53 protein-coding genes and 8 pseudogenes (1 of these 61 running past the window's edge) are annotated in these 56,270 nt (G+C 60.8%); 36 read left to right on the forward strand and 25 right to left on the reverse strand.

Translation table 11 applies throughout. The features are described from left to right. The first annotated feature begins 374 nt into the window (after window positions 1-374). Genes AB4099_RS27190 through AB4099_RS27200 form a run of 3 tightly spaced genes read left to right on the forward strand, consistent with a single transcriptional unit; the run spans window position 375 to window position 1,506 of the window. Complete coding sequence (locus AB4099_RS27190) at window positions 375-1,010, forward strand: DUF6904 family protein (protein ID WP_441480350.1); 636 nt, start codon at window positions 375-377, stop codon at window positions 1,008-1,010. A 38-nt stretch (window positions 1,011-1,048) separates the two neighbouring features. Then, window positions 1,049-1,243, forward strand: a complete 195-nt coding sequence (locus tag AB4099_RS27195) for a hypothetical protein (protein ID WP_441480351.1) — start codon at window positions 1,049-1,051, stop codon at window positions 1,241-1,243. 41 nt (window positions 1,244-1,284) lie between these two features. After that, entirely contained in the window at window positions 1,285-1,506 is a 222-nt protein-coding gene (locus AB4099_RS27200) for a hypothetical protein (protein WP_441480352.1), read from the forward strand. 198 nt (window positions 1,507-1,704) lie between these two features. On the opposite strand, the gene AB4099_RS27205 is transcribed toward AB4099_RS27200, so the two are convergent. The 3 genes and pseudogenes from AB4099_RS27205 to AB4099_RS27215 all read right to left on the reverse strand — a co-directional run bounded on the left by AB4099_RS27205 (window position 1,705) and on the right by AB4099_RS27215 (window position 3,894). Then, window positions 1,705-2,292 carry a transglycosylase SLT domain-containing protein gene (locus tag AB4099_RS27205; protein WP_441480353.1) on the reverse strand — a complete coding sequence of 196 codons (588 nt, stop codon included), beginning with the start codon at window positions 2,290-2,292 and terminating at the stop codon, window positions 1,705-1,707. 548 nt (window positions 2,293-2,840) lie between these two features. After that, window positions 2,841-2,954, reverse strand: a pseudogene (locus AB4099_RS27210) (IS5/IS1182 family transposase); the annotation flags it as partial. A 424-nt stretch (window positions 2,955-3,378) separates the two neighbouring features. Further along, window positions 3,379-3,894 (reverse strand): hypothetical protein, encoded by a 516-nt coding sequence (locus AB4099_RS27215; RefSeq protein ID WP_441480354.1) that lies wholly within the window; start codon window positions 3,892-3,894, stop codon window positions 3,379-3,381. Between the two features lie 73 nt (window positions 3,895-3,967). Between AB4099_RS27215 and AB4099_RS27220 the strand changes: the two genes are divergently transcribed. Continuing rightward, entirely contained in the window at window positions 3,968-4,282 is a 315-nt protein-coding gene (locus tag AB4099_RS27220; RefSeq protein WP_441480355.1) for a hypothetical protein, read from the forward strand. A 43-nt stretch (window positions 4,283-4,325) separates the two neighbouring features. On the opposite strand, the gene AB4099_RS27225 is transcribed toward AB4099_RS27220, so the two are convergent. Next, window positions 4,326-4,463, reverse strand: a complete 138-nt coding sequence (locus AB4099_RS27225) for a hypothetical protein (RefSeq protein ID WP_441480356.1) — start codon at window positions 4,461-4,463, stop codon at window positions 4,326-4,328. Window positions 4,464-4,767: 304 nt separating this feature from the next. Here AB4099_RS27225 and AB4099_RS27230 point away from each other — a divergent pair, with 304 nt between their 5' ends. The 3 genes from AB4099_RS27230 (at window position 4,768) to AB4099_RS27240 (ending at window position 8,074) form a co-directional block, all read left to right on the forward strand. Then, window positions 4,768-6,951 carry a hypothetical protein gene (locus tag AB4099_RS27230; protein WP_441480357.1) on the forward strand — a complete coding sequence of 728 codons (2,184 nt, stop codon included), beginning with the start codon at window positions 4,768-4,770 and terminating at the stop codon, window positions 6,949-6,951. Between the two features lie 16 nt (window positions 6,952-6,967). After that, entirely contained in the window at window positions 6,968-7,366 is a 399-nt protein-coding gene (locus AB4099_RS27235; RefSeq protein WP_441480358.1) for an ATP-binding protein, read from the forward strand. 231 nt (window positions 7,367-7,597) lie between these two features. Beyond that, the gene (locus tag AB4099_RS27240) at window positions 7,598-8,074 is read left to right on the forward strand and encodes a Ros/MucR family transcriptional regulator (protein ID WP_441480359.1); all 477 of its coding nucleotides are present in this window, start codon (window positions 7,598-7,600) and stop codon (window positions 8,072-8,074) included. A gap of 1,186 nt (window positions 8,075-9,260) precedes the next feature. Here AB4099_RS27240 and AB4099_RS27245 read toward each other — a convergent pair. Next, window positions 9,261-9,620 (reverse strand): hypothetical protein, encoded by a 360-nt coding sequence (locus AB4099_RS27245; protein WP_441480360.1) that lies wholly within the window; start codon window positions 9,618-9,620, stop codon window positions 9,261-9,263. Window positions 9,621-9,857: 237 nt separating this feature from the next. Here AB4099_RS27245 and AB4099_RS27250 point away from each other — a divergent pair, with 237 nt between their 5' ends. After that, entirely contained in the window at window positions 9,858-10,532 is a 675-nt protein-coding gene (locus AB4099_RS27250) for a LuxR C-terminal-related transcriptional regulator (protein ID WP_441480361.1), read from the forward strand. A gap of 148 nt (window positions 10,533-10,680) precedes the next feature. Here AB4099_RS27250 and AB4099_RS27255 read toward each other — a convergent pair. After that, window positions 10,681-11,001: pseudogene (locus tag AB4099_RS27255) on the reverse strand (IS110 family transposase); the annotation flags it as partial. An 81-nt stretch (window positions 11,002-11,082) separates the two neighbouring features. Here AB4099_RS27255 and AB4099_RS27260 point away from each other — a divergent pair. Further along, window positions 11,083-11,328: pseudogene (locus AB4099_RS27260) on the forward strand (IS481 family transposase); the annotation flags it as partial. Between the two features lie 202 nt (window positions 11,329-11,530). On the opposite strand, the gene AB4099_RS27265 reads toward AB4099_RS27260, so the two are convergent. The 3 genes from AB4099_RS27265 to AB4099_RS27275 are packed head-to-tail and all read right to left on the reverse strand — an operon-like array spanning window position 11,531 to window position 13,467. Beyond that, a complete protein-coding gene (locus tag AB4099_RS27265) occupies window positions 11,531-12,325 on the reverse strand; it encodes a metallophosphoesterase (RefSeq protein WP_441480362.1) in 795 nt (264 codons plus the stop codon). A 50-nt stretch (window positions 12,326-12,375) separates the two neighbouring features. Next, window positions 12,376-13,005 (reverse strand): HAD family hydrolase, encoded by a 630-nt coding sequence (locus AB4099_RS27270; RefSeq protein WP_441480363.1) that lies wholly within the window; start codon window positions 13,003-13,005, stop codon window positions 12,376-12,378. A gap of 6 nt (window positions 13,006-13,011) precedes the next feature. Further along, window positions 13,012-13,467, reverse strand: coding sequence for a hypothetical protein (locus AB4099_RS27275; RefSeq protein WP_441480364.1), 456 nt, complete (start codon window positions 13,465-13,467; stop codon window positions 13,012-13,014). Window positions 13,468-13,583: 116 nt separating this feature from the next. On the opposite strand from AB4099_RS27275, the gene AB4099_RS27280 reads away from it, so the two are divergent. From AB4099_RS27280 to AB4099_RS27320, 9 genes are all read left to right on the forward strand, one after another. Further along, on the forward strand, window positions 13,584-13,811 hold the full coding sequence (locus AB4099_RS27280) for a helix-turn-helix domain-containing protein (RefSeq protein WP_441480365.1): 228 nt from the start codon (window positions 13,584-13,586) through the stop codon (window positions 13,809-13,811). Window positions 13,812-14,662: 851 nt separating this feature from the next. Continuing rightward, the gene (gene repA / locus AB4099_RS27285) at window positions 14,663-15,874 is read left to right on the forward strand and encodes a plasmid partitioning protein RepA (protein WP_441480366.1); all 1,212 of its coding nucleotides are present in this window, start codon (window positions 14,663-14,665) and stop codon (window positions 15,872-15,874) included. Beyond that, the gene (repB, locus tag AB4099_RS27290) at window positions 15,871-16,911 is read left to right on the forward strand and encodes a plasmid partitioning protein RepB (protein ID WP_441480367.1); all 1,041 of its coding nucleotides are present in this window, start codon (window positions 15,871-15,873) and stop codon (window positions 16,909-16,911) included. The genes repA and repB overlap by 4 nt, the downstream gene beginning before the upstream one ends. A gap of 284 nt (window positions 16,912-17,195) precedes the next feature. Next, window positions 17,196-18,425, forward strand: a complete 1,230-nt coding sequence (gene repC / locus AB4099_RS27295) for a plasmid replication protein RepC (protein WP_441480368.1) — start codon at window positions 17,196-17,198, stop codon at window positions 18,423-18,425. A gap of 200 nt (window positions 18,426-18,625) precedes the next feature. Further along, window positions 18,626-18,940, forward strand: a complete 315-nt coding sequence (locus AB4099_RS27300; protein WP_441480369.1) for a WGR domain-containing protein — start codon at window positions 18,626-18,628, stop codon at window positions 18,938-18,940. Window positions 18,941-19,376: 436 nt separating this feature from the next. After that, the gene (locus tag AB4099_RS27305) at window positions 19,377-19,526 is read left to right on the forward strand and encodes a ParB N-terminal domain-containing protein (RefSeq protein ID WP_441480370.1); all 150 of its coding nucleotides are present in this window, start codon (window positions 19,377-19,379) and stop codon (window positions 19,524-19,526) included. 222 nt (window positions 19,527-19,748) lie between these two features. Next, window positions 19,749-19,985: a WGR domain-containing protein gene (locus AB4099_RS27310; RefSeq protein ID WP_441480461.1), complete on the forward strand. Its 237-nt coding sequence runs from the start codon at window positions 19,749-19,751 to the stop codon at window positions 19,983-19,985. Between the two features lie 582 nt (window positions 19,986-20,567). Next, the gene (locus AB4099_RS27315) at window positions 20,568-20,957 is read left to right on the forward strand and encodes an MbcA/ParS/Xre antitoxin family protein (RefSeq protein ID WP_441480371.1); all 390 of its coding nucleotides are present in this window, start codon (window positions 20,568-20,570) and stop codon (window positions 20,955-20,957) included. Further along, complete coding sequence (locus AB4099_RS27320) at window positions 20,954-21,472, forward strand: RES family NAD+ phosphorylase (protein ID WP_441480372.1); 519 nt, start codon at window positions 20,954-20,956, stop codon at window positions 21,470-21,472. The genes AB4099_RS27315 and AB4099_RS27320 overlap by 4 nt, the downstream gene beginning before the upstream one ends. 489 nt (window positions 21,473-21,961) lie before the next feature. Here the strand turns inward: AB4099_RS27320 and AB4099_RS27325 are convergent, their stop codons facing one another. The 3 genes from AB4099_RS27325 to AB4099_RS27335 form a co-directional block, all read right to left on the reverse strand. Next, complete coding sequence (locus AB4099_RS27325) at window positions 21,962-22,981, reverse strand: tyrosine-type recombinase/integrase (RefSeq protein WP_441480462.1); 1,020 nt, start codon at window positions 22,979-22,981, stop codon at window positions 21,962-21,964. A 61-nt stretch (window positions 22,982-23,042) separates the two neighbouring features. Beyond that, window positions 23,043-23,447 carry a PIN domain-containing protein gene (locus AB4099_RS27330; protein WP_441480373.1) on the reverse strand — a complete coding sequence of 135 codons (405 nt, stop codon included), beginning with the start codon at window positions 23,445-23,447 and terminating at the stop codon, window positions 23,043-23,045. After that, complete coding sequence (locus tag AB4099_RS27335; protein WP_441480374.1) at window positions 23,447-23,698, reverse strand: type II toxin-antitoxin system Phd/YefM family antitoxin; 252 nt, start codon at window positions 23,696-23,698, stop codon at window positions 23,447-23,449. The genes AB4099_RS27330 and AB4099_RS27335 overlap by 1 nt, the downstream gene beginning before the upstream one ends. A gap of 270 nt (window positions 23,699-23,968) precedes the next feature. Between AB4099_RS27335 and AB4099_RS27340 the strand changes: the two genes are divergently transcribed. Both AB4099_RS27340 and scpB read left to right on the forward strand, forming a co-directional pair. Further along, complete coding sequence (locus tag AB4099_RS27340) at window positions 23,969-24,925, forward strand: DUF1403 family protein (protein ID WP_441480375.1); 957 nt, start codon at window positions 23,969-23,971, stop codon at window positions 24,923-24,925. 3 nt (window positions 24,926-24,928) lie between these two features. Continuing rightward, a complete protein-coding gene (gene scpB, locus AB4099_RS27345) occupies window positions 24,929-25,645 on the forward strand; it encodes an SMC-Scp complex subunit ScpB (RefSeq protein WP_441480376.1) in 717 nt (238 codons plus the stop codon). Window positions 25,646-25,798: 153 nt separating this feature from the next. Here the strand turns inward: scpB and AB4099_RS27350 are convergent, their stop codons facing one another. Beyond that, entirely contained in the window at window positions 25,799-26,071 is a 273-nt protein-coding gene (locus AB4099_RS27350; protein ID WP_441480377.1) for an HU family DNA-binding protein, read from the reverse strand. A gap of 214 nt (window positions 26,072-26,285) precedes the next feature. Next, entirely contained in the window at window positions 26,286-26,852 is a 567-nt protein-coding gene (locus tag AB4099_RS27355; protein WP_441480378.1) for a hypothetical protein, read from the reverse strand. Window positions 26,853-27,054: 202 nt separating this feature from the next. Here AB4099_RS27355 and AB4099_RS27360 point away from each other — a divergent pair. Continuing rightward, window positions 27,055-27,357, forward strand: a pseudogene (locus AB4099_RS27360) (transposase); the annotation flags it as partial. A 506-nt stretch (window positions 27,358-27,863) separates the two neighbouring features. On the opposite strand, the gene AB4099_RS27365 reads toward AB4099_RS27360, so the two are convergent. The 3 genes and pseudogenes from AB4099_RS27365 to AB4099_RS27375 all read right to left on the reverse strand — a co-directional run. Then, window positions 27,864-28,322, reverse strand: coding sequence for a hypothetical protein (locus tag AB4099_RS27365; protein WP_441480379.1), 459 nt, complete (start codon window positions 28,320-28,322; stop codon window positions 27,864-27,866). A 661-nt stretch (window positions 28,323-28,983) separates the two neighbouring features. Next, window positions 28,984-29,115, reverse strand: a pseudogene (locus AB4099_RS27370) (SDR family oxidoreductase); the annotation flags it as partial. Between the two features lie 82 nt (window positions 29,116-29,197). After that, window positions 29,198-29,554 (reverse strand): annotated as a pseudogene (locus AB4099_RS27375) (hypothetical protein); the annotation flags it as partial. Between the two features lie 354 nt (window positions 29,555-29,908). Between AB4099_RS27375 and AB4099_RS27380 the strand changes: the two are divergent. From AB4099_RS27380 to AB4099_RS27390, 3 genes are all read left to right on the forward strand, one after another. After that, window positions 29,909-30,874: a mechanosensitive ion channel family protein gene (locus AB4099_RS27380; protein ID WP_441480380.1), complete on the forward strand. Its 966-nt coding sequence runs from the start codon at window positions 29,909-29,911 to the stop codon at window positions 30,872-30,874. A 472-nt stretch (window positions 30,875-31,346) separates the two neighbouring features. Further along, entirely contained in the window at window positions 31,347-31,646 is a 300-nt protein-coding gene (locus AB4099_RS27385; protein WP_441480381.1) for a helix-turn-helix domain-containing protein, read from the forward strand. 134 nt (window positions 31,647-31,780) lie between these two features. Then, entirely contained in the window at window positions 31,781-31,966 is a 186-nt protein-coding gene (locus AB4099_RS27390) for a hypothetical protein (RefSeq protein WP_441480382.1), read from the forward strand. A gap of 1,284 nt (window positions 31,967-33,250) precedes the next feature. Here the strand turns inward: AB4099_RS27390 and AB4099_RS27395 are convergent. Together AB4099_RS27395 and AB4099_RS27400 are read right to left on the reverse strand one after the other, a co-directional pair. After that, window positions 33,251-34,546, reverse strand: coding sequence for a saccharopine dehydrogenase family protein (locus AB4099_RS27395; RefSeq protein WP_441480383.1), 1,296 nt, complete (start codon window positions 34,544-34,546; stop codon window positions 33,251-33,253). 41 nt (window positions 34,547-34,587) lie between these two features. Further along, window positions 34,588-35,685 (reverse strand): carboxynorspermidine decarboxylase, encoded by a 1,098-nt coding sequence (locus AB4099_RS27400; protein WP_441480384.1) that lies wholly within the window; start codon window positions 35,683-35,685, stop codon window positions 34,588-34,590. A 700-nt stretch (window positions 35,686-36,385) separates the two neighbouring features. Here AB4099_RS27400 and AB4099_RS27405 point away from each other — a divergent pair. Then, complete coding sequence (locus AB4099_RS27405; protein ID WP_441480385.1) at window positions 36,386-36,817, forward strand: GreA/GreB family elongation factor; 432 nt, start codon at window positions 36,386-36,388, stop codon at window positions 36,815-36,817. A 212-nt stretch (window positions 36,818-37,029) separates the two neighbouring features. Beyond that, window positions 37,030-37,502, forward strand: a pseudogene (locus tag AB4099_RS27410) (transposase); the annotation flags it as partial. Window positions 37,503-37,552: 50 nt separating this feature from the next. Here the strand turns inward: AB4099_RS27410 and rnk are convergent. From rnk to AB4099_RS27425, 3 genes are all read right to left on the reverse strand, one after another. Next, window positions 37,553-37,981: a nucleoside diphosphate kinase regulator gene (gene rnk / locus AB4099_RS27415; RefSeq protein ID WP_441480386.1), complete on the reverse strand. Its 429-nt coding sequence runs from the start codon at window positions 37,979-37,981 to the stop codon at window positions 37,553-37,555. Window positions 37,982-38,438: 457 nt separating this feature from the next. Continuing rightward, window positions 38,439-38,747, reverse strand: coding sequence for a hypothetical protein (locus AB4099_RS27420; protein ID WP_441480387.1), 309 nt, complete (start codon window positions 38,745-38,747; stop codon window positions 38,439-38,441). Between the two features lie 172 nt (window positions 38,748-38,919). Beyond that, the gene (locus AB4099_RS27425) at window positions 38,920-39,465 is read right to left on the reverse strand and encodes a GreA/GreB family elongation factor (RefSeq protein ID WP_441480388.1); all 546 of its coding nucleotides are present in this window, start codon (window positions 39,463-39,465) and stop codon (window positions 38,920-38,922) included. Between the two features lie 678 nt (window positions 39,466-40,143). Between AB4099_RS27425 and AB4099_RS27430 the strand changes: the two genes are divergently transcribed. The 4 genes and pseudogenes from AB4099_RS27430 to AB4099_RS27445 all read left to right on the forward strand — a co-directional run. Then, window positions 40,144-40,350 carry a hypothetical protein gene (locus AB4099_RS27430; RefSeq protein ID WP_441480389.1) on the forward strand — a complete coding sequence of 69 codons (207 nt, stop codon included), beginning with the start codon at window positions 40,144-40,146 and terminating at the stop codon, window positions 40,348-40,350. 191 nt (window positions 40,351-40,541) lie between these two features. Continuing rightward, window positions 40,542-41,510: a universal stress protein gene (locus tag AB4099_RS27435; RefSeq protein WP_441480390.1), complete on the forward strand. Its 969-nt coding sequence runs from the start codon at window positions 40,542-40,544 to the stop codon at window positions 41,508-41,510. Between the two features lie 1,013 nt (window positions 41,511-42,523). Further along, window positions 42,524-43,228, forward strand: a complete 705-nt coding sequence (locus AB4099_RS27440) for an IS6 family transposase (protein WP_441480391.1) — start codon at window positions 42,524-42,526, stop codon at window positions 43,226-43,228. 127 nt (window positions 43,229-43,355) lie between these two features. Then, window positions 43,356-43,474, forward strand: a pseudogene (locus AB4099_RS27445) (IS6 family transposase); the annotation flags it as partial. 284 nt (window positions 43,475-43,758) lie between these two features. Here AB4099_RS27445 and AB4099_RS27450 read toward each other — a convergent pair. Next, window positions 43,759-44,658: a LysR family transcriptional regulator gene (locus tag AB4099_RS27450; RefSeq protein ID WP_441480392.1), complete on the reverse strand. Its 900-nt coding sequence runs from the start codon at window positions 44,656-44,658 to the stop codon at window positions 43,759-43,761. Window positions 44,659-44,762: 104 nt separating this feature from the next. Between AB4099_RS27450 and AB4099_RS27455 the strand changes: the two genes are divergently transcribed. After that, entirely contained in the window at window positions 44,763-46,382 is a 1,620-nt protein-coding gene (locus AB4099_RS27455; protein ID WP_441480393.1) for a GMC family oxidoreductase, read from the forward strand. A gap of 236 nt (window positions 46,383-46,618) precedes the next feature. On the opposite strand, the gene AB4099_RS27460 is transcribed toward AB4099_RS27455, so the two are convergent. Then, a complete protein-coding gene (locus AB4099_RS27460; RefSeq protein WP_441480394.1) occupies window positions 46,619-47,743 on the reverse strand; it encodes a zinc-dependent alcohol dehydrogenase family protein in 1,125 nt (374 codons plus the stop codon). Window positions 47,744-48,165: 422 nt separating this feature from the next. Then, window positions 48,166-49,098 (reverse strand): MurR/RpiR family transcriptional regulator, encoded by a 933-nt coding sequence (locus AB4099_RS27465; protein ID WP_441480395.1) that lies wholly within the window; start codon window positions 49,096-49,098, stop codon window positions 48,166-48,168. 663 nt (window positions 49,099-49,761) lie between these two features. Here AB4099_RS27465 and AB4099_RS27470 point away from each other — a divergent pair. From AB4099_RS27470 to AB4099_RS27490, 5 genes are all read left to right on the forward strand, one after another. After that, window positions 49,762-51,012, forward strand: a complete 1,251-nt coding sequence (locus AB4099_RS27470; RefSeq protein WP_441480396.1) for an aspartate aminotransferase family protein — start codon at window positions 49,762-49,764, stop codon at window positions 51,010-51,012. A 172-nt stretch (window positions 51,013-51,184) separates the two neighbouring features. Next, window positions 51,185-52,846 carry a N,N-dimethylformamidase beta subunit family domain-containing protein gene (locus tag AB4099_RS27475; RefSeq protein WP_441480397.1) on the forward strand — a complete coding sequence of 554 codons (1,662 nt, stop codon included), beginning with the start codon at window positions 51,185-51,187 and terminating at the stop codon, window positions 52,844-52,846. A 257-nt stretch (window positions 52,847-53,103) separates the two neighbouring features. After that, on the forward strand, window positions 53,104-54,006 hold the full coding sequence (locus tag AB4099_RS27480; RefSeq protein ID WP_441480398.1) for an alpha/beta fold hydrolase: 903 nt from the start codon (window positions 53,104-53,106) through the stop codon (window positions 54,004-54,006). Window positions 54,007-54,033: 27 nt separating this feature from the next. After that, window positions 54,034-55,530, forward strand: a complete 1,497-nt coding sequence (locus AB4099_RS27485; RefSeq protein ID WP_441480399.1) for a flavin-containing monooxygenase — start codon at window positions 54,034-54,036, stop codon at window positions 55,528-55,530. Between the two features lie 174 nt (window positions 55,531-55,704). Further along, window positions 55,705-56,270, forward strand: partial view of an ABC transporter permease gene (locus AB4099_RS27490; protein ID WP_441480400.1) — the 5' portion only. The gene runs 376 nt beyond the window's last position; 566 of the gene's 942 nt are visible here — the first part of the coding sequence; the start codon lies at window positions 55,705-55,707; its stop codon lies off the right edge, out of view.

The following is a 56,270-nucleotide window of genomic DNA, read 5'->3' on the forward strand; positions in this document are numbered from 1 at the left end:
GAAAACGTCTGCCAGAGTGGCTGACCCAGGCCTCCAACACCCCCTTCAGGGTGCCGGCTTCATCTCGGAATCACATGCCGGCTTCAAATCGGAATGCCCTGCCGGCTTCGCTTCGGAATACCCCGCCCGCTTCAATCGGAATCCGCATCTACTGGGCCGCTCCGCTTTAATTCGCGCTGGGCACGCTCGGCATTGGTGGCTCGGCGATGAGGGCAGCCGCTGTGCTATCTGCGGCCTCCGTCACGAGACGGGCGTGCGAGAAGCCCCCGCCCTGATCGGTTCCCGTCGGACTAAGGGCGAGAATTGGAAAGCGTGATCCTGATCGCGATTATGATAAGCTAAACATTCGGGAACCCAGCGCGTGGGAGAGTCCTATGTTGGCGTTCTCCTTGCTAAGCACTCACGCCGGAATCCGGTTGGAAGGCGATTACACGTCACTGAGGGCACTTCGTGACGTTATTCATGACATCAATGAGCGCTCACCCCTGATAAAGGATCGGGAGGGCTTATTCATCGCGCTTGCCTACGACCTCAGAAAAGCTTTCGAGCTGGAGCGAGACGTCATTCGCCCGCCTGCACACTGCAAGGAAATCGGAACCCGATATGGCGTGAATATACTTTGGCCAGTCTTGCTGCTGCAACATCTAGTGCTGCGATCGTCTCTGGCCTTCATCGATCATGGCCCGCAACACCAAGCCTGCGCGTACATGCTCGAGGCGGTCATTGAAGACGCTTTGGAGGACGATTTCGGCGGCCATGCTGGAGTGATCAGAGAAGCCTGGAAGCAGACAGCAAGCTGCGTCGAATTTTTCGACGACCGCTATTCCGCGCGTTGCGCACTATTCTCGAGCTGGAACGCGGGCGACCGCAAAGGGGGCCTTGCAGATCTCCTTGCTAGCATGTCCCCCATGTTCGACCAGAGCCAGAAACTCAGTCCCTTCCATGGCCTTGTGACGCCGGCGATAATCGAGGCGTGGGAGGGCGCCGAGTGGCCCGATCCGAAATGGTAAGCGGTCTGAATCTGGGCAGGCACTAAGGAATTTGCCGGATGGCACCCCGTCTCGGCTATCTGTTGTACTGGGTCGCGTCATGGATCGCCGTGATCGTGATCACCGCTGGAATCGTCGTCTGGCTCTACCTCGCTCGTCCGGACAAAGACCCCATTGGATTGGCAATCGCTGGCACAGGCATCATTATTTGGGTCGCGGCTCGTGCGGTCCGATATTGGCTTGCCGGTCGATAGACGCCGTACGCGAACCGTTCGACTTTATTGGAGCCGGACCGATGCCTGACGAACGCACCGAACTCGCGGTCGAAGCAGCTGCGAGAGCCTTCCATGAGAACGCCCGCGAGAAGCGGCAATTCCAGTGGGAGCAGTCGTCCGAGGAGTGGAGGCGGGACATCCGGGCTTTCGTACGCCCCATGGTCGAGGCCGCCTTACTCGCCTCTGATGCTTTCCTGGCAACCGCAATTCCCAAGACACCAAAGCCAGGAGACATTGGGTGACGGAAGCCAGCATTCACCCGCGAAACTGCTGCCCGGTTGCCCGGTAAGCGGCGAACGTTGGCCCCCACGGGCGGTCCGCGTTTTAATTTCATCGGCGCCGTCGGGAATGTGCCTTCCGGGTCCGCTGACTGTCCCCATCCGGCTGTGTCGCAGATCATCCCGACGCACGGACACCCAAGCAGGGATCCTCCGTTCCGATCAATCGACTAGCGAGTTGGAAGAACTCTGTCCGACGCGTAGCGGTTTGGCTGACCGCGTACGGTCCTTGCCTAGGCCGGTCGCTTCGAGAAGCCCCTTCCGCTTGGCATCGTAGTAGTACCCGCTCCGATAGTAGTGGCCGGCGCGGGCCTGGTCGCGATCGGCCACAAGCCAGGCTCCCCGGAGATATTTGAGCCCATAGGTGAGATTGACCTCGGGATCGAGCAACCCCGCTGCCGACCCGGTGTAACCCATGCTGCGCGCCGTAGCGTGCTTGATCTGCATCAATCCAAAATGACCACCGTTCTGGGCGGGTGGGCGAAAGTTGCTCTCGCGCTTGACGATTCGCCGGACCCAATCCGAGGGGAGTTTGTAATGCGCTGACTTCTGCTCGATGATCCGGTCGATGCCTGCGCGCGCCGGGCCGCCTGGCGACCGCGGATCAACGGACTGTTCACTGGAGTAAGCAAGTGGTTTCGCTGCCTCCGCCGACGCGTCGTCCGTAACGATGCATCCTCCAACTCCGGCAGACAGTAAGGTGATACCGGCTGCAACGAGACGTCTTTGCCACGGCAATCTGACCTCCATCAGCTGATGAACCTGCTCACGGGGACGCCAACTCAAGGCACAACCGAATGTACGCGCACTGGCGGCAGTTCTGCGGCCGACGATCCGAACAGGTGACGTGGCGCCTGAGTCGTCTCATGCAGCCCAACTTGGATTTCGCGGCTATCATTCTCCCGACAAGTCAGCGTCGTAAAAAACCCCGTAGGGCCAGCTTCTAAGGTGGCGTGCAACTACGGGGTCTTCGTCACCCGGCTACCAACCATGCTGGGGGTAGTCGCCGGGGAGCCAGTTGGACCTATGCATCTCCTGCCATCGAAGCGTGTGATGGCACCGTCGTGGGCGATGTTATCGTGATCCCGGAAGGCAGCCTGGTCAAGCAAGGACAAGATCATACCTTGCCCCTTCGGAAGAAGCGCCTGACTGCGTTGATCTCCGCCGTCCGTGGCGGCGACAACGACGCGATGGCTTTCCGTCGCGGAGAGGCGCATGGGCGGCAGGTGGGCGAGCGTCGCTGCCCTCACCTCATCGAGCGCCTGCACCAGCCTCGCAACCCGGGTCTTTTAGAACGCGTCGGCCATGATGAATTTTGCGGGCAATCCTTCGATAAGAGCGTGAGCCTGCGGACAATCACGGCGGTGGCTGGTGGTGCAGCCCAAGTCCCTGACGGCCATTACAGCTTTTGACAGGTCTCGGCTCAGGGCGCTTAATGCCGAGCATCAGCGTGCTAGGCCCGCGGCCTTGCTGTGACCAAAAGCGCTACGATCGGGTCGCATGCCCGCTCGAACCTGCCGCACGTTTCTGCATCAGCCCTAATTGGCTCCCTACGGATCAATCCCATGACCAACGCCAAACGCCGCCCGGAGACACAGTCTGCGACCATCACCAATCGTAGTGATTATCACCTAGCGCTCGCACGCATTGGCGAACTGGAGGACCTCAGCGAGTGCGAAGGGCCCGAACTGAACGCGCTGAGAACAGCGGTCGAGGACTATCAGTCGCTGTCCAGCCCCGACGGCAACTCAAGGATGCCTGCGGAGGCAGAGTCTTCGCGAAGGCCCTTATAGAACGGGTGCCGCAGTTTCGGGTCCTTGATCCAGCCATCCGGCGTCAGGATCTGGTCCCTCTGGCAAGCGCCTCCGACTCCAAGGAGGCCGCCAACTCCTCGTATTCCATAATCCGCTCGGCACGTTCTGGCGCTTCCGACCGGGTCCAGAAATCGAGTCCGATCCACGCCAGCTCATAGGCTTCACAGAGATCGAGAAAGATCTCATCAGACGTCTGTTCGAAGCCCGCACGCAACCCAGGCAGCCGCAGCATAAGACGTGTCAGTCCACGTTTCTGGATCGGCGTCATGGCGCATTTCACGTGCGCGTTTCGAAGTGGCCATCCTCCCATCAAGGTATCGGACTCTCTATTGTCCTTGAGGGCGATGCCAAGAGAGGAAACGCCGTAGGTCGTGTCGCCGTTGAGGGGAACAGCACGCCGTCCAAACGAACGGTATCGTAGTCCAGTTCCAAGGATCCGGATATATTCCGGCTTGAAGTTCTCGGCACAGGTTTTTCCCGAGCGTTGGTCGGGAACGAGCTCGCAAGCGATTTTTTGTCCGTCGCGCAGCTCGCGCAATCCCGCGCGCCGTGGCCAGGCGCACAATCGAAACGAACGCTCGCGCCATGTGCCATTGCAAGGGCGCGCTCGTTTGGCCCGAGCCGAGAGCATCGCAGTAGGCCAGAAGAAACCGATCAACGATGAACGCGCCGACGACGACACCGCCGACGGAGATCACCGCGAAATAAAACGGAAAATCGAGGGAAAGAACGCCGTAGGCGCCGAGCCCGCCCTCGAGCACCGGTTGGCGCATCGACGCTGCGGCGGAGAAACGGCGCGCCGCAATCCACGCCAACCCGTTGACGACGGTTCCAACCGTTACGCCGAAAACCTTCCCGGCCGTCCAGTTCATCCCGGCTTAAAGCAGCAGCGGTATGATGGCGACAAAGGCGATTGCCTGAAATAGAGACGCCGCAAGATATGGCATGGCGCGCTGAACCTGGGCGTCGTCAGCCGCGATGAGGCGCAGCACCGGTCATAACAATTCTGAAGCTCAGGGCGATGTCGACGAGCGCGACGCCAAGCCGGGCCACGAGCGTACCGTTGCCCAATGCAAGCTCAGCCAGGATAGCCGCTGCAAGCAGCATCGAACTCAGATCTGCGACATCAAATAGGAAAGCCTGCAAGAGCCAGCTTGTTCTTGAAGCACTAACCAGCGCTCTCCGACGCGATGTTGCCAAGCGCAAGACAAGCGGGTCAATGTCGAATGTAATCCTCCTTCCATGTGGTTGCATCGGGGGGCCGCATCCGCTCCCGCGGGGGTACGCCCTTGCCCGCACTGCCGTGCTTCATGCCATCCGCGCGGACCTTGCGGCCCTCGAGGATGTCCCGGCGCCTCCCTCCGTCTGGGCCGAACGGCTTCCGGATCTGATCGCTGCCGACGCTCGTCTCATGACCGCCTGCGAGATTGCAGTGACGAATGTTGAGCGGATCACCCAGGAGCGGGACGGCATCGAGCTCGATCGTGACGTCATGGAAGCTGCCGCTGCGATTGATGCGCTGCAGGCCAATGAAGCGCGCTACCTCGCTGCTCTTGACATTGCCAAGCGTCAGTCCGAACTCGCCGTCATCACCAGCAATCTCAAGACGGTCGCCGAACGGCTCGACCGGCCGAACGATGATCCATCGACGCTCGTCCTTCCCGTTTCCCTTGTCGGAAAGCTGCGTGGCCTTATCGATCGTCGATCTGGCATCCGCGAAAGGCTGCAATCCGCGGTTCGGGAACATGCGAGGGCAGCAGAAACGCTCACCACAGCGCAACAGACCCTCGAAACTTTGGACGCTTCAGGAGGCCACGAAGCAGCCTACGCTCGGTTACAGCTCGTGCTTGATCAGGCACGGGCTAGCGATCACACCGCGCGCCAAAAGGCAGCGCGCCGGATCGTTGCTGATCTCACCGAAAAACGCTCACACCAACTTGCGCAGCTACGACCCTGGGCCGGCGAGATCGGTCAACTCGAACTCGTCACGACGCCCACGTCCGACCAGGTCCAGGACTGGCGCAACCGCGGGGAAGCGATCCGGCAAGCCCTGCTCAAGCACGGCACGGACCTTGAGAACCTGACCAGCGGCTCTATCGAACTCGCCGCCAAGATCGACGCCATCAAAGAGGCCACGGGCCTCGTCGATGATGCAACTGCCCTCGCCTCCAGGGCAGAACGCAATGACGCTTGGCGCGCCCATCGGGAAACCCTGGACGCCGCGTCCGCTGACCATTTTGAGGCAGCCCTTCACCAGGACGATCACATCACAGGAGCCCAGATTGGTCAGACCGGCCAGGCTGCTGATCTTCGCCAAGCAGTCCAGTCCATGGCCACCGCGACTGCAAAGCTGCAGCGGACCAAGGAACTGAACAGCCAGTCTCTTGAACTCAAGGCTGCCCTTGATCGCGAAATTGCTGCGGTGCTGTTCAGCATCGGTCTTCCGTCCGATATGCGGCTCTCAGACTTTGACAGCTGGCTTTCGCGGCGAGCCTCTGCACTCGAACTCAATGCCGGCATGAAAGCGGCCACGGCGGATCTTCGGGAAGCCCAAGCGGACGAAGCGAGCCAAATTGAAAAAATGATGGCGGCACTTACGGCCGCCAGTGTCGACGCTCCGGACGCCACCTTCGACGGCCTCCTTATTGGCATCCATGCGATCGTCGACCGCGACAAGGAGCGTCGCGCGTATCTCGCCAGCTCGCGCAAAAACGTCGAGTCCGTTTCCAGAGACGCCGCGGCGCGCAAACGCGATCTCGATGAGGCCCAGGGGTCGGATAGGGAATGGCAGCAGGCCTGGAATAGCGCTGTCGGTTCATGTTGGCTCGGTCAGGTCCCCTCCCCGCCCGGGCCCGATGAGATCAATCAGATCCTTACCGCGCTGGCGGAAATTCCGCCGCTCGAGGTGGAGCGCGATGGCCTCACTCACCGCATTGAAGCGATGCGCCGTGACCAGGATCAATTTGTCCAGGCCGTCCAAATGGTTTCCGAAAACCTGGATATCGTACCAGGCGACGACCCGCTCAAACTCGCTGCGAGCTTACGCCGACGCCTCGATGTCGCTCGCTCAAATGCCCAGAAGCGCGCTGGCAAACAGGCTGATCTCGATCAGGCCGATGATGTGCACCGCAAGGGTCTTGAGGCGATTGAGATTCACACCGCCGAGGCTTCAAAACTCCTGGCATTCTTCGGCGTCGATACCCTTGTCGGCGTCAGTGCAAAAATCGAGAAGGCCACGCGCCGGGTTGAACTGGAGCGCCAGCTGAAACTCCTTAGCGATCGCGTGACGACCGCGTGCCGGACGGAGAGATTTGAGGACGCTGAAGCGGCACTTGCCGACCTCGATCAGGCGCAGCTGGAAGCAGAGGCCGCCACGGTTTCAGCGCGCCTTGAAGATCAGGATCGAGAAGCTCACGAGCTTCATGGCCGCTTCATGGAAACCGACCGCGCGCTCACCGGGATCGGTGGCGATGATGCCGTTGCGCGCCTCGACGAGGAACGCCGGACCTTGCTGATGGAGCTCGAGGAACTAGCTTCGCAGTATCTCCGCCTCAAGCTCGGCATCGCCGCCGCCCGCGCTCCAGATCTATCGTGAGACCCATCGAACATCGATGTTGCAGCGGGCCTCAGACGCATTCCAGACAATCACCAAGGGCGCCTATTCGGGACTGACGACCCAACCCAGCGGCGAGAAGGAAATCCTGCTGGGCATCGTGGCTGCGGGTGGCTCGAAACTGGCCACCGACATGTCGACGGGCACCAGGGCCCAGCTCTACCTCGCTCTTCGGATCGCCGGCTACCATGAGTTCGCAAAGACCCGCCCGTCCCTGCCGTTCATCACAGACGACATCCTCGAGACCTTCGATGATTTCCGCTCCGAGGAAGCCTGCCGGCTGTTCACCGCCATGGCGGGCACCGGCCAGGTCATCGTCGCGACCCATCACCGTCACTTGATAGATATCGCTCGTCGGACATGTTCCGAGGTCACCGTGCATGAGCTCCCCGCCTAACAGGGGTCGGGAGTAGGTTGCATCATCCGAGCTTGCTTGACGAACTTTCGGGGGATCTCGCCGCCCATTGCGGATGGTCCGGCAGCATCGCCGATCAAGCCGCCGACCCCGGCGCGTTCGACCATGCCGACACCCAAGGATTGTCGCGCTCAAAACTCGGAAGAGCATTGCGCATCTAAGTATCAATAGATTAGAAGATCATCTAACGAAATTTTTATTTGAGGAAGCGCCATGATCGAAGAAAAAGACAAGGTAATTGCGCTAACGGCGATGGTTGTTTCGGCCTATGTCGCGCATAATAACCTCCCGTCCGGGGATCTCGTGGCGCTTATCTCGAGCACCCATTCCGCGTTCACGCAGCTCGGCGCTAAATCTGAAGCCGCGCCCGAACCTGTCGTGCTTGTACCGGCAGTTTCGATTAGGAAATCCATAACGCCGGACGCCATCATCTGCCTGGAAGACGGAAAGGCGTTCAAATCTCTCAGGCGCCATCTGGGTACGGCTTACAATCTCACCCCTGAACAGTATCGCGCGAAATGGGGCCTGCCTCCAGACTATCCGATGGTCGCACCCAATTATTCCCAAGCCAGGGCAGCTCTCGCAAGAGCGTCAGGGTTGGGACGAAAGGCCAAAACTGAACCGGTCCCTCCCGTCGCTGCGAAGCCTGCCCGGGCCAAGCGTGGCTCGAAACCCGGGCCCAAGACCTGACGCATCCAAAGCTTGTTTGGAAATCCAAGCGCCGCGACGTCGATTGCATGAACTCGACGTCGCGCCATTCCGACACGCTTTTCCTCAACTGGGCGACGTCCGGAAGGCTCAGGCAACACGAGCTTCTCATCCCCGACAAGCACCGTAATGGATCGGGCTAGTTCACGATAGGATTTCACGCGTCGCAGTTGCCGGGGATTGCCGGACGCTTCCACCGTGAGGCATGCAGCGCCGGCCACGCGATCTGGAACTGACGGAATGGAGTGTTGGATCCGGTCGGCGTACCTTAAGGCGTAAGGTCACATGCGAGCGACGGAGCGTCCTCCGTACTGCACACGACGATTATCTCGTATTCGCCACTGGCATTAGAAAACTGTTCCGCCAATCCGAGCCCGCCAGGCAATGCGGATCTGGAAACCTCGCCTTTCGATGTCGAGGAACGGAGCCCAACGATTGGGCGAGAGACGTCCATCGCGATCACGTTATCGCCCTGCGCTCTTATGGAAATTCGGGATATCGGCTTAGTCAATTTAACGCGGTATACGTATAAATGCCAAGAATCTCTTGGAAACGGACCAGATTGAGAGATGATATTCAATCTAGCGGGATCTCCCGTTTCAGTTATGTTATTTCTTTTCGAACTGGCCGCACGTGAACCGCGCTTTCTACCGAAATTCAAGTAGAATCCTAGCGCGATGAACAGCAATGGAGGCACGTATGTCGCTAGCAGGCGCAAAGTCTCCGGAGACAGCCCTTGTGGGATCGAAGGCTTGATCCAGTCGAACACTCGATCCCCGAACTGGCGGTCAAGCACCCCGTAAACTACAGAGAACAGGTACGGCCAAACCGCCTTGGCGGCACTGATGATGCTGCGCATTTCCGAACCGCCACCACGACTGCCTTCAGATACTTCTAACTTCACATGAAGGAAGTGTTTCCGCTGCAGCCTGTTGGCTGGCTGGCGGATTCGTCGAATGGGTAACGGACCGCTTGACCGTCGGGCAAAATCCACTGTCGTCCCCTAAGCTTGGGGCGCCATCCCGAATGACGCTACGCGACGACCGAACCGTAGCCTGACATCAGTGGAAAAACGCGACCGTTCCCGGGACGTATCGCTCCTTGCGCCTGCCCGGATATCAGTGTGCACGATCCACGGCATTAGCGCAGGTCGGTCGGACAATGGCACCTATTTGGCGAGCTCTTTTTCGATCTCGCCGCCCGTCGCGGGATCAATCACCAGGCGATAACCACTCCGGCTGTACGCCAGAAGTCCCGTCTCGCTTAGCCTGGCCTCGACAAACGCGTCGGGCACGCTCGGTAGAGTTGCCCTCCAAAGCACTCGTCCGGTTTTGCCTATGCAGAGCAGGTTCTCAAACAGATTGGCTCTGCTGGATTCGGGGTCTATCAGGACGAAGCATCGCTCCGGGCCGAATGGGATAGCAGTTTTGATGGGTGCACCCCGATAGAGGCCTTTCACAGCCAACGGCCCGTCGCCATTCCTTACGACGATGAAATTGCCATTCGCCGTGAAAACAATCGCTCCCATTGCCCTCCCCGATCACTCTCGCGGCTTCAGAGAATGACTCGGGGCGGGCTATTTGTCTCTCGAAACCGTCTGCATTGCGTGGTGACGACTTCACAGTCGGGCACCGCAAAGACACAGCGTCCGACAGAGTTAATTGGGTCGCCATTCTTCCTGTTCGAACTCGTTTACATCGATCATTGGCTACGCAACCATCGGGATCATTGGCCGGGGGGAGACGAATCAGAAGGGAACTGGCCCATGCCGGACCGGACGGTCGCGATCGTTGACGATCACCCATTGTTGGCCAAGGGCGTTGCTACACTACTGAGACGATGGGGCGGTTTCACGCTCACTGCGACGGGGAACGTCGCGGATGATATCCTGTCGATCACCAAGACCCATCAGCCCGATTTTATGATCGTCGATCTGAGCATGGCTGGGGATGTCTTTCAGGCTATCTCCGACACATTGAAGATCGCTGCTGAGACCAGAATTGTCGTATTCACAGCCTCAACCAGCACGGATGATGCGATTGCGGCTCTGAACGCAGGCGCCAAGGGCTACGTTCTGAAGGGCAGCCCTTCCGACGATCTCTTTCAGGCTCTAAATGCAGCGCAACGAGGCGACGTGCATGTCACCCCCTCCTTCGCCGCCGAGTTGATTGGCGCGTTGAAAGACCAGAACCGGGAGCGCCAGAAGCCAGCCAGCGATAGGCTCAGCGTCAGAGAGGAGCAGATCGTAAGGCTGCTGCTGCTCGGGAAGATGAACAACGAGATCGCCCACGAACTTTCGCTTAGCGCCAAAACCGTCAAGGGCTACATGACGAACCTGATGGTCAAGATGCATGTCCGAAATCGACTTGAGGTCGTCATCGCGGCGCAAAAGCACATCCCGCCGCCGAGCGGCACATCGGTCACACGGATTCGGCCATAGAACGCCGCCCGAGTTGAGCCCGTTAGCGTCATCGAACCATCGCGCGCATTATCTCAAGTTCCGTACTCTCTTACGAGCAGAACGGGTACTCGTGCGAGGGATCTCGCGATGCACTCTGCTTCCACTATCGCAGCGCTTATGAACGGTCAGCCTCGCAGATTGCCGCTGCATCTGCTGCATCATTTTTCTGGCGCCGGACATAGGCCTTCACGTAGGCCGGCGGCATCAGCCGCACATCGTGACCAGAGCCGATTAGCCTACGCGCCCAATGATGGGCGGAGCCACAAGCTTCAAGCCCGACCAGGCATGGCGGTAGCTGCTCGAAGAAGCGCAAGAGGTCGCGACGTCTGATGGCTCTCGTCAGCAACACACCGCCCGAGCCGTCGACGACGTGAACCTGGAAGATAAGCTTCGCCAAATCGAGACCGACCGTTACAGCTGCGGACAGGTCGATGTTCTGCTTGCGCATGGATGGGGCTCCTCGGACTGGTCCGTGATGGCAACGCGCCTGCCTTAAGAACGGTGCCGGTGCAGGCGCCGTCCATCCCATCAAGAGAGCTTGAGGGCTCTGGCTAAGCGCTACGGCATCAACCAGAAGACGGTGGCGAAGTGGAAGAGACGGAGCTCTACGGCGGATCTCAAGACCGGTCCATGCGAGCCTCGATCGACCGTGCTGTCGATCGAGGAGGAGGCGGTCATCGTCGCCTTCCGCCGGCATACTCTGCTGCCGCTCGACGATTGCCTCTATGCTCTGCAGGCGACGATCCCGCATCTGACGCGCTCATCATTGCACCGCTGAGCCTGCCGGCTGTTCGCTGCGATGTCGGGCACAGGCCAGGTCATTCGGCACTTGACTGATATCGCGCGCAAGACGTGCCCAGTTATCACCGTGCACCCGCGCGACTGAGCGGGCGCTAGTCACCTTCGGCGACCCTGTCTATCGCGACCCCTGTTCAAGCCCGAAGGCAGCGTCGACGGGTCGACGAGGCCCCTTCCCTTTAAGCAACTTCAACGACGCAGCGAGGGTTGAACCCGTGATTTTCCCGGTCGCCGTGAAGATTTGGATAGCCGGCCTGATTGGCGAAGATGCGTGTCCGTCCGACTCGATAATCATGCGACCCGTGATCGTGACCGTGGATCCAGAGTTCAGGCTGAAACTCTTCAATAATGTTGCTGAGGTCAGAAGCGAAGGCAGGCGTAAGCGGGCTGCCCTGATACCGCGACGCGATCGAATGTGGATGGGGGGCGTGGTGAGTGACCACGACAGTCGGGCCGCTGTGAGGTATGCCAAGCTCGTGCCGGACAAACGTCAAGTCCAGCCTGTGTTCTGCCGCAGCGTGCCATGGCATGAACCGGCTATAGTGCCCTCCCTTTTCCCGATAGCGAATGAGGCGATGATCATTCAGCGTTTCGCCGGCATAGACCATGGATGGCTTCGGCGTCCCGTACAGCCGGTAATCGGTCCATAAGATGCATCCGACGAAGCGGACGCCGTTGATGATGACCGTCCGGCGAAAAAGCAGATCAACATCGGCGAGCGCGGCCGCCTCCGCGCCCTTAGCAAGATTGGATTTGAATTCGGTTCCGTAGAACTCGTGGTTCCCTGGAACGTAGACGATCGGCCGATTTTGCAGCGGTCCGATTTCCCTTTGCGTGGACAGCCACTGGGCCGCTGCGGAAATTGGCTGACCGATGTCGCCGGCGAAAACGGCGACGTCGAATTCGGGCATTGGGGCTGGAAACTCGAACTTTCCACATTCGAGATGAATGTCGGAAATCACTAGCAGGCGCATTCTATGTCCATTCGAAGATGGCCGCGCGATCGAGCGGGCGGCCGAAGTTTTCAGCCTGTCTTGGCAGCGGCAATTCGGGCGAAGAGTTTGACGATCCTACTTGGCGCATAGATCGATGGCTGCGTGGCATAGGACGCTTCGAACTCGGCAATCGGCATTGCGGAGGCGCCTGCGGCGATGGGGCCCATCACGTCGGCTTCGCGGCTATCGCCCACGAACAATATCTGTGACAGCTGAAGTTCGAGCTGCGAGGAAACCAGCTGATAGATTTCTTTCTGTGGCTTCATCAGCCCGCTTTGAAAGGAAAGAATGAACGCGTCCGGGAAGCCCGGGAGGCACTCGATCAGCGCTTCCTCGTATGGCGCCGCTAGATTCGAGCAGATGGCGATTTTGAGCCTCGCCCTTCGCAGTGCAGCCCAAACCCCATCCATGCCCGGCCTTGCCCGGGTCGAAGCGCACTCGGCCTTGAGATCAGCCTCAAGCTCCGCCAACTTGTCTTCATCAATGAAGGTGGCGATCTCGCGCGAAAGCTCGCGAAGGCCGAGCGGCTGAGTAAGCGCCTGCACGGCGGCGGCTCTTGAAGGCTCGCTCGCAAGAAGCGCATGGAATGGTTGCCGCTTATCGGTGATCTCGACAACGGTGCCAAAGGCATCGAAGCAAATCGCGCGGATCTCAGTCATCGAGTCTCAGTGCCACTTTATGTCGTCGACGGTGTACGGCCGAAAGTTCTCGTCAGCTTCGTTTGGGGCGATGTGACGGACGACGCCTGACAGGCATTGCCGAACTTCCATTTGACGTTCGAACGACACGCACAAAAGTTCCATCGGTGCCTGCCCAGCGAACGGTTCGGCCTCAATTGGGCGCAATAGCCAACGCCTTTCCTCCTCGGCCGTTCTCAAAAACTGCCGGAGGTCGCCAAAGACTCCTAAGATCGCCGAAATCCGCATCATGGTGTCTGTTTCGAGAACCAGCGGCTTGTGCCATCGGGAGAGGCGAACCCAGCGGTGAAATTCTCGCTGCCTGCAGCCAAGCAGTTGAAGCTGTCGCCGCTCTGGGAGATCCCATCGCTTCGCGATGTTGACGAACACGCGCATGACGGAGCCGCTCAAGCGCGCCCGCTCTTCGTCGGTTGGTTCTTTCACGGCTTAGCCCCCACGTGGATCCGAATTTGACGAATGGCCGTGCGACACCGCCATTCTCGATTCGTGTTGAGTATACTCCGTGGTGAAATACTCTACAATTCGGCTCCTTCAATCGGATGGAAATCCGAGAGGTCCTCGCGGCCAACATAAAGCGATACCGGCGTATGGCTGGTTTGTCGCAGGAAGAACTCGCTCATAGAGCAGGGATAGACCGGACGTACATCAGTGCAATCGAGCGCTGTCGCTACAGCGCAAGCGTCGACGTATTGGATAGGATCGCCCGGCAGCTCGGTGTCGACGCGGCTGCGCTTTTGACTCGACCGAGCACCGAATTAAGCGAGTGAGGCACCTGCGCTGCGAGGCGTCCCACAGACAGCGGTAGGGCAACCGATCCCTGTGCGTCGGCGGCGGTCCAAATGGTAGGTACGCAGCGCCCCCGGCAGGCGTCGGGGTTTGTGCACTGGCAGGTCGTCCCCTGCCCTCGAAGCCAGCACTGTCGCCGCGTCAGCGGCCCGGGCATGCGTCTCCTCTTCCGCCCTCACCTGCGCGAACAAATCGGACACTCGAAACCCTCGAGCCAATCTTCGGCAAGCGAAGGCGAACTTCCCGACAAGGTCCGCTAGTTCAATAGACAACGGCGTGGAAGCTATCCCAGCTTACTTCCGAAGCTGCGATCCCGCTCGCGCGTGAGCTATCTTGTCCGGCGTCTTAGATCGGCATCCTGCCGGACGATCATCGCAACATCGCCGCCGCCGGCGGCGCTGAGGCTCTCCCGAGGCGACCAGTCGAGGTGGAAGCGCTCGTTTCGCCCCTCGAGGGACCGATGCAGCGCGCAGATTGTCTATCCACCAAGATTCCGCCTGCCAGCCTAGTGCAATTAGACCCCTGATTCTACCAATCTGTCCTTGCAGCCCATGAGAGCTGCCCTGGCCATCGCCTGACGGGACTTGTAGCCGACGATTGGTTGGCCCGGAACGTATCAGGAAGGGTGGCACAACCGTTCCGGTAAGCCAATGATATCTAATGCTATTTTTGGGTGCTTCCAGCTTAGAAAGCTCCAAGGCGACACTGGTTCCACAAAGGTCAGAATCCATTAACCTTAAATGGCTGGACGCCCAGAGAGAATCGTGGCGTAGCTTGTCGGGTAATGGGCGCTAAAACGCCCTTAACCCGACAATGAGGACACGAAGCGCCAATGGCCGACCCCCTGGCGAAGAATATCCGCCATAGTGAAGCCGCGGAGCGCGTCTGGCGACATGCAGGTGTCCTGTCACGTCAGCTGAACGTCTTGCGTGAACGGATGTACCCCCCTCACGCGCAGAAGCATTTGCGACACTTCCTGACGAATGAGGTGTCAAAACTTACCTCCATTCCAGACTCGACGTTGAAGCTGATGTCGAACGAGGGCAAAGGTCCCCTGCCCGCTCGGCTTGAGAACAATCATCGGGCATACACGCTCGCGCAGGTAAATGAGTTACGGCGCCTGTTTGCCCAGCAGAAGCCTACGGAGGCGCTGCGCTTTTTACCTCACCGGCGCCGTGGCGAACACCTGCAAGTTATCGCGGTTGCGAACTTCAAAGGCGGTTCGGCGAAGACCACTACGAGTTTGCATCTGGCGCACTTTCTCGCCCTCCAGGGTTATCGGGTGCTGACCATAGATCTCGATCCCCAGGCTTCACTGTCTGCGATGTTCGGCGCGCAGCCCGAGATCGACGTTGGCGACAACGAAACGATCTGGGCGGCATTGCGATACGACGAGTTGCGCCGGCCGATGCGGGAGATCATCCGGAAAACCTACTTTGACGGCGTCGATCTTGTCCCGGGCAACCTCGAGGTTATGGAGTTCGAGTATGACACGCCTCGCGTGCTCGCACGAGGAACAAAGACAGACAGCTTATTCTTCGAGCGCCTGGGCTTGGCCATCGACGAGGTGGAAGCTGACTACGATGTTGTTGTCCTCGATACACCCCCTTCCCTTGGCTATCTGACGCTCGGCGCGATTTACGCGTCGACGGGCATGATCGTGACGATCCATCCAGCGATGCTCGATGTGGCGTCAATGAGCCAATTCTTGTTGATGATGGGTGACCTGATCAATGTGATCGCCGGCGAGAATGCCACGATGCGCCAGGACTTCTTTCGCTATTTGGTCACTCGCAACAATCCGTACGACAAGCCGCAGACCGAGATTGTTTCGATGCTGCGGACGTTATTCCCTGATGACGTCATGACGCCGACGGCAGTCGAAAGCACTGCGGTTGAGGCGGCGGGGCTCGCCAAGCGTAGCATCTATGAGCTCGAGTCGGGGGAGATCGGCCGAGATGCGTTCAAGCGCGCACGGGAGTCGTTCGACGCAGTCAATGAAGGAATTTTGGATCTGATCAAGCAGACCTGGGGGCGGGCATGAGTAAGCCGCCTCGCCGCTCGATCGTCTCCAGCTTTGGGGCGCTCTCGCTGACCGCTAGTTCCGCCGCAAGCGAAACGGATCCGAACCTCGACAGCGCGCTGAACACCCCGCCTCCGAGAGTGCCGGCTGGAGTAATCGGAGCCACTCAGCGGACGCTATCCGATATTCGCGAGGAGCGCGATCGACTCAAAGCAATGGTCGAGTCCGGGGCCGCTGGCCTTAAGGAACTTGATCCGGCGCTGATTGACCCGTCGCCGTTCCCTGATCGGTTAGCGGACGATTCTCCGGCCGAGTTTGAAGCCTTTCGGAAGACGTTTCTGGAAGAAGGACAACAGATCCCCATCCAGGTTCGGCCGCACTCGGAGCTGGAGGGGCGCTACCAGGTCATCTACGGGCACCGCCGTGTCCGAGCTGCACGCGACCTAGGTGTCCCGGTAAAGGCGTTGGTCCGGTCACTTTCTGATTCGGAGTTGGTGGTCGCACAGGGCCTCGAGAATGGCAGCCGCCAGGACTTGACCTGGATCGAGCGCGCCTTGTTCGCGTGGCGAATGGAGAACGCGGGGATTAAGCCGCGCGACATCAAAGCGGCGCTGTCGTTGGACGATCAAGAAATGGCGCGGATGCGTTCCGTCTGGCGCGCACTACCCATCGACCTGATTACGATGATTGGTCGCGCGCCAAAGGTCGGGCGGCCGCGCTGGCTTGAGTTGGCGGGGGCCGTGGGGGAAAAACCAGCGCTGCTCGAACTGGCTCGAAAAACCTTGTCAGCTGACAAGGTTTTGGCGCTGCCCTCTGACGAACGCTTTCGCGAGATTCTTGCGGCTGTGCAGCCATCAGGCTCGCCGTCTCAGACGGAAGTCGCGCTGCTTGCCGGGTCCGGAGACCGACTCGGGCGAGCGAGTTTTACGTCCAAAGAGGTGCGTCTCGTCGTTGATCGAGCTCATGCGGCTTCATTCGCAGAGTTCCTCAGGGGCGAACTGCCATCACTGATGGATCGATATCTCAGCCAAGCGAGTGCTGCGAAGGGCTCCAGGTGAGGAGACCTTGTCAGCTGGCAAGGTTTTGAAACGCTGGGAATGAAGGAGAGGAAATGGGAGCAGCTCGGCTAGGCCCGATAGTGTAGAGTCCTCGAAGGCCTGGGCAACAACGAAGCTAACGGCAGTAGGCAAAGAAAAAGGCCCCCGAAACGGTGTTCCGGAAGCCCTTCTCATAGTCGGCAACTTGAGAATCGCACTTCCCTGAATCCCCGTCAAGAGTCCCGTTGGGATTTGAGCGCCTTTTCGGCGAGCGGACTTCTTTTGCCCTAATCAGGCGAAGACCCATGGAAAAAAGACTTTCGACGACGCCCTTTGGGCGGCGAACGCTAACGCTTGCGCATGTTGCAGGCCAAGTGATCGCAGACGCTTGCCCGCCCGCCAAGGCGACTCATAAATGGAATGTGTTTCGTGACATCTGCACGGCGAAGACTCGAGTCGGCGTGTCCGAGCGGGCGCTTGCCGTCCTGGATGCCCTTTTGACCTTTCATCCGGAGACCGTGCTGACTGGCGAAGGGTTGATCGTCTTCCCGTCCAACCACCAACTCTGTCTGCGTGCCCATGGTATGGCACCGGCGACACTGCGGCGGCATCTTGCTGTCCTTGTAGATGCGGGGCTCATCGTTCGCCGCGACAGCCCGAACGGCAAGCGCTATGCGCGCAAGGGCAGCCACGGCGAGATCGAGCTCGCTTTTGGGTTCGACCTGGCGCCGCTGGTTGCGCGGGCTGAGGAGTTCGAAGCCTGGGCTGAAGAGGTTCGCGCTGAAGAGCGGGCGCTGAAGCTTGTGCGAGAGCGCATCACAATCTGCCGTCGCGACCTCGCGAAGATGATAGCGATGGGGATAGAAGAGAGCATCCCGACCCAACGCCAGGGGGTAGGTCCCGCTAGTTGGGCCGATATTCAAGGCAAACTCCTGACCCTCCTCAGCCGGTTGCCGCGGAAGGGCTCGGCGGTCGTCCTGGAGCCGATAGCGCAGCAGCTTTCAATGCTTGCGGGCGAAGTGCACAGCCTTCTGGAAATGCACGTAAAAAACCAAAATATGAGCGGCAATGAGTCTCATATTGAGCGTCACATACAGAATTCAAAACCAGACTCCCTTACTGACTCTGAACCTAGCTTTCGAGAAAGCAGGGTGGTCGCTTCGGAGGGAGAACTTGAAACGACGCGCCAGCCGGTTCGCAAGTATCCCTTAGGGATGGTGTTGGACGCCTGCCCGGACATCATTGATTACAGCCGTGGCGGTATCTCGAGTTGGAGGGATTTGGTGGCAACCGTAGCGGTGGTCAGGCCTATCCTCGGAATTAGTCCGAGCGCCTGGGCCGGGGCACTGGCGGTCTTGGGAGAGATAGAGGCATCGATCGTGGTCGCCGCCATTCTCCAGAAGGCTGAAGCGATCAACAGCGCGGGGGGCTATCTGAGAAACCTAACGCGGCGAGCCGAAGCGGGTGAGTTCTCATTAGGGCCAATGCTGATGGCGTTGATTGGATCCCGAGCGCGCGAAAAGCGAAGCGCGTAATCGCGCGGGGGAAGTTCGTTAAGGTTAATGAAGCAGCAGCCTGCGCTCGCGTGATGAGGCGATGTCTGGCTCGCGGGTGGGGAGGGGAGTCCACAAGAGTGTTCATTTGGGTGGCTCGCATCAATCCGGTGAATCGATGATGGCCAATCGATTCAAGCTTTGCGTTGGACGTCGTCCTGCCGCGAGGATGGAGTGGCGGCATGGAACACGTGCTCGAACCACCTCATTACAAGCTGCAAATGCTGGTCCTCGAACGGCGGGACCAGGCGCGCAACATGGCGCGCTTTTATGTCCTGGCCGTCGAACCGACTTTGTTTGCCGAGTTCGCGCTCGTGCGCGAGTGGGGGCGATGGGGCAATTTCGGCAGGCGTCGGTTGGATCTGTACGGAGATCTCGACGAAGCGGCTGAGGCGCTGGAGGAGTGGCTGCTTAGAAAGATGAAGCGCGGCTATCGCATTGTCTGCACTGTGATGGGAGGAAATGAGCCTGAGTTGGATCAGGGGAGGGCAGTTTAGTGCCGAGCGGCAACAGCCGCGTGTGGGCTACCGCCATCGTTATGCTCCTGGAGGAAGCTGCCTTTCAGAAGGAGACGATCGCTATGCACCCGCCTGAAAGTACGGAAGCCTCAATGGCTCGCTGAGGTCGAGCGCGCAAACTTCACCGCGATTGAATGCATGGATGCTGTCGATTTCGAAGTGCAAGGCCTCAACCATCAGGCTTGGGGGCGGCTGTGATGTTGACTGCAGTAAAAAACGAGGAAAAAGGCCGCGATTTTAATGGCCTGTTTCAAATGACGAGCGCGCGGATTGGCTCGCATAAACCGCTTCGCGAACCTGCTCACCGATGACGTTCCCGTGCAGGAGCACGCCGGCGCTCGATTATGCGGTCAAGGGCGTGTCCAAGTCGTTCCTAAGCTCGCTCAATGAGTTCACTGCCCGGGCCGATTAGCTGATGGAAGGCGAGCCGATCGTTGAGCTCGATCCCGACAGCGTCGATCCCTCATTCCGCAAAGACCGCATCGATGAGAGCGAGCAGGAGTTCAACGAGATCCTGCAGGCCATCCGGGAGCGTGGGCAGGACACGCCGATCGGCCGATGCTGATGGCCCTGATCGGCAGCCGGAAGCGCGAGAAGCAACGAGCCTAGTCGCTCGCGCGCTCCGTCTCCCATCAACCGCGTGAATCAGTGGCGCCCGACCGATTCAACCTTTGCGTTGGACCGAAACCCGACCTAGGCGCGAAATGCGCGGATGGACAGCGCCATTGTGACGACCTCGCCTCGCCTGCAAATGTTGGTGTTGGATCGGACCGATCCGCAGCAGAACATGGCGCGGTTCTATGTGCTCTCCGTCGAGCCAACGCTTTTCGGAGATGCTGCCCTTGTCCGCGAATGGGGCCGATGGGGCCGTTCCGGCCGGCGGCGGTTGGATCTGTACAGAGGTCTCGATGAAGCCGCTGAGGCGCTGGAGCATTGGCTGCTCCGGAAGACCAGGCGCGGCTATCGCATCAGGACCGCGGCTGGAGACAATGAGCCTGAATCGGATGAGGAGCGGGGCGCCTAGTTGCCGGGTGGTCACAGCTGCGCGCCGGCTGTCGTGGAGAGGCATTGTACCCGGCGTCAGCCTGCAGGAAGCTGCCTTCGATAGGGAGGCCATCGGTATGCGTACGCCTGAAACCGCGGAAGCCTCAATGGCTGGCATTGACACGGTTCTGCTTCGGAGCGCCGTGGTCGTCGCGATTGGTTCAGCTTTGCTATTGCTTCGCTGAACCTTTGAGGCCCGTTTGCCCGGTGAAGTCAGCATTTTCTCGGGGATGCTTTCCTCGCACAGCAGCTTGAATGTGCCGCCGCGCACGCCATTCCGGTCGAACGGCTGAACACTTTGCGGCTTGGTTCGGCGAGAGCGATCAGCTCGGAGGGGAATGGCCGAGATCTGCAGCCATCAGCGGGCCGGGATGGCGGCGGCTCTTTGTATGGTCGGATCGGATCTTAGTGCGACAGATTCGAGCCAAGCTGGCGATGGTCTCGGGTGCTGGGCCTGCCAGGAGCGTAAGTTCGGCCTCGACGTGTTGAGGTTGAAACTGGGCGATGAATGCCATATATTCTGACAGATGGATGTGCGCCTGGATGTGGCAAAGGAGGCAGAATGGCTCAAGCTGTGAAGGCTCCGCTGCAGAGCGAATCCCTGATCCTGTCCTATATGGACCGGGCCGGCAGGATTGCGATCACTCAGCTGGCGGACGGCTTCGGCATGTCCAAGACCCAGCTCGCCGAAACCGCGGGTCTCGCTCGCGAGACGCTTTACCGAGCCGAGCGGAGCGGTGCGCAACGGACCCAGGGCCGGCTCCGCGAGATGCTCGAAATCATCAGCCGCGTCTCGGAATGGGCGGGTGGCAAGGAGCAGGCGATGGCCTGGTATCGGGCCCAGCCCCTGCCGGCCTTCGGCGGACGAACCGCCGAGGCACTGGTCAAGGAGGGCAAGGCTGCGGCCGTTCGGGACTATCTCGACCACATGGCGCTTGGCGGCTTTGCGTGAGGTTTGTCGGCACCTGCTACCGGGCACATGATCCGCGCTGGGCTTTCAAGCCGCTGTCGGGGGAAGGTGCGGCGATCAGGGGCGCCCGCTTCAACCCAAAGGGGGTCCCTGCGCTGTATCTCGGCTTGAGCATCATGACCGCAATCAAGGAGGCCAACCAGGGTTTTGCGCATCGCATCGACCCCTGTGTGTTGTGTTCTTGTGAGATCGATTGTGAGGATATCGCTGACCTGACGACGGAGCAGGGCAGGAGAGAGCATGCGGTCGAGCGCGATGAGTTGGCCTGTGCCTGGGCAGGAGCTCTTGCCGAGGGCGACCGGCCGGCTTCGTGGTCGGTCCATGATCGGCTCAAAGCGCGGGGGATCGCCGGTCTGCGTGTGCCAAGCTTCGCACCAGGCGCCGAAGCGGATGATCTCAACCTCGTGCTCTGGCGCTGGGGACCGGATCTGCCGCACAAGGTGACGGTCTTCGATCCCAGCGGTCGGCTTCCGAAGGATCAGCTGTCGTGGCGCTGACCTCCGATCGGGCAGAAGGGGAGGGGACGTTGGCGGCTATAACCCGGCGGCCTTGGGCAGGTTCACACTGAACCGATCGCGCCGGCGCTGATCACGGGCGGGGCATGACCGGGTTGGCTGAGCCGCAAGGTGCAGCGTGGCTCCCAAGCTGTTGCGCAGTGAATTGTGGGCTGAATGGGCGATCCGCCCGTTTCGCTTAGCTTGCATTGCCCATAGCATCGCGGTCGGGGATGCGTAGACGAGGGGCGTGGGGTGATGACGAATCGCGTTGAACTCGCTGTCGAAGCGGCAGCGAAGGCTCTTCATGAGACGGTCCGACGTCAGCATCAGCTGCGCTGGGAGCTGATGACGGAACGCTGGCGCGCTGACATGCGGGACTATGTCCGCCCCTGTGTTTTAGCGACGTTGAAAGTCGCAGATACACTCAGCCCTCAGCCCCGTCGGCCGACCGTTCCAAGCAGAATGTCGCTCCGGGCCCGAGGCTAAGCTCTAAAGGCCCGCTGCCTTGGTGAGATTGACCCGGAAGCGATCGCGGCGGCGCTGATAGCGCCGCGTCATTTCGGCACTGGCGTGACCAAGTTGCTTCTGGACATAGCGCTCGTCGACTTCGGCCGAGGACGCGAGTCCGGCCCGGAGCGAGTGACCGGAAAACTTCTCGGCCCGTTGCCCTTCAGGAAGGTCGCCCCGCACGCCGGCAGCCAGGGCCGTGCGCTTGACGAGACGCGCCACCTCCTGATCAAGGAGGCGCTCAGGACCGACGTCCTGGCCCTGGCCCGTCACGCGGCGAAACAGCGGCCCGTGTGCGATCCTGGCGAACCTGAGCCAGGTTTGCAGCGCGGCGATGGGGCAGGTCGTGTCCGACGAGCCGCGGCCGATCTCAACCTCGCGCCAGCCGTTCTTGCTACGCAACGTCACGACCATGCCCATGTCGAGGATCTCGACCCAACCCCGGCCGTCCTCGCTGTGGTCCGGACCAACATCGAGGCCGACGATCTCCGAGCGCCGGAGACCTCCGGCGAAGCCAAGCAGCAGCATGGCGCGGTCGCGCAGGCCACGCAGGCTACCGCGATCGAGCGTCTCCAGCATCGCAATCACGTCTTCCGGCAGCACTGCCTCTTTCTGGACTGGCGGACGACCGTGGGTGTTTCGAATCCCGGCGAGCACGGTCGCAATATGGCGATCCTGCCGGTCGAGGGGGGGACCGCGCTGAGCGTAGGTCCAGGCCAAGGCGGAGAGGCGGCGTTCGATCGTGCTCACCGTTGACGGCCGCCGATCGCCACTGGCGGTGCCGGAGGCAAGGGCGGTGATGTAGAGCCCGATGACCTGGGGATCGGGCTCCACAGCCGAAATGCCCTGGCGACGGCACCAGCCAGCAAATTGCTTCCAGTCCGAGGCATAGGCGCGACGTGTATTGGGCGAGCTGGCCGCTTCGACATAGCGGCGGGCCCGATCGGCAAGATCCTCGAGCTGCGGTGAGAGGACACTTTGCGCAGCGACATCGGGCGCCATGGGAGGTGACGGGGTGATTGTTCCGGATGACCCCGTCTCGCTGCTCATGACCGCGCCCCCATCAACGGACGTCCCAGGGATTTACGACCGAGGCGCCCATCGTCTCGAACTGGTCTGACCGGCGGCTGACCACGATCATGTCATGCACGATCGCCGTCGCCGCAAGTAGCGCGTCCGCTACGGCATCGGGGGCAGGGGAGGGGATCCGGCCCCACGCGGCCGCGACGCGATCGCAGACCGGCAGGATTCGATCGTGATGGTCATGGCGGAGCTTGCGCAGCCATTCGCTGAGCTGGGCCGCTTGGTCGGGTTCGCGCGGCCGGTGTGCGGCGATGGCCCGGCCGAGCTCACCAAGCGTGATCACGCTCAGATAGACGCCCAAGGGGTAGATGGCGCGCAGCCAAGCGACCGCCGGCGGTGATCCCATGCGAACCTCGGCAACGAAATCGGTGCTGAGAAGGTACATCAGACGGCCTCGCGACCGGCCGTCCCGCGCGCGGGTGTGAGCCCTCGCGCAAGCGCTTCGTCCCAGAGCGGCGCGGCCACCAAATCATCGACGAGTGTCGGCCGTGCCGCACGCAGCGCCTCATAGGCTTGTGTGGAGAGGACGACCGCCGCCGCTTCGCCCCGCAGCGTCACGACCTGCGGGCCTTCGCTGCGCGCGCGCTGGACCACCTTCGAAAAGTGGTTCTTGGCATCCTGCAACGGCCACTCCATCGCGCGAATCTCCTAGCTAGACAGGCTAGCTTGATAGGCCCGTCGTTAACCATGTGCAATGTGATCGCCGACCGGACGACCGGAGCGGACGCTCGGTGGTTTCGTCTCGGAGGTCGGTCGGGCGTTCCCACAAGCCAGAGTTAGCACTCTCGGATGATGGCAGGAATGAACGATAATGCAACATTATCGTTCATTTTAATGCCATGACATGCGCGGCGCTTAGGCGGTAAAGCTATAGCACAAAGCGCCGCATCTGGCTATGCTGTTGGCATGCTTCGCCGCGTCGCGCCCCTGATCCTGCCACCCTCGACCGTCAATCCGGTTCCCGGCTGGGTGCGGACTAAATTCCAAAGCTATCAGGAGCTTGATGCGGCCTTTCAGGCCGGCGCCAGCCTCGCGGCACTGGATCCAATCGCGCGTGACATCCCGGCCTGGAGCGGAGTGTTCCGGCAGCGCCTGGCGCTGCAGGCCGCGGCCGCGAGCCTGCGCCTGCTCGGCCGCCGCGAGGATCAAAACCGACTGCGCGACGTCCAGCTGCTGCGCCGGGCCGGCGACGACCCGGGTCCGGCCGGGCGTGTCCTGCTGGTCTGGCGCCAACTCGTTGCCCGCTCACCGGATCTGTCGCACGACGCGATCGCACGGGCCGCCGCCGGCTTTGGTTTGGCCCTGAGTGCGACAGAGCTCGCGGCGCTTGCCGAGTTGGCGTCCGAAGCGGCCCGTTCGACCCGGGCGGCGATCGTCGCCGTGGTCGAGCTGAGTGAGCGCGTCGTCAAGGTGCGCCCGGATGCCGAGGTCTTGGCGCTCTGGTTGGCCGACGCCGTGCTCGCCCAAAAGTTCAGATGGCCGGTGCCGGTGCCGCTTCTGGCGATGATGATCCTCGATCCTGCCGCGCGGGTCGGCACGACCGGAAAACGTCCGCGCCCGGGCGGGGAGGGCTGGCAGCCGGCGCTCGCCCTGGCCTATGCGCAAGCGGCGGGTCGCGCGATCGATCTGGCCGGCGAGCTGGCGCGCCGAGCCGAAATCCTCCATGCCGCGGCGCCCAAACTGCGCGCGAAAGGGGCGGGGGCGGTGATCGCAGCCTTGCTCAACGAGGATGCGTTGGCGGGCTCGGTTGAGATTGGCGGCATCTCGGATCGCGGCCTGCGCCGTCTGTTCGACCGGCTCGTCTCGCTCGGCGCTGTCCGCGAATTGTCGGGCCGGCCGACCTTTCGCCTCTATGGGCTGTGAGCCATGACACGGCGTCCCAAACCCGAAATTGCGCTCGACACCGAACTGGCCGAGCTGCCGCCTGAATTGCGCTGGCGCGAATGGATGGGCCGGGTCGAGGCGGTGATCTTTGCCGCCCCCGAGCCGGTCTCGCGCGACATGCTGGCGCAGCTGGTCGGTCGCGACTGCGCGATCGATCTGATCATCGCCGACATCCGCGAGGAGCTGCGCGGCCGCCCCTACGATCTGGTCGCTGTCGCCGGGGGCTGGCAGCACCGGACGCGCGGCGCCTTTGCGCCGGCAGTGCGGGCGGTTTCGGGAGCGCCACAAGCGGCCGCCGGCCTGTCACAGACCGAGATGCTGTTTTTGTCCGGGATCGCCTATCTGCAGCCAATCACCCGCAGCGAGCTCGGCAAGGTCTTTGGCAAGGAGATGAGCCGCGATACCGTTGCGGTGTTGAAGCGCGCTGGCGTGATCACGGCCGGGCCGCGCAGCCCGGAGCCGGGGGCGCCCTATACTTATGTGACGACGGACCAGTTCCTGTCGGTGTTCGGTCTCGCCAGCCTGCGCGACCTGCCGGACCTGGAAAAGCTCGAGGATGCCGGCCTGCTCTCGAAGGACACGCTCCTGGCGGAGGCGATTCCGACGGGTCGAGGTGACGAGGGGGAGGGCGACGCGGAACGCGACGGCCTCCCCTTTGATGACCCGGACCCGGCGGGTGGAACTGAGCCTCGGCTCTGAACTGGGACCGTTCGCCTACCGACTGCAACGCCCCGAGCCAAGTTCACACCGCGCGAAGATCCGCCGAGTGGATCGAATCTAACGTTAGGTACCAAGCCACGATCGCCCAAGGTCACTCCCCGCCCCGCTAGACCGAGCGGGGAGTGTGCTATCTCAAGCAACGGTGTCAGCGAGGTCCTTGGCAACTTTGAATTTCACGACCGTTTTGGCCGGAACTTCGATCATCGCCCCAGTCGAGGGGTTGCGGGCTTGACGAGCATCGCGTTTCGCCGCGGAGAGCTTGCCGATCCCGCCTAGAGTGACATCGTGACCTTCGTTGAGCGTCTTCGATACGACAGCGGCCAGAGAGGTGAGGATCGCTCCGACATCAGCCTTCGACTTATTGGTCTCTTCGGCAATGGCTGCAATGAGTTCGTTCTTAGTCATCGGAAATCCATCTAAGTTCGGGAATCCCGACATAGTCCGGCGATACCGATATGCAAGAGGAGGAAAGCCGGCCCCTGGTGACGTGTGTCGGTGGCTCTAAACGTTCGCCTTAGCCAAGACCTTGTCGTTCCATGGATGATTTAGAGACTACAATAGAGAAAAGCTGCAAGAAATAGCTCTGCATTTTTGGAGGCGGAAGCTTCGGTGCTTCGGATTATGCGCCAGCGCCGGAGGGGGGACCGTGCCGCGGCATCGCAGCACTGAGTTTCGCCTCCGCCAAGAGAGCTCCGCGGTCATTGCGCCAGCGCCATTCACCCTCGGCTGCATAATTTATCGTGCGAAGAGTTGAATACCTCGTACCGATCGCTGAACTGGCGATCTTCGCAGCGAGTACTGCTTCAGGGGTTCGGACGCCGATTTTGCCAAGAAAAGTCACGGCATTAAGTTCCGAGGGCTCCCACCAATCTGCAATTACGCCGAACACGGCCAAACGTCCGTTGTGGGCAAATCGATGTTCCTTGAGGATTTGCGCCTGTTCGGCCTGCATCAGCGTCGGGACTTCTTCCCACACGCCGTCCAATACGGCGATGGCGACGTGTTTCTGGTTGGAGCCGATGACCTTGAACGTAGAGTATCGCCCGGTCTCCGCCGGTGCGAACGTGGAATAGGGCCTGGTTCGAAAAGCGTAGACCGTCCCCGCCGGTGGTAGGCCCTCGTGCGAGGGGGCAGCGACAGGTTCATCCGTGTCGGCGAGTGTGCGCAGGCATGATGTCGCGACCATGGGCATCCTCCGACGGCAGCGTGCCAGAAGGTTGCAACGTCCGCCATGGCCCTGTGGGCTAAATTCACAGTCAGCGGAAGTCCCGCCTCTTGACCCTGATCGGATCAAGTTCGAGGGCTGGATGTGGCATTTTGCATGGAACCGTATCCGCGCGGAACGATCTGCAATGCTTCATCCGGCAGCAGTCGCTGAAGTCCCTTCGACCCAGCTGGTCGACACCGCCAAGCTGCGCTGGCGGATCGAGCGAGACCATCAGGAGCTCAAGCAGGAGCTGGGCCTGGGTCACTACGAAGGCCGAGGTTGGCGGGGTTTCCACCACCACGCCAGTCTCTGTATCGCCGCCTACGGCTTCCTGGTCGCTCTGAGGAGACGATTCCCCCCTCAGCTCCAGCTCGCGCCCAGGGCCGCTAAACAACTTCCCGACGGTTATCGACCGCGGGGATCCTCCCGGTCCGACCCGAGCGGCATGTCCCGACCTCGATCCCGACCCTCAGGCGACGCCTGACCGTGGCCATGGCCAACCGTCTGCAACGATGTCCATGCTGCACAAGTCCCATGGACGCTTAGCGACAGACACGCAATTTATGACGCAGTAAGATTAGAAGCGGCTCCCATTTTTCCACATCGGCAGGGTGAGTTGGCCGAGCCGGATCAGCAGAGGGAGCGCACTGGGTCACTGCGCCTGACCGTGAGGCGCGGAGGTGGCCAAGAGCAAGTCGTCGATTGCCTTCTTGAGGGATAGGAGCCCTTCACGGCTACTCTGAAGCTGGCACGAAACGACCGGGACGATGGGGACGGTCTGGTCGCGCATCACGGTGGGGCGACTGGTAATCAAAACGATGCTGTAGAGGCCGTTCCCGTGCAGGAGGCCGCCGACGCCGTCGAAGGCTATCGTAGCTGCCCCATAGTCGACGGCGGCCGGCCTCGATGACTCCTCGGATGTGGCCAAAATCTAACCCCTTCCATCGAAATATTGCCTGACCCTGCCTCACGGCTACGACAGGGTCGATGCTAGTTTGGACTGCAGTGGCCCAGAATATTCTCCGGCTTGTTTTTCTGCACCATCGCCGAGCAGACGATTGCTGGGCCGCGAATGGATATTCCTGCCCCGGAAAGTCTCTTGGCCGTCCTGGTGATTTCTGCGCCAGCGATCCTGCCAAGAGACGGGATCAATAGACTGAACTGGACCAGATCAAGGATCTCAGCGCTATCCGACCAGACGCTTGCAGGAAGTGGAAGTTCGAACATAACCTGGGTGACCACGTTTTTTCGGTCACGCTTGGTGTACAGCCAACGCTTTTCCGACCCATCCGACATGGAGCAATATTCAGGATTGCAACCGCGGTCCTGAAGGCCAAGCTCGGGGCGCGCGACAATGCGGGCGACAAACGTCTTGACGGTCACACCAAAATTAGAAGCGGCGGCTTGGCCCGCGACGAGCATCATCCCGCCAGCCACAAGTGCGCGCATCCAAGTCTCCCCCTTTGGCGAGTGTGCGGACTAACAGGTGTTTCGGGAAGGGGCTAAAGGGCGCGCCTTTCGCTAGACCTACGTCCTATGAACGAGAGTTGCCCTGCCCGTGGAATGGAGGGACCCACGTGTTGGTGGCTCTCCTTTCATCCTATTGGGTGACTCACCCAATCAAATTGGTGGCGGGCTCCTGAAGCGATTGAATATTCGAGATACGCGGGTTCGTCCCGGTGAAGATTGATATACCAAGGTCGAATTCGTCATGTTTAAGAGCGATGATCGGCCGTTCCCTTGAAGGCCGTGAGCGCAATGGCGTGAACGCGCCGACGCTTCCCAGGCTGCGGGTCTCCCGGCGCGTGACCAGGTACTCCGGCCATGACATTGAAGTCGCGGACCGTCAGCGCGCGCACAGCCGGGGGTCGAAGCCGCGCTCGCGGTCGAGCACGATTCCAATGCCGATCCCGGACGCTACGGCCTCCTTGACCGCCTCCCGGCTGCCAAGGATCAGATGCGGCGTGATCTCGATGCCGTGCTCCGCCCTATTCTGACTTGGCCGCTTGAGCTGGTGACGCCGACTTCGGTGGCGCCGTTGTGCTGACGGCTCTCCGGAGGAATGATCCGGCGATCAGGGGGGCAAAGCCGCGGCGAAGAAAACCGTATTTTAGGTTTCGACTGCCACACGAAAGGCAGCGCCCGCGATGAAGCCGCCGTCGATGATGAAATCCTCGCCGGTTACAAAGCGCGCAGCATCCGAGACCAGGTAAAGGACGAGTTGCGCCACCTCCTCCACCTCCCCGGATCGGCGTCAATCCTATCATGGGTTGCAGGTGCGGTCCGCCGCGGTTGAGGTCGGTCACGATGTGACCCGGACAGACGGTGTTCACTCGAATGCCCTTGTTAGCGAACTCCATTGCCGCCGACCTCTCAGCCCGCGCAGGCCCCATTTTCTGGCGGAGTAGGCTGGGTCCGAATGGCCCGAGAACGCCGCATGAGACGCGATGTTGACGATGCTGCCGCCGCCGCTCGCGGCGATCAGCGACGCTCTCCGAGTGGCGACAAGGTCGCCGGCCAACTGAAAAATCGCGGAGAAATTCTTCGCTGAAAACTGATCGCATCCCATAGTGATAGAGATCGTATATTTCAGTTATGGAAAAATTAAGTAAATAATATACGATTAAAAATGTGTTAATCTTAAATTCAACAGATTCGTATACTAAACAAGCCAGATTCATACATTTGATTTTCAAACTTTGCAGGAATTATTTTCGATCTCATTGCTTAAAATAAAATATATATAGAAAATCTAGATTTCGAACAAGCCCACGCTCCAAATTTTCCTTCCCAAGCCAGCTTTCTGTGTGAGCGCGCGATGATCTTGCGCGCGTGGAGATATGACGAATGACGAGTGGATTCCAAATACTGCGCTGCGGCCATTTTGAGTGGGGGGCCCCCCAACCAGCGCTATGCTGCGTCTATTGCCTCTGGCCACTCCAGGCCGCCACACATGGCAAACCGCCGAGTGGGGGGGATTGGTTGTTCAGCATCCCGGGCGCGCAAGCATCGAAGCGCCATTGGACGGGCGAGTCATGAGTCAGACGCACGCCTATCAGCGCACGATCTGGCCGCTGCTGAGCGCTATGGCGAGTATCGCCTTGTATGTGCTGCATCAGCCGGCGCTCGATGCGTTCCAACTGGGCATGGAGGCCAGGACAATCCGGATCCTGTCCGGCAGCGCGAGCTATTTTTCGGCTGCCTGGCTTGGTGGACGCCTGGCTGGTCTGGCGCTTGAGCGCAGCGGACCCAGGAAGCGCCAGGTCCCGAAGCTTCTGCTCGAGCTCGTGACCGCGGGGCTCTTCATCGCAGCTGGGGTCGCCGCACTGATGCTGGTGATCGGGCAATCGCTGAGTGGAGCGCTTGCCGGCTCCGGGCTCGTGATCGCACTCCTGGGCTTCGCTCTCCGCAATGCGTTGGCGGATGTCTTCTCCGGCATCGCGGTCGGCATCGAGGCGCCTTACCGGATCGGCGACTGGGTCGCGATCGACGACGCCACGAGAGGAAGGGTGATCGAGATCGGGTGGCGCACGACTCGGCTGCTGACGCGGGACGACACCTATATGATCCTCCCTAATAGCCAGATCGCGCGCCAGACGCTGATCAACTACAGTGCCCCGAGGCGAAAATATCGCGCCAAGGTGCAGGTGGTGCTCGATCACGAAATCTCGGTCGCGGATGCCAAGGCCCTTCTGGCCGAGGCCGCGGCCAAACCGTCGATCATCGTCGCGTCGCCGCGCCCGGACGTCAGGGTTTTATCCTACGATGCCGAGGGCATCCGCTATCATGTCCGCTTCTGGGTGCCGACCTTCGCCGATGACGTCGATTGCCGCGATGCGGTCTTGTCCGAGATCGATGCCGCTTTGCGGGCTCGCGCCCTACCGCTTCCGCTCACCAGGCTCCGGCTGCTCGCCGGCGGGGCAGAAGGCGACGGGGCGCAGGCAGCGAAGGACTCCGATGGTCAATCCGGTGCGATGACGGGCGACGCCACGGCCGGATAATGCTCGTGCTGAGATCGCGAGTCCGGCCCATAGGCGGACAGCTACGGGCGTTCTGTTCAGGCCAGGATGGCGCGGCGCTGCACATATGCATCGATAAAGCGCTGATCCCGGCGCCGCCCCCACGCAGGCTCGGCTCGATCTTGCGGATGAGCCGGGGCGTCGTCAGTCGATTCGAGGCCGGCCGGTGCAATCCGATCGGGTCCGCGGTGCCTGAGGCTCGAACTATGGAAAATTTCGCCAGCGCCGTCGGCCAGTGCGCCTGTCATGACTGTGGAGCCTTCCACGAGCGCCCATCGCACAATATCGTCAAACGGCTTCGCTACCCTGCATCCCACAGCACGCCATTGCTCTTCACTTTTTGGGTTTCATGTGCGCTGCTAGACCCTGAGCCGTTGCGGCCGGCTTTTGTGGAGTTCGGCGGCGCTTTGGCTTCATGGTCAGTAGCGATCGTTTCGGCAAAGGGAGATTCACGATGATCACTGGTGGGCAGTGCCGGGCAGCCCGCGCGCTGATTGAATGGACCCGCGAAAAGCTCGCCACCAATTCGAACGTGGATTCCGTAGTCATCGAGGAATTCGAACGCAGGATCAGCGTCCCCGACGAAGACGTCTGCAGAACGCTCCAAACAGCACTCGAGAATGCCGGCGCCGCCTTTATCGACGAGAACGGCGGAGGTGTCGGTGTGCGGCTGAAACTCAACCGCTCCGAGGTCAAGCGGATTGGCATCTTGGAAAATGAAGGTGGCATCGTCGGAACGGATGCCGTTCCATGAACTCCGGGGGCATCCGAGCTGATGAATGACAACGACAGACCGCCGCTGGGCAATCCTGTGCCGGCGCTGTGGCTGATTATCGCCGCGGCGGGAGAGTGGCTGTAATAGCGGCTGTTGGGACGATCTCGCCGGGGATGAGCAGAACGGCGCTCAAACGCGTGAAGCGTGAGCCTTATCCTGCGCTCGTACCAGGAGTGGCCGAACGATTGATCTCCCTCGATCTGGCGGTGCTCATCCACGACGACAAGGTGGGCGATGCTCTTGTCGAGATCGATGTCGTACACGGCGGCATCACCGATGCGGCTCAAGAGCCCGCTTGAGAAGGGCATCCCTCATCCTGAGGAACTGCGCAGCAGTGTCTCGAAGGATGCTCCAGTGATCTCCGGCGCCTCCTGAAGCATTCTTCGAGACGCCATCCCTCCCGGAATGGCTCCTCAGGATGAGGGCTGTATGAAATCTCAAACAGGCTCGAGCACCCGAGACCTGTACGGGCTCCTGTCCACCGATAGCCTCGCCGGCCGCGCGCCGGTCGGCAACTGAGAGATACATGGCGTGACCGCAAGCGAAGCCTTGAGACGGCGCGGGCCGGCCATGAACCCATGACCGACCCGCGCCTCGTGCTCATCATGCGAGTTTCAAGTGAAACCCTCGTTTCCCGCCTACTTCTTGCCAACCGACTGTTTTGCGAGGTCGGCAATAGATGTCGCGGCTTGCTTCAGAGGTTTCGGCTTTTTTGGCTTCTTTGCCTCTCGGTTTCCGTTGCGCTTCTGCTTGGTCATTTTGACAGATCCTTCGGACCAGGAGCCATCCAGTTCATCCGGCGCACAGTTGTGCCTTGGCGCGCGGCGAAGTCGCGATGCCCTGAATGGCGTGTTGACGGAGAAATCATTGGAAATGCCGCGCATCCCCCGTGGCGGGACCGAATGCGGGCTCGATGGTTTTCCCTGGCCCGATCGCGCGACAGCCCAAGGCCAGCGCATCGAACCAGGGCTAGGGGCGTGCGTGCTGAGAGGGGGTACAGAAAACCCCGGCGGAGAGTTTGCTCCTCGACATAAGGAGAGCATCGGACGTTGCCGACAGAAAGTCAAATTCAGGGAAAATTTTTATCTACCCCTCTTAAATATGCTGCGATCACAATCTATCTGAATATTATTCCTGCATATTTTGCAGATTGAGAGATGTTGTTCCAGAATACGCATGGCTTTACCGGGGACAGGAATGCGACGACCTGAATAAGGTCAGCGTATCTTCCCATTTCGGGTCTCCCGCACAAACAGAAATCGTTGTGGCATCGCGCGAACAGAGTTCGCTGCTTGGGGAGTTGTAGCCGTGTCCGTCCGGTGCGGAAGCGTCACCTGCGACCGCTGCCATCAGAGAATTCCGTTGGCTGCCATCCGTTGCCCGTCGTGTTTCACGCCGGTTCCAAGGCTGAACCGTTGCATCGAGGACGCGCCCGGTGGCGCCCTCGGGACTGCCTCAGGCCGTGCCGCGATCGGCAGAAGCTGAGCCGCGATCTCGGCGGTGGCACGACCGGCCGGAACGGGAAAGCGCGAGATCGACCGCTTCCCCGTTCCGTTGATCGCCGCCGCTGAACGCCTGCGCGTTCAATCGGCAGGAGCAGCCTCGACCCGGGCCATTTCCCTTGTACCGCGCTTCGGCACGTCAAAATTAAGCAGCCTGTCGCCGAATACATCCTTGATCCGGGTGGACAGCCCCATCCGATCGAGAAGGCCAAGGAACGGGCGTGGCGGCAGCTCTTCGACATTCGCCATCGTCCCGACGTCCCAATCGCCACGGGCGATCAGGATCGCGGCGGCAGCCGCCGGCACGCCAGCGGTGTAGGAGATCGCCTGGCTGCCGACCTCTTCATAGGCTTCTGCGTGATCGGCGACATTGTAGATGAAGACTTCCCGCGCCTTGCCGTCCTTGATGCCCTTTACCACGTCTCCGATGCAGGTCTTACCGACATAGTCCGGGGCCAGCGAGGAGGGATCCGCCAGGACGGCCTTCAGCAGCTTTAGTGGAACGACCTCTTGGCCCTCGGCCGTTCGGACCGGCTGCTCCGACAGCAAACCGAGGTTCTTCAACACATTGAATACGGTAATGTAGCGCTCGCCGAAGCCCATCCAGAACCGGATGTTAGGCACGTCGAGGTTCCGCGACAGCGAATGCACCTCATCATGTCCGGTCAGGTAGGTCGTCCTCTTGCCGACCACGGGCAGGTCCCACTCCTTACGCGTCTCGAACATGCGGTTCGAGGTCCATTGCCGCTTCTGCCAGGACCAGACCTGCCCCGTAAACTCGCGGAAGTTGATTTCGGGATCGAAGTTGGTCGCAAAATAGCGGCCGTGGTCGCCGGCGTTCACGTCGACTATATCGATCGATTCGATCTTGTCGAAATACTCGTCGCGCGCCAACGCCGCATAGGCGTTGACCACGCCGGGATCGAAGCCCGCGCCGAGAATGGCGGTCACGCGTGCGCCTCGACAATCCTCACGGCGCTTCCATTCGTAGTTGCCGTACCATGGCGGCATCTCGCAGACCTTCAGCGGATCCTCATGGATCGCCGTGTCGATATAGGCCGTACCCGTGGCGAGGCAGGCGGTCAGCACCGACATGTTGACGAAGGCCGAGCCGACATTGATGACGATCTGACAGTCGGTCTTGCGGATCAGCTCGGCGGTCCGCGCCACATTCATCGCGTCCAGCGCGTGGGGGACCAGCCGACCTCCGGTCTTCAGGCTTCCTTTCTCGTGCACGGAGCGAATGATCGCTTCGCATTTCCCGATGGTTCGCGAAGCGATGTGAATGTCCCCGAGCACATCGTTGTGCTGGGCGCATTTGTGGGCGACCACATGTGCCACGCCACCTGCACCGATTATCAGAACGTTCTTTTTCATTTGGGCTGGTGCCCCTTTCTTTTCCTTGGTTGGGACGAGCCTCAGGACAGGCTTGTCAGGTAGTCCTCGAAGGAGAATTCGCGGATGAGCTTCAGGCTGCCGTCGCGCTCGCGCACGGCGATCGACGGCATCTGCACGCCGTTGAACCAGTTCTTCTTCACCATGGTGTAGCCGGCCGCATCCTGGATCGAGATGCGGTCTCCGGGCTTGAGCTCGCGCTCGAAGCGGAACTCGCCGAAAATATCGCCCGCAAGGCACGATTTCCCGCAGATCATGTAGCTGTGCGGACCTCTGTCCGGGGTGATCTTGGCGCTTTGCCTGTAGATCAGCAGGTCGAGCATATGCGCCTCGATCGAGCTGTCGACGATGGCGAGGTTCTTGCCATTGCTGAGTGTGTCGAGGACCGTCACCTCGAGTGTTGCGCTCTTCGTCACGGCGGCCTCGCCCGGCTCCAGATAGACCTGCACGCCGTAGCGCTGCGAAAAGACGAGTAACCGCTCGCAGAACGCTTCGAGCGGATAGTCGTCTCCAGAGAAATGGATGCCCCCGCCAAGGCTGACCCAGGCCAACTGCTCTATCAGGGGGCCGAACCTGCCCTCGATCTGCGTCAGCATTCGATCGAACAGGGAGAAATCGGCATTCTCGCAATTGTTATGGATCATGAAGCCGTCAATTTGCCCGATGATCGCAGCAACCTTGTCTCCATCCCACTCACCCAGTCGGCTATGCGGGCGGGTGGGATCGGCGAGATCGAAACCGGATGAACTGATCTGCGGATTGAGCCGCAGTCCACGCTCCAGCCCCGCGGTCCTATCGGCGAAGCGCTCTAGCTGGCCGATCGAGTTGAAGATGATCTTGTCGGCATGGGCCACGATGTCATCGATCTCGTGATCGCTGAAGGCGACGCTATAGGCATGCGTCTCCCCGCCAAATTTTTTGCGGCCGAGCTTCACCTCGTAGAGCGAGGAAGACGTCGTGCCGTCCATGTAATCGCGCATGAGATCGAAGAGCGACCACGTGGCGAAGCATTTGAGCGCGAGCAGAACCTTCGCGCCGGAAGCTTCGCGCACTCGCTGGATCGTCTCCAGGTTGCGCAGCAGGGCGTTCTTGTCGATCACATAATACGGTGTCTGGATCATCGATGCATGGTTCCTTCCTATCCGCCGCATGCCTGTGCGGGGACCGTTCAGGGGCAGGTGGTTGCCATCCGGGACCCGCAAACGCTCACGCATTCAGCTGGGCGGCGGATGCGAGCTGGGGCCGCGTGGGAGACGAGGCGGAACGCGCACGCGAAACCGCAGCCGCGGGGAGCCTGACCCAATGAGCCGAGACGATTATGATCCGGCGGGCGAACCTATCGTTCCCGCGCATGAGATCAGCGCTCTCGCGCTGTTCCCGCGACTTTTTCGCTCAACTCGGAACGGATGGGTAAAAACGATTGCCGACAAGCGGGAGAGAGGCGTCCGGAGCCCGGAGAGCATCGCCCCAAGGCGCACTTCCAGGGCGCACGCAGCAAAGACACCTTCCCTTTGGGTGGCGTTCAGCAGAGCTGCGACCATCCCAAATTGGAAGAGGGTGCGATGAAACATGTCATCCTCTCCAATCAGAAAAAGAAGCCTACGTCAGGCAATATTGCTTTTATACGATGGATAGTGTGAAATATCAATAGCCTATATTTTTTGAATTCGTGCTTATAGAATACGGATGAAAAAAGAGATTAAAAAGGCTATTCCCTGATCTAGCGCCAAAAGCGGTAGCACTGCTTCATAGCACAAATATTGACTGATTCAGAGATCGAGGTATAGGCTACCGATCTCTCGACCGCTCGGGATTTCTGCGATGACTGAAGCGCCTTTGATCACTGTAACGACGCTCGATCGCGATCGGCTGCGCCAGATGATCCATCTCTCCACGCTCGCGGGCCCTGCGGCGACGCCGGCGATCGTGCTGCTCTCGAAGGCACTGACGGAAGCGCGCGCGGTTGCGCCTTCCGATATCTCGCGGCACGTCGCCACGATCAATTCCCATGTGACCTATCGCACCCAGGGCCGAGGCAGTCGGGCGCATGTCGCCGCGGTCACCTTGGTTCCCCCCGCAGACGCCGACATGCAGCTCGGCCGCGCCTCAGTCCTCGCCCCTACGGGCAGTGCGCTGCTCGGACTCGCCGAAGGAGAGAGTATCGAGTGGCCAGACGAAGCCGGGCAAATGGCCAGATACACTCTCCTCCAAGTAGTTTTTCAGCCCGGAGCGGTTGGCCGGTTCGACCTGTAGGCCGGGCCGGAGAATGAGGGCTTTCAGATCCTCTTTGTCGACACTGCATCCCACATTCTCGAGGATCGCCGGACCTATCGGACCAAGCCGGAGATCGGCTCGAGGAGATCGACCGGGTTCTCGCCGCCTGCGAGCGTTTGGCTGTGCGCTGGCCGATGCCGGCTATGGCCTGCCCGCGCATTCCGGCAGGGCTGAGCGAGCGGGGGATCGGCGTGGTCAGGCTGCGCGGCCGCAGCCCGTGCGGAGAGAGACTGCGCGCGTCTGCTCCTTTCGGGTATTGGCGAACCCAGAGCTTCATCGCAGCCTGCGCTGTCATCGCCTGACCGCACCATGGATCATCGACAAGGCCATGGATCGGATCGCATTCGATCTCTATGTCGAGACCCAGCTCGCCCCCACACTGGCGAAGGGCGACATCGTCATCCTCGACAATCTCGCCGTCCACAAAAGCGCGCGGGCGGCCCTGTGCCTCGCCGACAGGGGCGCCTGGCTCCTCTTCCTGCCGCCATACAGCCCAGATCTCAACCCGATCGAGATGGCCTTCGCCAAGCTCAAGGCCCATCAGCGAAAGGCCGCAGCAAGAACATTCGACGCGCTCTGGCGCGCCGTCGGCAACATCTGCGATCTCCGTTACCCCTGCAGAATCCGAAACCTCTTCAGCCACGCCGGATATGCGTCCAATTAATCGTCCGACGCTCTAGTTCCAGCAATCAGCTCTCCAAGGCGGCGCGGCGCTCAGGCCAGCTGCGTCTCATGCTCCACCGGATCGCGGACGGCTTGAACCGTCAGGCGCTTCACGTCGCCGCCGCGCGTGGTCCAGTTGATCGACTGGCTGATGGAAAGTCCGATCAGCGCCGTGCCGATCGGCGTCAGGATGGAGATCTTGCCCTGCGCGATATCGGCATCAGGCGGGAAGACGAGGGTCACGGTCGTTTTCTTGCCCGTCACCTCGTCGTGGTACACGACCTCGCTGCCCATGCGCACCGTGTCGGCAAGCTGCTTGCCCTTTGCGAGAACGCGGGCGCGCGCCACTTCGTCCGAAAGCTCGGCTGCGACATCGGGGAAGGTGTTGGTCGCGGCGTTGGCGAGCTGAGTGAGCTTCTCATGATCGACGGCGGTCAGCGTGATACGGGGCTTGGCCCCGCCGGAAGTCTGGCTGGTCATTTCGATTATCCTGTTCTGGACGACTGCGAGCCATGCAGGCTTCGCGTGTTGATGGAATGCCCGCGCGTTCGAACGGCGCGGTTCCGGGCTATGGCGCCGGTGGCTTGCTGCGAACCCGAGGCGCGCGAAGCGACGAAACCGGGGTTAGTTGCCCGCGATCAGCTTGCCTGCCCGATGCAGGCCGCGACGGAAGTAAGAGAAGCGCGCCATTATACGTGAATACTTAGTCGCGGCGCGCGAATTGTCAAATCACATGGTTGCCGGCATTGTCACGTTGTCGATAATCCACGCGTCAACACGCCGCAACCCCTGCCTGCGCAGGCCCCCGCAAGGCGGCTTGGGGGCGACGCCGATATCGCGCCGTCAACCGCCCGGCCCTGGCAGGCTTCTGACCGGAGGGACGCGGACCGGTGCAGCGCAAGGCGCAATTGGGGAAGGGGGCAGGCGCAACACGTGCCTAGGGGGCGAAGCGCCGCAACGAAAAGCAGTTACTTGGGCGATAAGCCGCCTCAGTGCCCGCTATCCCTCCATCCAAGTCTAGGCCCATGAAAAGACGCCCGAGGTGGGCTCGGCTTGGGGCGAGGAGGAGAGCCGTGCCGTGGTGCGCGCCGAGCACGAATGGCGTCATTCCCGCAATGCCCAGGATCATGAACCATTCTGGCGTACCGGAGAGCACCGGCCACAGCCGCGCCATGAGGAAGACCCCTACGACCAGGAGGCCGATACCGCTGACGAGGACCGCAAAGATCCAGGCGAAGCCATCCATCCTCCTGCGCCGCTCACGGATGGGTAGAGGGACACGGTCACGGCCAGGCAGGCCAGCAAGGCGAGACCGGTGATCCAGGTCACCGGTTCGGGGGAGGCCACCGGAGAGAGGACCACGGCCAGACTGCCTACGAAAGGCAGAATGAGGATCAGCAGTAGCGGGGAGAGTTCCATCATTCTCCTTTGCCTGGGAGGCGTCGTGCGTTCTTAGGCCATCGGGGGCGATCCGCCAACGACGAGCGCATCGCAGGCGGGTTCGAGGGAAACAGCCCTCGGACGATCCCCGACGTCGTCGCAGGGTCGACCGCCACGACTTCGACCCATGGCGGCGCGCGAACGTCCGCCCCGATCATCGGGGTTCGATCGCCCACCGAGAGACCGAGCAACGTGATGCCGAGAGGCGTGATCACGGATAGCTCCGCGGGCGCCCACATTCCGTCTGCGGGATCGATCAACAGCCGACGTTCGGGCTGCCTCGAGTCCCCGATACGATAGGTGACGAACCCATCCAGCAAGACCGTTTGCTCCGGGATAGCTTCCGCCTCACGCCACTCGGCGCGGCTCAGCTTGCGGACAAGGGTCGACGCGAGCGGATGCATTTGCTCGGCGAGCAACTCCGCCAGCGCTTGCAGCCGCACATAGTCGCCTTCAGGAAGCAGGGTGACGGATCGTTTCAATGTGCAAATCATGGTTGCCACCAGCATTTTGCAGGCAGTCATGACGGAATTGTCCGAATTGCTTGCCGCTCTATGAGACCCGCGCAACCCGGTACGCTGGAGCTCTAGCCTCCGCCCGGACCGGGCCGCGACGCAGCCGGGTCGGGTTCAGTTCCCCGTGATGTGGCACACCCGCTCGAAGAGAAGAGTGAAGGACTCGATCCATGAGATGTACGTGGAATGTCATAGCCGGGAAGTCAAGGAAACCGATTGCGGCACGGTTGAGATCATCCACAACCAGCCCTAACAACCGAAAGTGCGGAAGAAACCGGCAGATCAACCAAGAGATAATCGTTTTCAATTGAGTCGTTAAACCCGTTACACCTCGATGAATTCTTCTGAACGGGCGATCCAGTTCAGTTGGCCGTCCTGCAACTGTGGCACGACGTCTCACAATGTCTGGGCCTGCTGGCGAAGGGCAGGTTCGTAACTACCTTTCACTCTATGAAGGACAGAAATGCGATTAACGCGGACGCGCACTAAGGCTGGTCTTCGTGATCACCGCGTTCGCCCTGATCGTAGCGGCAGTAATGGAGTGACTCGGACTCGCTGGCTCTCGGTCATGAGACCTTGGAGTGCCGCGCATCGTTCTTGCGACCATGCCCAACCAAGCCCTGTTAAAAGGGTGTCGCAAATCCGGGGTTTATCGAGGTCGCGCGTCACCATCCGAGGAGCGAGGTCATGGCCGACGAAGTGCTGGTCCGCTGTATGGTGGACGTGCTGATCCATATACTATCGCAACGTTGCTCCCATGGAGAGAAACCGCATCGACTCGCAATCGAAGCGATCATGGGAGGTCGCGTGATCAAGGACGGTCATGAAAGTCGCGGCCAGCCAATTCACAATTTGCGTGCTACCCTGCTGCCTGTCGGCGCGGAGAAGAAGTGATCCTGACCAGAAAGCTCTCGAATCCCAAATGCGCTGCGAACCACATAACCTTTTCCGTAACTAGCCGCCCACAGCGGCAGGGCCGGTGGTCGTGAACGGTGGCGAATGGCTCACGACCCTGCGTTGTCACAAATGTGGAACGAGATGCGCGTAGGCGAGCTCCCCTGGGGGATTGGGAAGGCGGAGATCCGATGACACCAGCCGTGCCGAATGTTGGATCGCTGAGGCGCATCCTGGTTGCAACCGATCTTTCGACGAGATCGGACAGGGCGCTCAGGCGGGCCACGTTCATAGCAAAACGCTTGGGTTCTTCACTTTGGCTCGTGCACGTCGTGGATGGCGATCTGCCTCATCGAATGATCGAAGCGGAGCGATCGGCGGCCATGGCCGTGCTCGAGGATACTGTTCGCACGACCTGCGAAGCCGATGGGGTGTCGGCCAATTTCGGGGTCGTGGTGGACGACACGTTCAATGGAATATTGTCTGCCGCGAATGAATTTGGCGCCGACCTGCTCGTCCTCGGCCCGCACCGCAGCCGCTTCCGGGACGTTTTCACTGGAACGACCGTCGAGCGTGTCGTTCGACGCAGCCGCATCCCAGTCTTGGTCGCGATCCAGCCGCCTTCAACTGCTTATGAGCGCACTCTCCTCGCTCTTGATTTTGACGATGCATCGAAGGCGGCAGCCCGGGGTGCCTTGCGCATGGGTATCTTCGACAAGTCCGCCGTGAAGATAATGCATGCGTTTGATGCTCCGGCCCTCGGGTTGATGAAACGTTCAATTATGGATCCGGTAGCGATCGACGAGTACGTCGCGAAAGAACGAGTCGACGCAATCGAGCGGCTTGAGGCGTATACCAAAGAGCTTGGAATTCCACCGACGCCAAGCGGCGTCGTTCTGCGTGAAGGCAGCCCGGCGCAAAGTATCCTGGATGGCGCCCGGGCTGAACGGAGCGATCTTATCGTCCTCGGGACCAGCAAGAAGAGCGGGGCGAAGCGGGTTGTGATCGGCAGCGTCGCCGAGCAGGTTCTTCGCGACGCCGAGCGCGACATTCTCATTATCCCGGTCGACAGCAACGTTGATGGAGCTTCGACCGCCGCGTCGCAAACTCGTGACCCGTTGGACAAAGCAGCGGGCGACCGCGAGCTCAGAGGGCAGTGATGAGGAGGCGATGCCCCACGAACTTCGCGCAAAGAGCACCGCAAGGGGTGCCGCAGCGAGCGCGACAGGAATGAGGATGAGTTCAGTTCCGCCTCATTGTCAGAAATTGAGAACCCGCGGTGATGCGGCTTCCTCCACACTTCACAATGATGCCCTTGCCAAGGCTTCCAGGGGGATGACAAATAGTTAGGGCTACTGGCATCCCCGCGATGTTGTTGATGATCCGCGCCTCAGCAGTGACATAAAAACTCTGACAGGGGTTGTCAGAAAATGAACGAGCGAGGCACACTCACCGGGTTGGGGATACAGCCAAGCTGGAGGCCTCGCCTATGCCCGAATTTCCTCCTTTGCTGTCGATCCGGACAGACCGGGAATATCGATTGATATGTGAGCGGATAGGCCAGCTCGAAGGCAAGCCGCCAAGCCCAATCAGGGCGATTGAATTGCGAAGGTTGAAGGCAGTCGCACTGCGGTATGCGCCGCATCCTCAGGAGCGACACATGCTGCCTGCAGGAGCCAAGAGCCCGGACCCACTTACAGATCAAAACGCATGACTGAGGAGCGTTTTCCGTTCGGAAATTTGTTATAAACGCGAATCACTGAGCCTGACGCCACATCTCTCAGTGGTCGAGCCGGCACATCGCTCCGCCGGAGGATTGTGCCGGCTCGTCGCTGCCTTTGCGCGTCGCTTAATCAGTCGTACTTCTGCCGGCCTTCGCTTGCGATGACGCCGTTTGCTTCCCATTTGGGTGTTGCGCGGATCGCTTTCCGTCGGAAGCATCGAAGCTATCGCGGTGTCACTGCACGTTTCCGATCGTATGGCCGGCCGGACAATAATGACCTTTGCTAGATGCATTGAGCTTACAAGTGAACGAAGTCAGGCCACCCGCAGCCGCTGCAGCCACTACTAGACCGGTCTTTGAAAGTTTGAGACGCAGCAACGGCTCGTAACTCTCAAGACGGTGTTGTCACGTTAACTGCTGCGTGGCGTGGAGCCGTGGAGATGCGCAGGTATGACCCTGCCGCCCATCAGCTACAAGCGCCATCGATTCCCACCGGCGATCATCGCCCATGCGGTGTGGCTGTACTTTCGCTTCCCGTTGAGCCTTCGCCTGGTGGAGGAGATGTTGCTGGAGCGCGGCATCGTCGTCTCCTACGAGACGGTGCGTCGCTGGGCCCTGAAGTTCGGGCGGGATTACGCCCACCGGCTCCGGCGGAAGAAACCGGAACCCCGCGACGTCTGGCATCTCGACGAGGTCGTCGTCACCATCGGCGGCCAGAAGTACTGGCTGTGGCGCGCCGTGGATCAGGACGGCTATACCCTCGATGAGATCGTGCAGACCCGACGCGACACCAAGGCAGCGCGGCGCTTGCTGAGGCGTCTTTTGAAGAAGCAGGGCTGTGCGCCCCGGCGCATAATCACCGACAAGCTCGGCTCCTATACCGCCGCCCGGCGCCAGATCATGCCGGCGATCGAGCATCGCGCGCATAAGGGTCTCAACAACCGGGCCGAGAACTCGCATCTGCCGTTCCGAAAGCGAGAGCGGGCGATGCAGGGCTTTCGATCCCCGGGAGGCCTGCAGCGGTTCGTCGCCGTCTTCTCCGCCCTCCGCAATCTCTTCGTCCCGCCTCGGTCCCGTCGCTCCGCCCTGGCGACCCATCTGCATCGTCTGCGCGCCATGGCACACTGGAAAGCCGTGGCCGGCGTCACCGCGTGAGCCTCTCACCAGGCCGAATGCACCTCTTTGCGCACGCCGGCAGTTAACGTGACAACGCCGCCTCGTGAATAGGTCACAGTCGGAGTCGCGAGCGCCTCGGGCGCATCCGAGGGAAGGATAGGTATTGGCCGCGGGAACCCTGGCCGGTATCGAGATGGTTCACATGATGCGCAAACGGCAGGCCAGATACGCCTACACAATCCAAAGCCGTCCATCGCGCAGTTTGAAATTATCGCAGCGGCGTGAAAAGGGCACGAACCTTCCAGTTCTATGACGCCGAGGGAATTTGCAACAGAACCGCTCGAAGTGGTCGCGGAAGAAGCGGCTGAAGGAATGAACCACGAATCCCGGCGACCATGGACGGCGGCAATTCGATGCTAAAAATGAAACCGGGCGCAAAGCTGCGAACGAAATCGACCGCATCTCGGCTGCCGGCGATGTAGCCCCCGATCGCGCGGCTTGGAAGCGTGAATCTTATAAGCGCAAGACCGGGATGGCTCTTGTCTCAGTACTAAGCGCCGATCTTAATATTATCCCTCATGCTCGCACATAAACGATGCGCGCTGCGATCGCATATGATCCAGCAGGGCCTGCAACACCACCCTGTGCTTCTGCACCTGCTTGAGATCGTCGTGGATCGACACCCAATAGGAGCGCTGCAGCCAGATTTCGTTAGGTAGGAGAGGGATTAGCTCCGGACGCTGCCGCGCAAGGAAACAGGGCAGGATGCCAATCGCCTGCCCCCCGCAGATCATTTCGAGCTGCGCCAGAATGCTGGTCGAGCGCAGCCGGATCTTCCAGTTTCCCACTATCGTCGCATAATCCAGTTCGCGCGTGTGCAGCAGCTCGGGAATGTAACCGCACATGACGTACATGCCGAGATCGGCCCGATTCCTGGGCGCCCCATGCCTGTGGAGATAGGCCTCGATGCCATAGAGTAGCAGTTTGTAGTCGGTGAGCCTGCAGGTCGATGCGGCGCCAGACGTCGGACGATCGAGCGTGACCGCTATGTCCGCCTCGCGGCGAGCCAGAGAATAGTCTCGCGGCAAGGCGACGAGCTCGAGTTCCAAATCCGGATAGGTTGCCGCGGTCGCCGCCACGAAATCGGCCAGGCAACCGACGCCGAGCCCTTCGGGTGCGCCAATGCGGACACGGCCGGCGAGGCGGTCAGTGTTCTGGGCCAACCCAGCGGCCTCGCCGAGATAGATCGCTTCCATCTTTGCTGCGGCATCGGCGAGCCGAAGTCCACCTTCTGTCATCGCCAGCCGGCGTCCGGCCCGGTCGAAGAGTCGCACGGCGAGTTCGGTTTCAAGCGCTGCCAGGCGCCGACTGACTGTCGAATGATCGAGCCGCAACTCTCGCGCTGCGGCCGTCATGGAACCGGTGCGCGCGATCTGCAGGAAGATGACGAGGTCGTTCCAGTTATTCACGTCACCCCTCGCGGCTTGCACAAGGCTTGTGCGTGGGTCGACCTCGCCGCACAGCACCCTCGCGTTGTAGGAGCCGCCGACGATACGGACAGGGAGCAGGCGCGATGGAGGGAGAATACGACTACGTAATCGTCGGCGCTGGCACCGCTGGCTGCATGGTGGCGAACCGGCTGTCTGAGGATGCCCGCCGTCGCGTCCTGCTTCTGGAGGCGGGCGGGCATGACAACTGGATCTGGTTCCACATACCGGTTGGCTATCTCTTCACGATCGGAAATCCGCGCTCCGACTGGCTGTTCCGGACGGAAGCGGAGCCCGGTCTGAACGGCCGCTCGCTCGCCTATCCGCGTGGGAAGGTGATCGGCGGATCTTCCGCCATCAACGCCATGATCGCAATGCGCGGTCAGGCGGCCGACTACGATGACTGGCGCGACCTCGGACTTACTAGCTGGGGATGGAAGGATGTTCTGCCCGTCTTCCGCCGGATCGAAGATCATTTTCTTGGCGAGAGCGCGCATCACGGCGCGGCGGGCGGCTGGCGCGTCGAGGCGCCGCGGGTGTCCTGGCCGATCCTGGATGCGGTGCGCGACGCTGCGGCGCAGATAGGGGTTCGCAAGATCGATGATTTCAATACCGGTGACAATGAGGGTAGTGGCTACTTCCACGTCAACCAGAAGCGCGGACGGCGCTGGTCCGCGGCGCGTGGCTTCTTGGCGCCGGCGCTGAAGCGTCCGAATCTCAGGCTCGAGACGCAGGTACTGGTTGAACGGCTGCTGGTCGAGCAGGGTCGGATCACTGGCGTGGTCTACAACCGAGGCGGCCGCAGCGAGACGGTTCGCGCGCGGGGCGAAACGGTTCTTTGCGCCGGTGCGATTGGCTCCGCCCAAATCCTGCAGCGCTCGGGCATTGGCCCTGGCGATTGGCTCCGGGAACTGGGCATCACCATCACCCTCGACGCTGCTGGCATTGGCCGCAACCTGCAGGATCATTTGCAACAGCGGGCAATATACACGGTTGCCGGAGCTCGCACGCTCAACGAGACTTATCACAATCTCGCCCGCCGGGCGTGGATGGGGCTCGACTACGCGCTGCGGAGGCGCGGGCCTTTGACCATGGCGCCCTCGCAACTGGGTCTGTTCATGCGTTCCGACCCGATGCAAGCACGGGCGAATCTGCAGTTCCACGTGCAGCCGCTCTCGCTGGACAAGTTCGGCGACCCGCTGCACCGCTTCGCGGCGATTACGGTGAGCGCCTGCAACCTGCGGCCGAGCTCGCGCGGCACGGTACGACTGCGCTCTGCCGATCCCCAAGAGAAGCCGCTGATTGCCCCGGCCTATCTGAGTACGCAGGAGGACCGGGAAGTCGCTGCCGACGCCATTCGCGTCACCCGCCGGCTGATGGCGCAGCCGGCTCTGAGCCCCTTTTCGCCGTCCGAGTATCTGCCCGGGCCATCTGTAGGCGATGACGACGCGGCGCTCTCCCGCTCTGCGGGTGACATCGGAACGACGATCTTCCACCCTGTCGGGACTGTGCGCATGGGTGGCACAGGCGACATGGAGGCGCCGCTCGATTCGCGGTTGCGGCTGCGAGGTCTTGGCGGATTGCGTGTCGTGGATGCCTCGGTGATGCCACGCATCACCTCGGGCAACACCAATACGCCGACCGCGATGATCGCCTGTAAAGGCGCGGACATGATCGTGGCGGATGCCGCTTGGGCGCCGCGCTGAAAGTGCAGATCGGTGCGGCGTCACGTCAGGTTGCCCGTGATAGGGCCGCCATCACGACAACCAGCGATGTTGTCCCTGAGCGGGTCGGCGGCGACGCGAGTGTAGTCGTCCCGCGAGTGCCTGACACTGAGCTTTTGGAGCGCTGCTCCCTACAGTACTGTCTATATTGACGAATGTTCAAGATCACGAACCATATCGAGGTGCTATAGATGCCCGGGCTCCGGTCACTGGCAAATTCACATCCTGATGATGTGCCTTATGGTCCGCCCTGATTGAAGCGCATCGAAACCTTCGTTAATCTCGTCCAAGCTTGAGGAACTGGTCCAGAGCTTATCGACCGGAAGTCGGCCGCGGCGATAGAGTTCTACAAAGCGTGGCACATCGCGGGACGGGATGCAGGAGCCGAGATAGGAACCCTGAAGCTTGCGTTCCTCGGCGACAAGACGAGCAGGAGAAAGCGAGAGCGTGTGCTTCGGATGCGCCAGGCCCCCAGTGGTAGTCGTCCCGCCGCGACGCGTGATCTCGTAGGCGAAGTCAAGTGCCTTAACCGAGCCTGCCATCTCCAGGCTGTGATCGACCCCCCCGCCAGTTGCCTTGCGTATCGCCTCGACGCTGCCGGGATCCCCAGCGGCGAAGCTATCGGTTGCGCCGAGTTCTCGTGCTAGGTCGAGCTTATCCTGTGAGAGATCAACAGCGACGACGCGCGATGCACCGGACGCTATCGCTCCCAACACCGCGCTGAGCCCGACTCCGCCGAGCCCCACGACGGCGACCGTTTCCCCCGCCTTGACCTTTGCCGTGTTGACCACCGCGCCGACCCCTGTCAGGACCGCGCAGCCGAACAGCGCCGCGATCTCGTGCGGAATGTCGGCTTCCAGCTTGATCAGAGAGCGTCGCGACAGAACTGCGTACTCGGCGAAAGACGACACGCCAATATGGTGATTGAGAGCCTCCCCTCGGGCTGAAAGCCTTCGTCCTCCTCCCAGCATCTCTCCGGCGGTGCTGGCCGAAGCGGCAGGCTCGCAGAGGGCAGGGCGGCCTTCGGCGCAGGGAAGGCAATGCCCGCAGGAGGGAACGAACACCATGATCACCCGGTGGCCGGGGGAAAGATCGGTGACGCCGGGTCCGGTTGCGACGACGTCGCCGGCCGCCTCGTGACCCAGCACCATCGGCAGGGGCCGCGGCCGGTTCCCGTCGATGACCGAGAGATCGGAATGGCACAAGCTCGTCGCACGCACCCGCACCAAAACCTCGTCGTGACCTGGTGGCTGAAGGTCCACCTCTTCGATCGTCAGAGGCCGGCTGACCGCGAAGGGCGGGACCGCCGGGGTAGCTCGAAGGACCGCAGCGCGAATTCTCATTTCGATCTTCCTTGACTCGGTCGTTCGTCGAATGAACTCGCCGGATAGCTCGCGTTCCTGCGTGCTGAGTGGATCGTGAAACTCGGGACGCTAGGCTCGCCGATCCGAAGGGCATTCTTCCAAAGTCCGCATGCATGCCGAATTTCGTGCGTCAGCATGCCATCGACTGTTCAGATTTAGTCCAAGTCGCCCGACGTATGAGGTTTTCCTACGTCGGGCGCCGCGACGAGTGCAAAGGTTGACAACAACGAGTCTCCCCGCTGCCGAGCGCTCGCTTGGATCATATGTTCCGTATATCGTCAATGGGATCAAGTGGCCGGAGCTGGCCTGTCGTGAACCGTTCATCGTCTTGGCAGCGAAATGGGCGGTTCGGCAGCCGATGGCCGAACACCGAAAAGGAAGCGGCTCGTCTCGGCTCGCAGCTAAGCGGACGGTGTCCGCCGAGAGCGCTTGGCGGACTGCATATATTCGCCCGACGACACCAAGAATTCCTCGTTGCTCGCAATACGTTTATAAGCCGAATCGCCAAGCTTCGCGATCGTGAGAGCGGCAAAGAGATTGGCGAGGACTATAGCCCCCCCGGATGACTCCGGAAAGGCTTGGCTCTGTGCGGGAGTCAGGAAAAACAGGTCCCCAGCGAGGTCGCGAAGGGGCGCTGCGCGCGAGTCGGATATTCCGATAACATGGGCGTTGGCTGAACCGGCGCGGCGGGCGAGCGTATCCGTGGAACGGCTGAAGGGAGCGAATGTAAAGCCCACGAATGCGTCGCCAGGCGCGGCATCCTCCAATGCTCCTTCCGGCGCGCCTGCCACATCGTCGAGCAGGATAACGTCCCGACGCGCCTTTCTCAGAGCATAAGCCAGGATGAAGGCTGGTGGATAAGTGGTTCGGCGCCCCATCACGAAAACACGCGGCGCTTTGGCCAGAATATCCGCGACCCGAGCCAGAGACTTTTCCTCAAGCCCGTCAACGGCCAGACGCAGGATTTCGCATTCAGTTGAAAAGAAGGCGCGAGCGAAAGCCAGCAGGCCATCCTCAGCGCCGGTTTCGACCAAGATGGCTCGTGCGCTCTCGATATTTCTACGGGTGGCATGCCCAGCGCTGCCAGCTTGCTTGAGGATTGAGTCAACGTAAGTCTGGCGCATCTCCCCAAACCCCGGGAGCCCTAACCTCTGGGCCAGCCTCACAAGTGTAACCGGCGGTACGCGCGCCTGTCGCGCGAGTTCACGCATCGAGTAGACGGCAACGTCGTTTGGATGCGACAGCAGGTAATTCGCAGCGCTTGCCATGTGACCCTTGAGATCAGGCAGGATAAGGCGGATATTTTCGGTGATTTGAGCCCTGTCGGAAATCATTTCGACGCCTTCATGAGGAATTTCGCGCCGCTTTGGCGCGCAGACCTGATTTTCTTACACCGCGCTGACAGATTTGGTGTGCCGGAACGCGTTGGCAGGATGCGGGCTTGTGGCGCGAGGTCATCGCGGGAGGCCTTTCGAAGCCGGTAATTCGAAAGTTCTTTGCATAAGACAGGACATCACCCACTCATAAGGCGGCTGGAGCAGATTGGCATACACCAAAGCTGCGCTCCGATATCAGGCCTCTGCAATCAATTTCGTCCTGCCTTATTGTCGTCTCGGCCGAGACGGCACCCAGAGCACCAATTCGAGCCCCAGATCGCACAAGCTGCTCTGACGCGTGATGTTCCATAGCCTTTCCGGTCAATCAACTCCGGTCAATGCGTGTCCATCACACCGCCCCCGGCTCTATGCGCTACGCGACGCTCTTGGAAGTCGGCAGTCTCGTGGGGCTCCCGTCAGGCCTTAGCTGCCTCGATGATTGCGTGAAACAAAAATTTCCATTGACATATTAGGATCAAATGGTTCATTTGCTGCCGAACCGTTTGATTGGAATTCTGGATGACTTCTCTCCCTTTGTATCCCGGCTCGGTCTCTTCCCCGTCGACTTCCCGTTCTGCCTCTGCATTTATCCGAGAGGCGCGTGTGGTGCCGGGTGGATCGATGCGTCAGGCATCATGGTTCGCCCCCCACCCGCCCTACGCCTTAAAAGGTGAGGGATGCTGGATCATCGACGTCGACGGGCGCCGCATTCTTGATTGCGCCAACAACTTCTTCTCGCTCGTCCATGGACATGCCTTCCCGCCGGTGATTGAGGCATTGCGCAGCGCCATGGAGCGGGGCACGGCTTTCGGTCTGCCGACGGAAAGTGAAATCGAGTTGGCGGAACTTCTGGCCGCGCGCAGCCCGTTCTTGCAGCAAACGCGGTTCTGCAATTCTGGAACCGAAGCGGTTATGCACGCGATCAAGGGGGCCAGAGCTCTCACCGGCCGCCATCGGATCGCGAAGTTCGAAGGATGTTACCACGGGGCGTATGACTACATAGAGGTGGGGCTCGAATCGTCGCCCGACAACTGGGATGGCCCCGATGGCTCGCTGGCGTCCACACCTTACGCTAAGGGCACGCCGCCGTCTGTTCTGACGGATACTGTCGTGTTGCCTTACGATGATGCGGTGCGCTGCGAGGCCATCCTCAGGACGTGCGGCTCCTCTCTGGCCGCTGTGGTGCTCGACCCGCATGCGTCGAGGGCGGGTATGATGCCGATGCCTCCCGAAGTCATCGCCGCGGTACAGGCGGCCTGCCGTCGCGACGGCATCATGTTGATAGCTGACGAGGTGATCTGTTTTCGCCTGTCCTACGCTGGCGCATCGCCCCTCTATGGCATCGAGCCAGATTTCGTTACGCTGGCGAAGGTGATCGGGGGGGGGCTGCCTGTCGGGGCGGTGTCCGGATCGCCAGAGCGCATGTCCGTGTTCGATCATTCGAGAGGCAAGCCGGCTGTCGCCATGGGCGGCACGTTTAGTGCCAATCCAATGAGCATGGCAGCCGGTCTGGCGACGCTGCGGCATTACGATCGCTCAGCGGTGGCGAGACTCAACGGTCTTGGTGACAAGCTGCGTGAGCGCGTGAACGAGGCCTTCGCTGCGAACCAATCTCCCGCCCGGCTCGTCGGTACGGGCTCGCTCTTCCGGCTGCATCTAGGCGGGCGCGAGATCACTGGCTATCGGAGTTCTTATCCAACCACCGCCGAGGCCACGGCCCTTCACCAGATCCACGGCGCCCTGTTGGCATCCGGAATCCTGTTGACGCCAAATTGCTCCGGTGCGCTCACCACCCCGATGACGGACAAGGAAATCGCGTTCCTCGCCGACACCCTCACGAGCGCAGCACTCAAGACGAGCGGCTGGGGCTGACGCCTACGGCGCGCATTTGAAGCGCGTTGGCCGAGGCCGATTGAATAGGCAACCCCTTAGGCTAGCAAAAGCCGTTTCGAGACCGAGCTTCAGAAACTCGACACGGAGATGTCTCTCGACTGCCGCGGCAACGTCCGCTGACGCTACATGTCACACCACTGAGAGTTCCGATATGACCAGCGAAGAGAATAGAACCCAAGGCGTGCGACCGGCGAGCGGTGCATGGCCGCCGCGCAGCATATCCGGCAGCGGCGCAGCGTCGAAGAGCACTTGGGTCGAAATTCCCGATCCGGCTGGCACAGCCGCCGCTTGGTGCTATTCCGACAAACGGAGTTACGAAGCGGGCGAAACCATTCGCCTCTTCATCTCTTCGACGCTCTCGCAGCTCGATATCACGTTACGGAAGGATGGCGCAAAGCCCCGCGTGGTTCATAAGTGGGACAAGGCCAATAGCGAGTTCCAGCCCACGCCGCGAGATGCCTATCAGAGCGGCTGCTCCTGGAAGGAGACGCTCGCCATCACGGTATCCGGCGATTTCGAACCTGGTGCCTACATACTTGAAATGCACCGTGTCGACGCCTCCCAAGGGGAGCCGCCGCTCGGCCACCACATCCTCTTCGTCAAGGCCGGGAAAGCCGCGCGCGAGAACGCCGTTCTGCTCGTCGTCTCGACATGTACCTGGACGGCCTACAATGACTGGGGCGGGGCGAGCCACTACCGCGGTCTTCACCCGGACTACCCGCAGGGAGCCTCTCCCGTGCTTTCGAGCGAGCGGCCTTGGGCACGTGGCCAGGTTTGGCTGCCTCCGAACGCACCCCGCAACGCGGCAAAGTCCAGGCCCCGTTCGCCTCAGCCCCCCAATCAGGACTCCAAGAACTGGGCATTCGCCAACGGCTTCTCCCGCTATTATGCTTCGACCGGCTGGCCGACCTATGAGAGGCCGTTTCTCCTCTGGGCCGAACAAGCGGGGTACCGCGTTCATGTGATCCCGCAGGACGATCTTGAAATCGATCCCGACTGCGTGGAGGGCTATGCCTGCCTGGCCTTCATCGGGCACGATGAATACTGGTCGACGCCGATGCGCAAGACGGTCGATGCCTACACCGAGCGCGGCGGCAAGGTGGCGCGATTTGCCGCCAACTTCATGTGGCAGATTCGTCTGGATGCCGCTGGAACGCAGCAGACATGCTACAAGTACCTGGCGAGGGAGCGCGATCCGGACGCGGCGGCCAACCCTGCATTGATGACGGGCGCCTGGGAGGACCCGCGCGTAGGATACCCCGGCGCAGTCACGTTCGGCGTTAATGCGTTGCGGGGTATCTATGCCGGTATCTATTCCATGGCGCCGCGCGCTGCGCGTGGCTTCAACGTGTTCCGGCACAAGCACTGGTCTTTGGCGCGAACCGGATTGGGATATGCCGACATGTTCGGCGACGAGGCGAACATCTTCTCTTTCGAGGTTGACGGGCTCGATTACGAGTTCGTCGACGGACTGCCGGTGCCGAAGGGTACTGACGGAGCGCCGGCTGGCCTCGACATCATTGCCATGAATTGGGCCACCAAATCTGAGTACGGCCTAGCCGAGCACTCTTATTATCACGCTTTGGCCGATGCGGATGCACGTTTCGTGGCGACGGTGCTCGATGGAGACGACAGTCCCGCGGCAATCGAACGCCACTCTCGGGGGAGCGGAATGGTCGTCGCTTTCGAGAAGGGGCGTGGTGAGGTGTTCTGCGCTGGCACGTGTGAATGGGTCAACGGATTGATCGAGAACGATTTTTACGTCGATCGGATCACGCGCAACGTCCTCGACCGGTTCCTGGCTGCCGGTTGATAGAAGGACGACCGGCCCGCGACATCGGCTGGTGGTGCCGGAGGGGCGGTGGATCGCCTCAGCGGGTGACCGTGCCGGGTCTGCTTACGAAAGCCCCGGGCCCTATGTCGAGCGGATCAGCCGCTCGACAGCCTACGAAGGCGATCCCGGGAGCACGGGGCGTCGCATCCGGGCTTTGCTATCTCGCGTCCGCCAGCTCGTCGTTCGGTTGACTTATGTGGATCGAATGGTTCCCTAAATAAAGTTAGGATCATCTAGTGCCAAAACTGTCATTGGAACGGCCCTTTGCGGGAAGGCAAGTCCAAAGCGCGATGATGGATTTTCCGCCGGACACGCTTCGATTCGAGGTCCCCTGCGGGGAAGCTTTCATCAAGTGCTATGATTCCGATCCCGCGAGAACCAGTACGCACACCATAGTGCTTCTGCACGGTTCGGCTGGCACTGCAGCAGGAAGCTTTTGGGCGTTGCTGCCCATGCTGGCCAGGCGCCATCGCGTCGTTGCTTTCGATTTCATCGATCCCATCGATCCAACCGATGCGGGCGAGTTTTATATGGAGCAGGCACTGGCGGTCGCCTCGGCTGCGGTTGATACCGGTCCGGTGGATCTGCTTGGGTATTCCTTCGGTGCCGTGATCGCCGCGAAAATAGCTGCCCGCGTACCGGACCGCGTGCGCTCTCTCGTGCTCGTGGCTGGATGGGCGAAGACGGATGCCCAGCAATTGCTCCGCAATGATGTCTGGAACGAACTTCACGAGGCCGGGAGTCCAGCCCTGGGAAAGTTCTCCGTCTTGACGACGTACGGTCAGTACTTCGTGAATTCCCGCACGCCCGAGGAACTGTCGTCTGTGATCGCGTCGAACTCAAACGGCGAACTGAGAACGGCAAAAATGAAGTTCAATCGATCTGTCGATATTGTCTCGGATATCGAGGCAATTCGGGCGCCGACGCTTGTCGTCGGCTGCGAGTATGATCAAACGGCTCCCATCAGGCATGCCCACATGTTGTTTGGCGGCATTGCAGATGCCCGGCTTTTCGAGATGAAAACTGGTCACGGTGTCGTTCATGAACGTCCTGCCGAGCTTGCGGCGGTCGCAGGCGACTTCGTTGTCGATCCCTCGCGCCACGCGGCAGGGGCTGTGATCGCCAACGAGCACGCCTAACCGAAGATCGAGCAAGGAAATTTTGCCATGACGTCCACCAGAACACGCGACGAAGACTCGATCTATGACGTCATTGTCATTGGCAGCGGCTTCTCCGGGCTTGGCCTTGCTATCGCGCTGAAGCGCGAGCAGCGGCACCGTTTCGTGGTGCTGGAGCGAGGTGCGGATGTCGGAGGCACATGGCGCGACAACACGTATCCGGGAGCCGCCTGTGACATTCCCTCGCACCTGTACTCTTACTCATTCCGCCAAAAGGCGGATTGGAAAAGCGTCTACGCGAAGCAGCCTGAAATCTTCGCCTATCTGCAAAGCGCTGCCAATGACGAAGGCGTGAGACCGCACATTCATTTCGGAACGAAAGTCAAGCGAGCCGCATGGGACGAGACACGTTCGCTATGGCGTGTGGAAACCGAACAGGGTCCTTATCTCGCAAAGGCCCTGGTTTCTGCCGCGGGGCATCTTTCCGATCCCGCGTTCCCAGAGATCGAAGGACTCGATTCGTATCGCGGACGAATCATGCACTCGGCTCAATGGGACCACTCGCTCGACCTTGCCCGAAAAAGGGTCGGAGTGGTCGGCACCGGGGCCTCGGCCATCCAGATCGTGCCAGAACTTGCCAAGGTAGTTGACAGTCTTACCGTGTTTCAGCGCTCCGCGCCCTACGTCGTGCCTCGCCGTGATCCTGCCTACAGCGCGGCCGAGCAAAGAATGTTCGCGCGGCTTCCCCAGGCGGCACAGCAACTCCGGGACGAGCTGTTCTGGTTCAACGAGGGACGTTTCCTGCAGCGGCGACGGGTGCCCAGCTTCATTAGCATCGTGTCGACCATGGCGCAGACGCATCTCGATGCGCAGGTGCAGGACCCCGAACTAAAGAGAAAGGTGACGCCGGATTACGAGATCGGTTGCAAGCGGATCCTGATCTCCAATGACTACTATCCCGCATTGCAGAGGCCGAACGTATCGCTGGAGACGTCAGGCATCGAGCGGGGCATCGAAAACGGCGTCGTCACGCGAGATGGTGTCTCGTATGAATTCGATGCCATCATCCTCGCGACCGGCTTCGAGGCGACCGATCTGCCGATCGCGGAGGTCATTCACGGTTGCCAAGGTACAACGCTGGCCGAGAGCTGGCGCAGCGGTCCAGAAGCGTTCGCCTGTGCCTCGATGACAGGATTTCCGAACTTCTTCATGATGTTGGGCCCCAACACCGGGCTTGGTGCAGGTTCGATGGTCTTCATGGCGGAAACCCAGACGAACTATATTCGAGAAGCACTCAACCACCTCTTGGAGCGGCAGATCGTCATCGAACCTAATGCAGAGGCTCAACGTGACTACGTAGGAAGCATCGATTCACGCAGCCAAGGCACGGTCTGGGTCGCCGGAGGCTGCAAGAGCTGGTACCTGCATCCGACTAGCGGCAAATTGACGGCATTGTGGCCCGATTTTATGCGCCAGTTTCGAGCGGAGAACGGCAGCTTCTCGTCGCGCGGTTATGATGAGCGTGCGACCGAGAGCCAAATATGACGATGGTATCGGTCGGGAGCTGCCACTCTAACGTCTAGAGCGTCGGTCGAAATCGCCGCGCCCCTGCACGTGCAGGGAGCCTAAATGCGAGCTGCAGCCGAGTGGATATATTAATTCTCTTGAGTTTATCACTTAGCAAGCAGCGCTAATCTAAAATAAAAGGGGAGAAAGCTGTTGCTTTCCTTCATCATAAGGCGAGTTATCGCGACGATACCTGTTATGTGTTTCGTTGCCCTGTTTGTGTTCTCGCTGCTATACATCGCGCCCGGCGATCCGGCGGCGGTGATCGCGGGAGATCAGGCCTCTCCGGCGGATGTCGAAAAGATCCGGCAGAGCCTGGGGCTCGATCAGCCTTATCTGGTGCGCTTCGGAGAATGGTTCTTCCGGGTGCTGCAGGGCGATCTCGGGACCTCGATCTTCACAGCGCTGCCAGTGACGCAGTTGATCGGCCAACGCATCGAGCCGACCGTGTCGCTGATGCTGCTGACGCTGATCCTGGCGATCGTCGTCGCGGTCCCGATGGGCGTGCTCGCCGCCTGGAAGGCCGGAACCTGGATCGACCGCTGTGTCGTCGCTTTCGCGGTGCTCGGGTTCTCGATCCCGGTCTTCGTGATCGGCTATTTGCTGGCTTATGTCTTCGCACTCAAGCTCGATTGGCTGCCGGTGCAGGGTTACACCTCGCTGTCCGAGGGGCTCTGGCCCTGGCTGCGGAACCTGATCCTGCCCGCGATCACGCTCGG

Origin of the sequence: Allobosea sp. 2KB_26 (assembly GCF_052115715.1) — a bacterium.
Classification (GTDB): Bacteria; Pseudomonadota; Alphaproteobacteria; order Rhizobiales; family Beijerinckiaceae; genus Allobosea.

Coding starts and splice junctions, on each gene's coding strand:
- AB4099_RS27190 (WP_441480350.1), top strand. CDS start 375: ATGTTGGCGTTCTCCTTGCTAAGCACTCACGCCGGAATCCGGTTGGAA.
- AB4099_RS27195 (WP_441480351.1), top strand. CDS start 1,049: ATGGCACCCCGTCTCGGCTATCTGTTGTACTGGGTCGCGTCATGGATC.
- AB4099_RS27200 (WP_441480352.1), top strand. CDS start 1,285: ATGCCTGACGAACGCACCGAACTCGCGGTCGAAGCAGCTGCGAGAGCC.
- AB4099_RS27205 (WP_441480353.1), bottom strand. CDS start 2,292: ATGGAGGTCAGATTGCCGTGGCAAAGACGTCTCGTTGCAGCCGGTATC.
- AB4099_RS27225 (WP_441480356.1), bottom strand. CDS start 4,463: ATGCTGCTTGCAGCGGCTATCCTGGCTGAGCTTGCATTGGGCAACGGT.
- AB4099_RS27230 (WP_441480357.1), top strand. CDS start 4,768: ATGACCGCCTGCGAGATTGCAGTGACGAATGTTGAGCGGATCACCCAG.
- AB4099_RS27235 (WP_441480358.1), top strand. CDS start 6,968: ATGTTGCAGCGGGCCTCAGACGCATTCCAGACAATCACCAAGGGCGCC.
- AB4099_RS27240 (WP_441480359.1), top strand. CDS start 7,598: ATGATCGAAGAAAAAGACAAGGTAATTGCGCTAACGGCGATGGTTGTT.
- AB4099_RS27245 (WP_441480360.1), bottom strand. CDS start 9,620: ATGGGAGCGATTGTTTTCACGGCGAATGGCAATTTCATCGTCGTAAGG.
- AB4099_RS27250 (WP_441480361.1), top strand. CDS start 9,858: ATGCCGGACCGGACGGTCGCGATCGTTGACGATCACCCATTGTTGGCC.
- AB4099_RS27265 (WP_441480362.1), bottom strand. CDS start 12,325: ATGCGCCTGCTAGTGATTTCCGACATTCATCTCGAATGTGGAAAGTTC.
- AB4099_RS27270 (WP_441480363.1), bottom strand. CDS start 13,005: ATGACTGAGATCCGCGCGATTTGCTTCGATGCCTTTGGCACCGTTGTC.
- AB4099_RS27280 (WP_441480365.1), top strand. CDS start 13,584: ATGGAAATCCGAGAGGTCCTCGCGGCCAACATAAAGCGATACCGGCGT.
- repA (WP_441480366.1), top strand. CDS start 14,663: ATGGCCGACCCCCTGGCGAAGAATATCCGCCATAGTGAAGCCGCGGAG.
- repB (WP_441480367.1), top strand. CDS start 15,871: ATGAGTAAGCCGCCTCGCCGCTCGATCGTCTCCAGCTTTGGGGCGCTC.
- repC (WP_441480368.1), top strand. CDS start 17,196: ATGGAAAAAAGACTTTCGACGACGCCCTTTGGGCGGCGAACGCTAACG.
- AB4099_RS27300 (WP_441480369.1), top strand. CDS start 18,626: ATGGAACACGTGCTCGAACCACCTCATTACAAGCTGCAAATGCTGGTC.
- AB4099_RS27305 (WP_441480370.1), top strand. CDS start 19,377: ATGGAAGGCGAGCCGATCGTTGAGCTCGATCCCGACAGCGTCGATCCC.
- AB4099_RS27310 (WP_441480461.1), top strand. CDS start 19,749: ATGGCGCGGTTCTATGTGCTCTCCGTCGAGCCAACGCTTTTCGGAGAT.
- AB4099_RS27315 (WP_441480371.1), top strand. CDS start 20,568: ATGGCTCAAGCTGTGAAGGCTCCGCTGCAGAGCGAATCCCTGATCCTG.
- AB4099_RS27325 (WP_441480462.1), bottom strand. CDS start 22,981: ATGGCGCCCGATGTCGCTGCGCAAAGTGTCCTCTCACCGCAGCTCGAG.
- AB4099_RS27330 (WP_441480373.1), bottom strand. CDS start 23,447: ATGTACCTTCTCAGCACCGATTTCGTTGCCGAGGTTCGCATGGGATCA.
- AB4099_RS27335 (WP_441480374.1), bottom strand. CDS start 23,698: ATGGAGTGGCCGTTGCAGGATGCCAAGAACCACTTTTCGAAGGTGGTC.
- AB4099_RS27340 (WP_441480375.1), top strand. CDS start 23,969: ATGCTTCGCCGCGTCGCGCCCCTGATCCTGCCACCCTCGACCGTCAAT.
- scpB (WP_441480376.1), top strand. CDS start 24,929: ATGACACGGCGTCCCAAACCCGAAATTGCGCTCGACACCGAACTGGCC.
- AB4099_RS27350 (WP_441480377.1), bottom strand. CDS start 26,071: ATGACTAAGAACGAACTCATTGCAGCCATTGCCGAAGAGACCAATAAG.
- AB4099_RS27355 (WP_441480378.1), bottom strand. CDS start 26,852: ATGGTCGCGACATCATGCCTGCGCACACTCGCCGACACGGATGAACCT.
- AB4099_RS27365 (WP_441480379.1), bottom strand. CDS start 28,322: ATGCGCGCACTTGTGGCTGGCGGGATGATGCTCGTCGCGGGCCAAGCC.
- AB4099_RS27380 (WP_441480380.1), top strand. CDS start 29,909: ATGAGTCAGACGCACGCCTATCAGCGCACGATCTGGCCGCTGCTGAGC.
- AB4099_RS27385 (WP_441480381.1), top strand. CDS start 31,347: ATGATCACTGGTGGGCAGTGCCGGGCAGCCCGCGCGCTGATTGAATGG.
- AB4099_RS27390 (WP_441480382.1), top strand. CDS start 31,781: ATGAGCAGAACGGCGCTCAAACGCGTGAAGCGTGAGCCTTATCCTGCG.
- AB4099_RS27395 (WP_441480383.1), bottom strand. CDS start 34,546: ATGAAAAAGAACGTTCTGATAATCGGTGCAGGTGGCGTGGCACATGTG.
- AB4099_RS27400 (WP_441480384.1), bottom strand. CDS start 35,685: ATGATCCAGACACCGTATTATGTGATCGACAAGAACGCCCTGCTGCGC.
- AB4099_RS27405 (WP_441480385.1), top strand. CDS start 36,386: ATGACTGAAGCGCCTTTGATCACTGTAACGACGCTCGATCGCGATCGG.
- rnk (WP_441480386.1), bottom strand. CDS start 37,981: ATGACCAGCCAGACTTCCGGCGGGGCCAAGCCCCGTATCACGCTGACC.
- AB4099_RS27420 (WP_441480387.1), bottom strand. CDS start 38,747: ATGGATGGCTTCGCCTGGATCTTTGCGGTCCTCGTCAGCGGTATCGGC.
- AB4099_RS27425 (WP_441480388.1), bottom strand. CDS start 39,465: ATGACTGCCTGCAAAATGCTGGTGGCAACCATGATTTGCACATTGAAA.
- AB4099_RS27430 (WP_441480389.1), top strand. CDS start 40,144: ATGGCCGACGAAGTGCTGGTCCGCTGTATGGTGGACGTGCTGATCCAT.
- AB4099_RS27435 (WP_441480390.1), top strand. CDS start 40,542: ATGACACCAGCCGTGCCGAATGTTGGATCGCTGAGGCGCATCCTGGTT.
- AB4099_RS27440 (WP_441480391.1), top strand. CDS start 42,524: ATGACCCTGCCGCCCATCAGCTACAAGCGCCATCGATTCCCACCGGCG.
- AB4099_RS27455 (WP_441480393.1), top strand. CDS start 44,763: ATGGAGGGAGAATACGACTACGTAATCGTCGGCGCTGGCACCGCTGGC.
- AB4099_RS27460 (WP_441480394.1), bottom strand. CDS start 47,743: ATGAGAATTCGCGCTGCGGTCCTTCGAGCTACCCCGGCGGTCCCGCCC.
- AB4099_RS27465 (WP_441480395.1), bottom strand. CDS start 49,098: ATGATTTCCGACAGGGCTCAAATCACCGAAAATATCCGCCTTATCCTG.
- AB4099_RS27470 (WP_441480396.1), top strand. CDS start 49,762: ATGCGTCAGGCATCATGGTTCGCCCCCCACCCGCCCTACGCCTTAAAA.
- AB4099_RS27475 (WP_441480397.1), top strand. CDS start 51,185: ATGACCAGCGAAGAGAATAGAACCCAAGGCGTGCGACCGGCGAGCGGT.
- AB4099_RS27485 (WP_441480399.1), top strand. CDS start 54,034: ATGACGTCCACCAGAACACGCGACGAAGACTCGATCTATGACGTCATT.